Below are 57,671 nucleotides of genomic sequence, written 5' to 3' on the forward strand. Positions count from 1 at the left end.
GCCTATGGGAAGCAGAACAAAAAAGCAGGAAAAACAAGTAATTTAAGTAATTTACGATAAGTAATGGTTTGCTGTGAGATTAACGAACAAGATATGTTGTAAGAATTACTATATGGATTGAAGCGGAAGGCGCGAAGACTCCAGTGGGAGAAAAGGGACAGTGGGAGACCCAACAGGCGCTTATAGCGCCGAGGAGATAGGAAAGCGAGGCGACTGCCCAGCTCCGAAAAGCGCTGGAGGGCCTGAAGCAGAAGTCGTTCTTGACTTCAGCTGAAGGACCGAAGCGACTCGAGGAGCTAGGAGCCGCAGCTAGACAGGCTCCCCGCCCGCCCACGGAAAGCGAAGCGCCTGAAGTGGAAATCCAAGAACTCTAGTTCAAGCTACATAGTTAAACCAAACCCTAATTTTAGAGGAGGATTTCCGAAATGGCAGTTCCATTCAAAGTAGATTTAACAAATAAAGTTGCTGTTGTAACAGGCGGCGGCGGTGTATTGGGTTCATACTTTGCAAAAGCACTTGCAGAATGCGGTGCGAAAGTTGCAATCCTTGACCTTAACCAGGAACCAGCTGACAAAATCGCAGCAGAAATCAAGGAAGCTGGCGGCACTGCAATCGGTGTTGCAGCAAACGTCCTTGACCGTGAAGCACTTGAAAAAGCTCGCGAAATTGTTGAAAAAGAGCTAGGCACTTGCGACATCCTTCTAAACGGTGCCGGCGGAAACAACCCGCGCGGTACTACTGATGACGAGTTCTACAATGCGGAAGAAGTGAAAAACAATCCAGACCTTAAGACATTCTTTGAGCTCGACCCTAAAGGTGTAGGTTTCGTATTTGACCTTAACTTCCTTGGAACATTGCTTCCTTCCCAAGTATTTGCGAAGGGCATGACTGAGAAAAAAGGTACTTGCATCATCAACGTTTCTTCGATGAATGCATACACTCCATTGACTAAAATTCCTGCATACAGCGGAGCGAAAGCTGCGATCAGCAACTTCACTCAATGGCTTGCTACTTACTTTGCAAAAGCAGGCATCCGTGTTAATGCGATTGCACCAGGCTTCCTGGCAACTGCACAAAACAGGGCGCTTTTGTTCAATGAAGATGGAACTCCAACAGCTCGTACAGGGAAAATCCTGAACAGCACTCCAATGGAGCGCTTCGGCGAGCCGGAAGAGTTGGTTGGCGGTCTCCTGTTCCTTGCTAGCGAAGAAGCTGCAAGCTTTGTAACAGGTGTTGTTCTTCCAATCGACGGTGGATTCTCTTCTTACACTGGAGTTTAATATTTCTTTTACGGTTGCCCTGCCCGATTCGTATCGGTCAGGGCAGCCTTTATGTGTTTATTAAAAAGCGTTTTCAACTTAGTGAAATCAACTTTGTTTATAGGTGGAGGCTGACAATGAAAGAGAATATTAATGAATTCAAAAAAACAAGAGACTTCCTGGTATGTGTTGATTCAGATGGCTGCGCAATGGATACGATGGAAGTCAAGCACCGAAAATCCTTTGGTCCAGAGGCTGTGAATATCTGGAATCTTCATCATATTGAGGATCGCTTCCTTGAAGTGTGGAATAACTTAAACCTCTACACAATGACAAGAGGAATTAACCGTTTTAAGGGTGTTGTTGCAACATTTGAAGCCCTTGAAAAAGAAGGGATTGAAATGCCGGATATTTCTTCTTTTAAAAAATGGACTGAAACAACTCCTGAGCTTTCAGCACCTGCCCTTCAAAGGGAAATTGACAAAACCGGTGATGAGCAGTTAAAGAAGGCGTTGGAATGGAGTAAGGCGGTTAACCGTTCCATTGAACAGTTATCTGGCGAAGATAGGCCATTTGAAGGTGCGAAAGAAGGACTTGAAGCGGCACAGGAAGTCGCAGATGTCGCAATCGTATCATCCGCTAACGGTGCTGCCGTTCTGGATGAATGGACGAGGCATGAGCTTGCGCCGCATGTGGATGTAATGCTTGGCCAGGAAGCTGGCACAAAGGCATACTGCATTGGACAATTAAAAGAATTCGGTTATGACAACAAACAAGTCTTAATGGTTGGCGATGCACCCGGAGACCTGGATGCAGCCAGCAAGAATGGCGTGTTCTTTTATCCAATCTTGGTCAATAAGGAAAAATTCTCTTGGGATCGCTTTAAAAATGAAGCATTGGGTAAGTTCATTGACGGAAGCTTCGATGATGATTATCAGAAGCAGCTGATTAATGAGTTTAATGACAACCTAAAATAGAGAGAAGTGTAGAGTGTGGAAATGAGTCGGAAAATAGCCGGGAAAAACGTCCCAATGCCGAAGGTCGACCTAAAAGCAAAACCATACAATTTGTCAGATGAAGACATTAAATGGGTAACAGAAACGATTTCCGGTATGACGGATGAAGAAAAAATCGGCCAATTGTTCATAAACCTGTTCTTTTTTGGCGGAGACCAATTCAGTGGCAACAACCTGACCAATGAGGAAATCTTGAAAAAGTACCATATTGGCGGAGCTCGCTACCAGGGTGGCACTGCTGAACAAGTACAGGATTTGATTAACAGTTTGCAATCTGGCTCCAAGGTGCCATTGCTTGTGGCAGCGAACTGTGACTCTGGCGGCAATGGCGCAATGAAAGATGGTACATATGTTGCCAAAGCAGCAATGTGCGAAGCTTCCGGAGACACTCAGGTATCTTACGATGCCGGCTATGTCAGCGGCCGTGAAGAACATGCGATCGGGGTTAACTGGAACTTTGATCCTTGTGTCGATATCCTGAAGAACTGGCGCAATACAATCGTTAACACCCGTGCGTATGGAACCGATGCTGAAACGGTCATTAAGCATACAAATGCATATATTGAAGGTCTGACTGAAAGCAATATCGGCGTATGTATAAAGCACTGGCCTGGTGACGGTACTGAAGAACGCGACCAGCATCTTGTCATGGGAGTCAATGAACTAAGTGTGGAAGAATGGGAGGAAACATTCGGTAAGGTATACCGAAACCATATCGAAAATGGTGTCCATTCCATTATGTCTGGCCATATTGCACTTCCTGAGTACCAAAAGCAACTGATTCCTGGCCTTGAAGACCGGGATGTCCTGCCGGCGACTCTTGCCCCAGAACTGATCAATGGCCTGCTGAAAACAAAGCTTGGCTTCAATGGCCTTGTGTTGACAGATGCAGCCCACATGCTGGGGATGACGGCAGCCATGAAGCGTGAGGAGTATGTACCTCAGGCAATTGCAGCAGGATGTGACATGTTCTTATTCTTCAATGATATCGATGAAGACTATCACTTCATGTTGAACGGCTATAAGAATGGTATCATCACTGAAGAGCGCCTTCAGGATGCCCTTGAAAGGATTCTTGGCCTTAAAGCGGCTCTAGGTCTTCACAAATCGCAGCAAGAAGGCACATTGCTCCGTACAAGGGAAGATCTGAAAGTAGTCGGATCCGAAGACCATATCGAACGTGCAAGAGCTGCTGCAGATAAGGGTATCACTCTTGTTAAGAACACTCTAGACCAGCTGCCGATCCGCCCGGAAACACATAAACGCATTCGCCTCTACTACCTCGAAGGTGAAAAAGGCGGCATTTATGAAGCGGGTTCTGAAACACTTGATTTCATTAAAGCAGAATTGGAAAGACGCGGGTTTGAAGTAGCCATTAATGATGGAACAACCCGGATCAAGGGCCCTACATTAAAATACCGTGCAGAAGTAGACGCAGCTTTGGTCTTTGCCAATGTTGTCGGATATGGCGCACAAAACAATTATCGGATCCAATGGAAGACGGCAATGAGCAACGAAGTTCCATGGTACGTGTATGAAGTTCCAACCGTATTTGTATCCTTGAACTTCACGACTCATTTGACGGATGTTCCAATGGTGAAGGCTTATATCAATGCATATAACGATGACGAAATCACCGTTACTAAAACCATTGATAAAATTATGGGAGAGTCTGAATTCAAAGGAACTCCAAATGAACTCGTCTGGTGCAATAAGTGGGATACAAGGCTTTAATCGGCTAAATAACAACAGCGAGTGGCTTCATGTCATTCGCTGTTTTGGATTGTATATTGGTTTTTCAAGTATTGGGAAGGGGTCAATGTCGTAAGTTTTTTAAAAACCCTGCTAAAGTAATTAACATCATTAAAACCGACTAAAAACGCAATTTCAGTTACAGTTTTATTTCCCCTATAAAAGTAAACTTTTGCTTCCTCAATCCGTTTGTGATTTATATAGTCAGTTAGTGTTTTGTTTGTCTCTTCCTTAAATTTGCGGGATAAATAACTAGGATTCACACGCATTTCAAGAGCTATCTCGTTCAACGTTAAAGGATTTTGCAAATTGAAATGGATGTAGTCCACCACTTGTTTAATGATCGGGCTATAATTCCTGGTTGAGAATTCCTTTACCGTTTCACAATATTCCTTGACCATAATGGCACCAAGCTTTTTCAAATGGTTCAAGCTGGGCGCCCTTTCAATCAAAATCGCAAATTTTTCGGAAATCGTATGTAAATAGACTGGATGGACGCCACCCTTTTCCGCAGCAATCCTGCAGATTGTGTTAGAAACGAGTGAAATGTTTTTTGCGGAGCGGATCGGGCTTTCGGGAATCCGATTGGAAAAATCCAGAACGTCTACCGATAATTTTGAGATTTTCCCCACGACTGATGTATCACCTTTGGCAATGGCATTCATTAGCTTCTTCTCATATTCGTATCTGTTTTCAATAACCGATTTGCTTTCGGCCAAGCTCTCGTTCAATTTCTCTTTATTAATAAGCGGGATCCTTGGAGCGGACGTAACGATCTTTGGGTGTATCAGCCCGCCATGGCACATAGTGGCGATCATTTCGCCAATCGCTTCGTTTTCCTGATACGTAACGACAGGAAGGGATTTATAAAAGCTCTGCAGCTGTGTCCGCCCGCTGACTGGCAGTTTGTGATTGACAATCATGTCATTCATAAACTCAATGACGGACGTATTTGATAAAAAAGGGCCAATTACAATCGAAGCTTCCAATGAGCAACTGCTGTCCCATAATCCTGCAGCCAAGAATTCAAGTCCATACGGGTTGACATAATAATATATGGCATCCTGCCCATTTTGCTGGAGGGCGTTGTTGATTATCAGGAATTCATTTTCAAGGTTTTGTAGAACCGCGGGTGTGGGGTGATTGACTAGTTGAAAACTGGGCTGGCCGTTGATATCAATTAATCTGCTATCAATTTTCGTGACAGCATGCAAAATTGTACAAATCTTTATATAAGAATCATCTTGTTTTGCCATCTGAACCTCCTGGAACGTAAAAATAATTCTACTATAGTAAAATTTGTGCGATAACTTCATTTGTCCTCATATTATACTAAAATTAAAGCGAATTCAAAAAAAGAATGCTAACTATCATGTATGGCATGGTTCAAAACATGTCCGTCGAAAACCTCGCTACAACGGCTCCTAAAGTACTGAATGAGAAAGCGTTGTAAAGGATAACAAGGAACTAACGAAGATTAAAAAGTAACAACCTTTTCTCCGCTTTGGAATTCAGTTTTAGCCGCGAATTCAGCGGGTTCAACGATTAATTCAGCGCTTTTGAAATTAATTATTAAAGTGCGTAATATTCTGAATATGGAAATAAAAAGAAAGACCGGACGGTTCAATTGAACCATCCGGTCTTTTTTATGAATCAGCATGAATTTCTTTTACCCGGCCGACCTGTCCATCTGTCAGCCTTACTTTGATTCCGTGTGGATGAGAGGCTGAGTTGGTCAGGATGTCCTTCACAACGCCCCGCGTTAGCTTGCCAGTTCGTTGGTCCGCTTTCAGGACAATATCAACAGTGCTGCCCGGTGCAATATCTTTTCTACTGCGTCCATCCATTTAGGAGCCCATTTTCCTGCGTGTATTGCTTGGCTTTTTTGTCAGCTGGCTTTTCATTTTTTTCGCCGACTGATCACCGCTTGCTGTGTTTTGATTAGTTGCCGCCTTGTTCTTTTTATTAGCAAGCTGCTGTTTCATCGCTTCCTGCAGGCTGATTTTCTTTTTTGGCTCATTGGTTTCGGTCACGGAAATCCCTCCATTTAGGTTGTCCTTCTAGTATAAATGATTCCCCTGTATTGTGAAAGAGAACTTGTCAATCGGTTTTATCAATCTTAAACCCCAACTTTCATTAGAAAAACAGTCTGTTGAAAAAGTTTCCAAGTAGTACATTTAATAGTAGAAAGAGAAGGAGGAAAATAAATGGCAAATGGAAGAACTTCTTTAATCACCTTTGGGGCACTTTGTATTGCATTGAATGTTGTACTGGGGACTGTGGTCTCCTGGATGAAAATCCCGCTATTATTTCTTGATACGATTGGAACGGTTTTAATGGCAGTATTGTTTGGCCCTTGGTGGGGTGCCCTTGTCGGTGTGTTGACAAACCTCGTCCTCGGTGTCACAACAGGGCCGACGGCGATTTTCTTTGGGCTTGTGAATGTTGCAATTGCACTCGTTGTCGGCTTTGCAGCACGGAAATTCGATTTTACAAAATTGCCTGTTGCGCTATGTGTAGGTCTGATTCTTTCTATTGTTGCACCTCTTATTGGGACACCGATAGCAGTTGCAGTATTCGGCGGCCTGAACGGGAGCGGCATGGATTTAATCGTTCTCTGGATGCGTGCAGCAGGGGAAAGCGTTTTTGCATCGACTTTTATTTCAAGGATTAGCGGCAATATTGTCGATAAAATTGCAACATGCCTGCTTGTAATGTTTCTCGTATCCAGACTGCCAATTTTTAAAAAAGCATATACAGGGGCAAAAAAACATGCCGCGTAGCAAACGGATTATTTTAACATCGCATTGTATCATTAATCAGAACACAGTCATTGACGGAGAAGCGAGAGCGCTTGGGGCGATTCCATCAGCTGTCCAATGGATTGTTGAAAAAGGCTATGGAATTCTTCAGCTTCCGTGTCCGGAATTCACGTTCCTTGGCCTGGAACGGCCGCCCATGACATATGAGGAATACGACACAAAGGAATACCGGGAGCACTGCCGAAACATTTTACGGCCAGTCATCGAGCAGGTTCAAGAATATGTTAAGAATGGATATACAATAGAAGGGATACTTGGGATCCAAAGCAGCCCATCCTGCGATCAGCAAAGGGGTGTGTTTATGGAGGAGGTGCAGGGGCTATTCAAGAAAAATGGTCTCCCGCTCAAAACCCTCTGGTACCTGCCAAACACTGACGAGCCTGTATTTAACGGTGATACACATAAACTATAAAAACAAAGAGTCATTAGCTTAAATGCTGGTGACTTTTTTGTATTGAAAAATTCATGGAATAAATATCCTTTCATTTAATGAATAGGTTTATAATGGTGGGGAAGTGACAGGGGGAAGCAAATATGAACGTAATTGAAATCAATAATTTGAACAAAAGCTATGGTAAGGCCAGAGGCATCATTGATGTAAGCTTTAACGTTGCGGAAGGTGAAATTTTTGGTTTTATCGGACCGAATGGGGCCGGCAAATCGACAACCATTCGTACACTTTTATCGCTCATTTATCCTGACAGTGGCAGTGCTGCAATATTCGGGAAGGACTGCATCAAATTTGCCCCGGAAATCGCAAAGGATATAGGCTATCTCCCATCCGAGGTTTTTTACTATGACAAAATGAAAGTGATTGACTTATTGAAGTACTCTGCAAGTTTTTATAAAAAGGACTGCAACAAGCGAATTCTGGAACTCGCCGAAGTTATGGACCTTGACTTGAAAAAGCGGATAGACGATTTGTCCTTTGGAAACAGGAAGAAGGTCGGCATTGTTCAGGCGTTGCTGCATGAACCGAGGCTGATCATCCTTGATGAGCCAACGAGCGGGCTGGACCCGCTGATGCAGCAAAAATTCTTTGACCTGCTCCACGAAGAAAACCGAAAGGGAGCGACGATTTTCCTGTCATCCCACATTTTAAGCGAAGTCCAAAAGCTTTGCAGACGTGTCGCCATCATTAAGGAAGGTCGTGTTATCAAGGTTGAAAGAATGAGTGACCTGACCGAGAACAGCTACAAAAAGTTTAAGTTGGAAACGAAGGGTGAAGTAAGCCCTGCCTATTTTTCTCTGGATGGGGTCAGTAATCTCGTCATTGAAGAAAAAACAATCAGCTTTTTATATAGGGGTAACATCAATGCAATCATGCGAAAAATCTCTGAAATTGACCTGGCCAATGCCTGGATTGAGGAACCCAACCTGGAGGAAATCTTCATGCACTATTACGAGAAGGAGGCTTGATAGGCATGAATTTGTTTCTGCATGAATTGAAGGCCTACAAGAAATCCATCTTGATATGGGCTTTGTCGATGGCCGGGCTTGCAGTGTTATATATATCAATGTTTTCATCGATGGTTAGGGAAATCGATGCATATAAGAATGTCCTGGCTTCCATGCCTGAGGCAATGAGAAAAGCACTCGGTATTTATGTAGACAGCATCGCGAGCCTTGAAGGTTACTACTCATTTGTTTTCGTGTACATTATTCTGTGCGGAGCCATCCAGGCAATGAATCTTGGCCTGGGAATTGTTTCGAAAGAAATAACCGGCAAGACAGCGGAGTTCCTGATGACCAAGCCAGTGAGCCGCTCCGATGTGCTAGGCGGCAAGGTGCTTGCTGCGATTGTGGCATTGGCGATTACCAATGCAATTTATCTTTTCATTATGGTTGCCATTTTGCTTACGGTTGACCAGGACTTCAGCATGAAAATCTTTCTGCTAATCTCGTTAACGACGCTTTTTGTGCAGCTGATGTTCTTTGCGCTCGGTTTGCTAGTTTCGGCCGCTCTTGGAAAAATACGCTCTGTCATCTCGATTTCAATAAGCACCGTATTTGGATTCTTCATTGTTTCGGCAATTGGCTCACTCCTTGACGATGAAGCGATGAGATATTTCTCACCATTTAAGTATTTTGAGACAGCTTACATCATTAAGCACGCAGCATATGAGGTTCCTTTTAGCATTGCAGCAGGCGTCTTCGTGGTTGCGGCAATCTCCTTAAGCTTTTTCATTTTTGTAAAAAAGGATATCCATGCCGTGTAGTTTGGCAGTGGAAATGGAGGCGGTACCAACATGAATATTTTTGTGCGGGAACTAAAAGCGCACTTAAAATCCCTTATCCTTTGGAGTATCGGAATGGTCTTTATGGTATTCAGCGGGATGGGGAAGTTCTCCTATTATGAAGGGTCGGGGGAAGCGGTGAACGAGTTGATTTCACAAATCCCGAAGACGCTCAGGACCGTACTTGGCTTTGGTGACTTTGACCTTACAAAAGCGACAGGCTTTTACGGAGTGCTGTTTCTCTATCTTGTTATAATGGCAACCATCCACGCGGCGATGCTTGGAGCGAACATGATCTCAAAAGAAGAACGCGATAAAACGGCGGAATTTTTGATGGTTAAGCCTGTTTCGAGGAATAAAATTATTTCTATGAAGCTTTTAGCCGGTCTCTTCAACATTGTCATACTGAATCTCGTCACTCTTGTTTCGTCCTTGGGAATCGTCGGCGGTTATGCGAGCGGGGAAGAGGTGTCTGATGAGATTGGATTGTTAATGGCTGGGCTGTTTTTCCTGCAGGTGATGTTTATAGTGATTGGATCGGGGATTGCAGCTTTATGCAAGAATCCAAAATCAGCCGCCTCTATTGCGACCTCAATACTGTTAGGAACTTTTATCCTATCGATAATCGTTGACATGGACGAAAGAGTGGAAAACTTGAAATATATTACTCCATTTAAATATTTCGATGCTGCCCAAATCGTGAATGGAAACGGGTTTGAGTCAGTATTTGTTGTTTTATCCATACTTATAATAAGTTTAATGCTTTGGATAACGTATACTTACTATAGAAAACGAGATTTGAAGGTTTAAATCATCCTATTTTATAAGGAAGCAGGCTAAGAAGCGTGAGCCATTCCATAAACTCTTTAAAAGGTATGGTAAAGCCGCATTTGCTGATAGAGTCAATAAAAAAGGAACATGCCAATCAGGTTAAAGATTGGCATGCTTTTTTTATAGTTGAACTCAACTGATTAACCTATTTGCGTCTTAATAAAGGATTACTGAGAAGTCCCGGCAGCCTCCGCAATTGCCTTTTCAAGGTCGGCCAGCTGCCTCTGTTTTTCTTTACCATTCCACCCAAATCGATAAGCAAAGTAATCGACTACAGCATTCTTCCATTCTACAACTGTTTGAATATCGAATAGAATTGCACCTGTCCTTCGGTTAAAGAAATCAATAGGGGTTATGGCCATTTCCTCTTCAATGGCGTAGACCAGTTTTGCAAAGAGGACGGATGGCAGCCTGAAACGGGAAGCCTCCTCCTTATGATTAGTGGCAAGCTCAAATACTCTGGGTGCATTGGATCCATACATTCGGGAAAGATGCCGGGCTTCTCCTGCTGTTAAACCTGTCTCCACCCCTGCTAAAGTTTGAGACTCAACAAACGTTTCAAACATAGCCGCCCCGCCGACATCGCCGCCGGAAATGGGAAGGTGTTTTGTCTGGCAAGACGGTAACTTTCTCCCATCTGCCGCTTTAAGCTTCTCTGCAAGCAAATCCGTAATTGTCTCCGCCATTTTCCGGTAGCCGGTCAGTTTCCCGCCAGCGATTGTAATCAGCCCGGTTTCGGATTCCCAGATTTCATCCTTTCTGGAAATCTCGGATGGTGCTTTTCCTTCCTCGTAAATAAGGGGTCTGACACCTGCCCAGGTAGACTCAATGTCTTTTTCAGTTATATTTACATTCGGGAACATATAATCGATTGCCTTCAGGAGATAAGTTCGGTCAGCCTCTGTTATTTCCGGGTTAGCAGGATCGCCTTCGTAGAAGGTATCGGTTGTCCCAACGTACGCCTTACCTTCACGAGGAATTGCGAAAACCATCCGCCCGTCCGGTGTATCAAAATAAATTGCCTGTCTGAGCGGGAAGCGGGATTGATCAATGACGATATGGACACCTTTGGATAACCTCAGGAACTTACCTTTCTTTGAGTTATCCAAAACCCTCACGTTATCGACCCAAGGACCTGTCGCATTGACGATCTTCTTTGCTCGGACCTCAAATTCTTCACCAGTCAAAACATCCTCAACAACCGCACCACTCACAATTCCTTCATTATACAAAAGCTTTTTCACCTTTGCGTAATTCAGTGTGGCAGCCCCTTTTTCAACAGCTTTTTTCATGACCTCAATGGTTAATCGGGCATCGTCAGTCCGGTACTCGACGTAAAATCCGCCGCCTCGAAGACCATCTCTTTTAATAAGTGGCTCCCTATCAAGCGTTTTTTCGGCTGAAAGCATCATCCTGCGCTCGCCTTTTTTAACACCAGCAAGGAAATCATAGGCCATTAATCCAATCGAAGTTGTGAAACTGCCGAATGTTCCGCCCTTATGGAAAGGAAGGAGCATCCATTCCGGTGTCGTCACATGAGGGCCGTTTTCATATACAATTGCCCGTTCTCTGCCAACTTCAGCAACCATTTTTACTTCAAATTGCTTTAAATACCTTAGCCCGCCGTGGACCAGTTTTGTTGATCGACTGGAAGTGCCAGCCGCAAAGTCCTGCATTTCAACCAGTCCAACTGACATACCCCTTGTTGTGGCATCGAGAGCAATCCCGGCACCTGTAATTCCGCCGCCGATAATAAGAATATCGAAATAATCTGATGTAAATTTATCTTTAATTCCTTTTCTGTGAAGATTTGAAAACACCAATCGTTCTCCTCCTAACTGCACAAAACAAAAGATAATATACTCTACCCTTATCATATAGTAATTGCACCAATTTGTTAGGTTTAGAGACCTGCATTAAAGGGGGGATACAGTTAAATTATTTGGAAAAAGAACCGGATTTTGTCGGAATTCAAACCCTAATGTACGTGAAATTCGTACAGTACATGAATGCTTTGGTGGTGAAAATACGCCTAGAGAGGGGGAAGGATGGCACATGAACAGGCAAACACCCTACAAGAATGCGAGGGCAGAAATCTAAGGTAATTGTGGAAAAACAGTAGGAGGGCCCCTAAGGAGCCCTCCTGTCTCGGCTTTAAAAAGTTATGCAAGCAAGGATAATTGGCCACTGTTAGCAAGCTGGTGGATATACCCAAGGCTAGTTATATCCAAGTTACCCCCACTGACAATAATCCCGCAATTTTTGGAGCGGATTGTCCCACGATGGGCAAGAAGGGCTGCAAATGCTGCAGCTCCTGCACCTTCGACTAACGTTTTTTTCCTTTCGAGCAATAGCATCATGGCAGCTGCGATATCGATCTCGCTTACTTTAACCATATCGTCAACATAATTCTGGATGATTGGCAGGGTCAACTTTCCGGGAGTTTTTACCGCAATCCCCTCAGCAATTGTCTTGGCGGTCGCAGCCACCGTGGGGGGATAGCCATGGAAGTGATCGTGCATTGCCTTTGCACCTTCAGCTTGAACACCTATAATACGGATTTTGGGGTTAAGATGCTTTACGGCTACAGCAACGCCGCTAATCAGGCCTCCCCCGCCGACTGGTACGATGATAGTGTCAAGGCTAGGTTCCTGGCAGAGCATTTCAACCGCAATCGTACCCTGCCCAGCCATTACCTCATAATCATCAAACGGATGGATGAAGTGACTACCTGTCCTTTGCTGCTCCTGGCAGGCAGCGGAAAATGCCTCTTCAAAGGACATACCTGTGAGCACAGCTTTGGCCCCATATGATTCGGTAGCCTGGACCTTTGCGGCAGGGGTACTCGCAGGCATATAAATTTTTGCCGGAATCCCGCGTTTTGAAGCTGCCAGTGCCACTCCCTGGGCATGATTGCCGGCAGATGCGGCGACCACACCTTTTTCAGCTTCTTTTGCCGACAAACGTGCCATTTTGTAGCTGGCCCCACGGATTTTAAAGGCACCAGTTTTTTGCTGATTCTCCATTTTAAAATAAATATTGGTCCCAGCCAATTTGTTTATAAACGTAGAGGTAGTAAGCGGTGTCCGATATACGGTGTTTGCCAAATACTCCATCGCTTCTGAAATCATATTAGTCGTTAAACAATCCCCAAGTGAGTCACTCTCCTTATTAACGCTTGTTGTTTAATCCGGTTTATCTGTTATTTTCAAAAGCTAATATTTTTTCTTCGTATTTTAGGGTAATTCCAATATCATCAAGCCCGTTTAAGAGCATTTCCTTATTGTAGGCAGGGATATCAAAGTGATAGGAAAACCCACCTGAATCCTGTACTGTCTGCTCCTCGAGGTTGACTGTTAAATAATAACTCTCATCCTCAGCCTTTTTCAAAAGGGATTGGACTTGATCGGCTGCCATTTCAATTGCCAGAATCCCATTTTTCAGGCAATTGTTTTTAAAAATATCGGCAAAGCTCGGGGCGATGATGACCTTAAAGCCATAGTCAAGCAGAGCCCAAGGCGCATGTTCACGGGAGGAGCCGCATCCAAAATTTTCATCTGCGATAATGATAGAGGCGCCGTTATATTTTTCCGAGTTAAGCGAGAAATCCTCGCGCGGATTTCCATCAAAGTCAAACCGCCAGTTGTAAAACAAGAACTGGCCGAACCCCTGGCGCTCGATTCGTTTCAAAAATTGTTTCGGTATGATTTGATCCGTGTCGACATTGCTTCTGTTAAGAGGATATACAAGGCCCGTATGAACTGTAATTGGCTCCATTTATAGCACCTCCACAGCAGCGTATTCCCGAATATCAACGAAATGGCCTTCAATCGCAGCGGCTGCCGCCATTTCAGGGCTGACCAGGTGAGTTCGTGCACCTGTTCCCTGACGTCCTTCGAAATTCCGGTTGGATGTCGATGCACAGCGCTCACCAGGTGGGACATAGTCATCGTTCATTGCAAGGCACATACTGCAGCCAGCATCGCGCCACTCAAAACCAGCGTTTTTAAAAATAGCATCTAAGCCTTCCTTTTCAGCAGCAGCCTTCACACTCTTTGAACCGGGAACGACGATGGCTCGGACTGAAGGATTAACGGTTTTCCCTCGGATAACCGTAGCTGCCCTGCGAAGGTCACTTAGCCTTGAATTGGTACAGGAGCCGATAAATACATGCTCGACGGTGACAGAAGAAATAGGCTTTCCTGCTTCTAGTCCCATATACTCAAGGGCACGCTCAATTTCATTTCGTTCATTTTCTGTCCGTGCTGATTCCGGTGCAGGAATGGCTGCATCTACTGGAATACACATTCCTGGATTGGTTCCCCAGGTTACCTGAGGGGCGATTTCAGAGGCGTCGATTTCGACTGTTTTATCGTAGACAGCTCCTTCATCGGTAGCAAGTGCGCGCCACTTTTCTACAGCCTCTTCAAAAGCCTCTCCCTGAGGAACATGTCTTTTCCCGCGCAGGTATTCGAAGGTTGTTTCATCCGGAGTAATCAAACCGGCACGTGCGCCAGCCTCAATCGACATATTGCAGACAGTCATCCTTTCCTCCATGGAAAGGGAACGGATTGCCTCGCCCGTATACTCCATGACATATCCAGTGCCGAAACGGACGCCGAATTTGCCGATAATCGCCAAAATCAAGTCCTTCGCCGTCACACCGAATCCAAGCTTTCCATTAACCTTTACATTCATCGTTTTTGGCCGCTGCTGCCAGAGTGTTTGAGTGGCAAGCACATGTTCAACTTCGCTTGTTCCGATACCGAATGCAAGAGCCCCAAACGCTCCATGGGTTGATGTATGGCTGTCACCGCAGACGATTGTCTTTCCAGGCTGAGTCAAGCCGAGCTCAGGGCCGATGACATGGACAATTCCATTATCGGGATGATGGATATCCGCAAGCGGAATGTTAAATTCCTGGCAGTTCTGGATTAAGGTGTCAATTTGTTTCCTTGATATTAAGTCCCTAATAACTGATTGGTCTTTAGTTGGTACGTTATGATCCATCGTAGCAAAGGTCCGGTCCGGGCGGCGGACTTTCCGACCGTTCATTCTCAGGCCTTCAAATGCCTGAGGGGAGGTAACCTCGTGGACTAGGTGCAAGTCAATATACAATAGATCGGGCTTACCTGCTTCTTGATGGACCACGTGCCTTTCCCATATTTTTTCAATTATCGTTTTGGCAGTCATGGAGTACCTCCTTCTATAAGCTAAAAGAATGTCATAATCTTCTAGAGAATTGTCCAACTGCAGCGCCTAGGGGCTCGAGGTCGCTTCGGTCCTTCAGTTGAAGTCAAAGAACGACTTCCACTTCAGGCCCCCCACAAGGGTAAGCTTCGAAAGCATAAACCTCGCACGAAGAAAATGCTTTAGCTTTTTCGAGGAGTGCTTGTCGCCCCTGACCAAGGCGCTTCCGCTTTTCTTATGCATAGCAGCTCATAATGCAGTTGGATGCGCTTCTTGTTTTAATTGTTTCTGTGATTAATAGTGTCATCTCATCTGTGCTGACTTTTTGGCCAGATTCAATTCGGACATCTGCAGTGTGGAAACCTGCTTTTAGGATGGATTCGACTGTAACCTCAATATCTTTAGCTTCCTCTTCAAGTCCAAATGAGTGCCTTAGCATCATGGCTGCGGAAAGCACCATCGCAACCGGATTGGCAATTCCTTTTCCGGCAATGTCCGGTGCCGATCCATGGACAGGCTCGTAAAGTCCAAAACCATCCTCTCTTAGGCTGGCAGAAGGGAGCATTCCCAATGAACCTGTCAAAACCGAAGCCTCGTCACTTAAGATATCACCGAACATATTCTCTGTGACGATGACATCGAAGTGGGAAGGGTTCGTAATCAGCTTCATGGCAGCTGAATCAACAAGCTGGTGTTCTACCGTCACGTCAGGATACTGCTGTTTTTTCTCTTCGACGATTTCCCTCCATAGCTTACTTGATTCCAGGACATTTGCTTTGTCAACGGATGTAAGGAGATTTCGGCGCTGCCTGGCACAGTGGAATGCTGTGTCTACAATTCTTTCAATCTCCTGTCGCGTATAGAAAAGGGTATCGACGACCGCGTTCCCGCCATTTTGGCGCTCGCTAGGAGTCCCGAAATATAACCCGCCAGTAAGTTCCCTAACAATTAGCAGATCGCTTCCTTTAACAACCTCTTCTTTGAGGGGGGATGCGTGCAACAACTGGTCAAATCCTTTTACTGGCCTTAAATTGGCAAATAGGCCAAGTGCTTTCCTAATTCCGAGCAACCCTTTTTCCGGCCTTAGATGAGATGGATTCTGATCCCATTTTGGTCCTCCAACCGCTCCCAAGAGGACGGCATCGGCTTTTTTGCAAGCAGCTACAGTTTCTTCAGGTAGGGGAGTGCCATGACGATCAATCGCTGCCCCTCCAATTTCGTGGATTTCAAAGCTGAAAGAATGATTGTATTCTTCTGCAATTGCGGTCAAAACTTCCTGTGCAGCATTGATGACTTCTGCTCCGATTCCATCCCCGGGAAGCAGGACGATATGTTTTTTCATGGCAATGCCCTCCCTTATTATTAAAAAGCCAGCCCTTGAATAAGGACGAAATGTCACCGACCATAGATTTCGAGTACAAGTTGAAGCGTGTGACAGGACAAAATGTCCACCAACCGAACTTTTGAGTACAAATTGAAGTTTTTAACTGTTCACAGTTTCCATCACTTTATAATTTTTGTTGTAAAAAACTCTGTTGACTGCGTTCAGGAAGGCTCTTGCCGAGGCTTCAAGCACATCCTGAGAAGAACCGCGTCCGCTTACAGGAATCCCATTGACGGTCATTTTTACATGAACCTCGGCTAGCGCATCACGGCCTTGGCCAACCGAATTTAAATGGTATCTGGTAAGATGGATTTTCTCCTTGATCAGTTCCTCGAGAGTATTGAAGAGTGCCTCGACTGGCCCTTTTCCGGTCCGTGCTGTTTCAACCCTAATTCCTTCCGGAGTCCTAAGTGCTACTGTAGCAGTCGGGAGATTGATTGATCCGGATTGGACCTGATAGGCGAGCAGATCATACTTTTTCAAATCCGCAATGGATGTCTGGATTTCGGTCAGAATCGTAAGAAGATCCTCCTCGGTTACCTCTTTCTTTTTATCGGTCAACGATTTAAAATCCTTGAATGCTTCCTCGATTTTTTCCTCTGTCAAGTCAAAACCGAGCTGTTCGATTTTATCCTTAAACGCATGGCGGCCGGAATGCTTACCAAGCACTAGGTCATTAGACTGTATCCCAACCATCGAGGGAGTGATTATTTCATATGTTTGGGCATGTTTTAGAACACCGTCTTGATGGATTCCTGATTCATGTGCAAATGCATTCTGCCCAACAACCGCTTTATTCGGGGCAATTGCCATCCCCGTGAGTTTCCGGACTAAATCACTCGTCCTCTTAATCTCTTTTAATTCAAGGCTCGTTGAGAACGGATACTTGTCATTCCGGATCGCCAGTGCGACTGCGAACTCCTCTAGTGCAGCATTGCCGGCGCGTTCACCAATTCCATTTATTGTTCCCTCAACCTGGGTTGCGCCATTTTCAATGGCTGCCATTGAATTGGCTATGGCCATTCCAAGGTCGTTGTGGCAATGTGCGGAAAGAATCGCTTTATCAATGTTTGGAACATGTTCTTTGACATACCTGAACATTCGTCCATAGTCTTCGGGGGTTGCATATCCAACAGTATCTGGAAGATTGATGACTTTCGCCCCTGCATCGATCACTTTTTCAATGATTCTTACAAGAAAATCAAGATCGGAACGGGATGCATCCTCGGCTGACCATTCAACGTAAGGAAATTTGCTTGCCCCGTGCCGCACCATATTTACTGCCAGCTCCATGACTTGTTCAGGCGATTTTTTCAGCTTGTATGTCATGTGAATGGGAGAGGTTGCCAAGAAGACATGCAGGCGGGGAGCCTCTGCTTCTTTCAGCGCTTCCCATGTTATGTCAATGTCAGAAACCGTAGCCCTGGCAAGGCCTGCGATCGAAACATTTCTCACCGTCTGGGCGATATTTCGGACTGCCTCGAAGTCGCCTTGTGAGGATGCCGGGAATCCAGCTTCCATTACATTTACTCCGAACCGTTCAAGCTGCTTGGCGATTTCCAGTTTTTCAAGCTTGTTAAGGTTTACGCCAGGTGATTGCTCCCCATCGCGCAAAGTCGTATCAAAAACGAGGATTTTGTTGGACATTCCTTTTTCCCATTCCTCTCTTTGGATTTGGGCCCTCTCCTTATTGGGGGAAAGGGCCGGATTTCCTTCTCGAATAGTTCCAGTGGCTAATTAAGGACCTTTGCCTTTTGCTGCGGTTTAACGAATGGCATTAACTCACGAAGCTCACGGCCTACTTTCTCGATTGGATGGTTGTTTTCTTTTGCATTAATTGCATTGAATTGCGGGCGGTTGACTTGGTTTTCAAGAATCCAGCTCTTTGCGAAGACACCAGTTTGGATGTCATGGAGCACTTCTTTCATCCGTGCTTTCGTTTCATCGTTTACGACACGAGGGCCGGATACAAAGTCACCCCATTGGGCTGTATCTGAGATGGAGTAGCGCATATTTTCAAGGCCGCCTTCATACATCAAATCGACAATCAGCTTCAGTTCATGCAGACACTCGAAATAAGCAACTTCAGGCTGGTAACCCGCCTCGGTCAATGTTTCAAATCCAGCTTTAACTAAGCTCGTCAGTCCGCCGCAGAGGACCGCTTGTTCGCCGAACAGATCTGTTTCTGTTTCCTCCTGGAAGGAGGTTTCAAGCACACCTGCGCGGGCAGAGCCAATTCCTTTTGCATAAGCGAGGGCAATTTCGCGTGCCTGGCCGGTGTAGTCCTGGTGTACCGCAAAAAGTGCAGGGACACCGGCTCCTTCCTGGTATGTCCTGCGCACGAGGTGGCCGGGGCCTTTTGGTGCGACAAGAAAAACATCGACATTGGCAGGAGGGACGACCTGGGTAAAGTGGATATTGAATCCATGTGCAAAAACCAGTGCCGCGCCAGGCTTAAGGTTATCTTTAATGCTCTCCTCATAAACTTTAGGCTGCTGTTCATCAGGAAGCAGAACCATGACTACATCTGCCTGCGCTGTAGCTTCGCCAACTGGGCGCACGTCCAGCCCATCTTCCTGAGCTTTGTTCCATGACTTGCCCGGCCTTACTCCGACAACCACATCAAAGCCGCTTTCCTTCAGGTTCAGCGCATGGGCGTGGCCCTGAGAGCCGTAACCAATTACTGCGATTTTTTTCGATTTTAAAACCTCTTCCAAAATATCCTGATTGTAAAGTACCTTTGCCATTATTGATCCATCCTTCCGATTTTTAAGATTGATTGTTTTATATAAAATTCATTGAACACAAGTACTCTGGCGCCTTAGCATGACACTTTATTTATGAAACGAATAGGCGGGCAGCTCCGAGAAGTTTTGCTGGCTGCCACGCAAAAGCGCGGTTAGCCCTGTCCTGGCTATTTCCTTAATTCCATATGGCCGTAATAGGTCAACCAGCGCTTCGATTTTTTCAGGTTTACCAGTTACTTGGATGGCGATGCTGTCTTTAGCAACGTCGATCACAGCCGCACGAAAGGGCTCAATTATTTCGGTTATTTCCCTGCGAAGCTGGCCGTTGCATGAAACCCTAATCAGGGCAAGCTCTCTTGAAACCACGGACTTATCTGTGATATCGGAGACCTTAAGAACATCTATCTGTTTGTGGAGTTGTTTCGTTAACTGCTCAACCTTTTGGCTATCTTCAACCTCCACTACGAGAGTCATTTTTGATAATCCCTCGACTTCGGTTGCTCCGACAGTGATGCTTTCAATATTGAATTGACGCCGCTGGAGCAGGCCAGTCACGCGGTTTAGTACACCGCTCTTATTCTGAACTATCAATGTAATAATCCGTTTCATGGTTTCACTCCTATCATTTCGTGGAGACCTTTGCCAGGGGCGACCATTGGATTGACATTCTCGGTTGGTACAACGCGGCAATCCACAACAACCGGGCCTGGAAAAGCAAGTGCTTCAGGGAGGAGGGTCGACAGCTGGTCAGCGGAATCAATCCTTACTCCTTTTATTGAATAGCTTTCAGCCAATTTCACGAAATCAGGCTGGACAGGGAGGAGGGACTCTGAATACCGTTCACCATAAAACTCCTGCTGCCATTGCCGAACCATACCAAGTGCTCCATTGTTGACAATGACAACTTTGACAGGCAAGTTCCTTTCCTGCAGAACACCAAGTTCCTGGAGAGTCATCTGGAAACCTCCGTCACCGACTAATGCTACAACTGTCCTTTCCGGGTCTGCCAGCTGGGCGCCTATTGCTGCCGGAAACCCGAATCCCATTGTGCCAAGGCCTCCCGAAGTAACCCAGCGATCCGGCTTAGAAAGGGTATAATACTGGGCAGCCCACATCTGGTGCTGGCCAACATCCGTTACAACAATTGCCTCGCCATTGGTAAACTGATGCACCTTTTCGATAAGCTCCTGCGGACTGATCGACTCATCGTATTTTTGATACCAAAGAGGGAATTGGCTCTTGTTAACTTCGAGTTTTTCTAACCATTCCGTATGCTGTGTAATGGTAAATTCCTGCTTCAAGAGTTCTATCAAAGCTTGCCGTGCGTCTGCAACGATCGGGATGCTGGTCGGGACATTTTTTCCTATTTCCGCTGGATCAATATCAATATGGGCAACCGTCGCTTGTGGGGCAAAGTGTTTAAGGTTGCCTGTCAGCCTGTCATCAAATCGGGCACCGATATTGAGTAGTAGGTCGCATTCATACAGGGCCATGTTCGCTGTGAAAGTTCCGTGCATCCCAGCCATTCCGAGCGCAAGGGGGTGGTTCCCTGGAAAACTGCCGAGCCCCAGCAGCGTTGTTGTAACAGGAAGCTGGTGCTTTTCAGCCAACTTAATTAGTTCCACGGAAGCCTTCCCATGAAGGATGCCGGCACCTGCAAGGATAATCGGCCTTTTTGCTTTGGATAAGGCATCTGCCAGCTTAACGATTTGCAGTGGATTCGGCTTTGTGGTCGGCTGATACCCAGGCAAGTGAAAATCACTAGGAAACTCTCCATTAACGGGATTTCCTGATATGTCTTTCGGAATATCGATGACGACCGGGCCTGGCCGGCCGGTAGAAGCGATATGGAAAGCTTCTTTAATAACCCTTGGCAAATCTGCAATGGACCGGACCTGATAGTTATGTTTTGTGATAGGCGTTGTGATGCCGATAATATCAGCTTCCTGGAAGGCATCCGTTCCGATCACTCCGGTTGCCACTTGGCCTGTAAAAATGACCAGGGGCAATGAGTCCATCATTGCGTCAGTAATCCCGGTAATCAGGTTGGTAGCTCCGGGTCCCGACGTCGCAATCACGACCCCCGGTTTGCCTGTTACTCTCGCGAAACCTTCGGCAGCATGGATGGAACCTTGTTCATGCCGGAACAAAAGATGCTGTAATTTTCCTTTCGCCCGATAAATGGCATCATAAATTGGCAATACAGCACCGCCTGGATATCCGAAAACCGTATCAACACCTTCATTCAGCAATGATTCAATTAAGATATCGGCCCCTGTCTTTGGCGTTACGGCCGGTTCCATTACCGGCATCGCTTCCACTTTCACGTGATAACCTCCTGTTTTTTTGTATTTGGCTAAATCGCCCGTCTTTGTGAATGCAATAAAAAAGCCTTTTCTCCCACGAAAATACTGCTGGTTTTCAGCGTGTACTTCGGGGAGAAAAGGCGCAAACGCTTTTCTCGGTACCACCCGGATTCACAGCAGTCTTGCAACTGCTGCCTCATGGAGCGAAAAACTTACCGCTCCGGTTTTAGTAACGAGTGCTGGAAAACACCCGGTTACGCCTACTAAGAGAATCTTTTCGGCGTAACACTCAGGGACGATGTCGGAATAAGTAGTATTTCCGGGCTTCCAGCAACCCCGGATCTCTGTGAATACTAAGATCTTATTCCTTTTTTCCCGTCTGCGATTTTTCATATAGTCGATTTTGTTAAAATTTCATGATTCCGCCTGTGCTTGCTGAAGTGACGAGTTTTGCGTATTTGGCCAGGTAACCCGTTTTGATTTTTGGTTCGGGTTTAACCCAGTTTTTGCGCCGTTCCTTTAAAACTTCCTCATCGACGAGCAGGTCAATGGTACGGGCGTTAAGATCAATCATAATTAAATCGCCATTTTCAACAAACGCAATTGGCCCGCCTTCAGCTGCTTCTGGAGAGATGTGCCCAACGGATATTCCACGGCTTGCTCCTGAAAACCGGCCATCTGTAATAAGGGCAACTTCCTTTTCAAGTCCTCGTCCTGCAATAGCCGAGGTTGGTGCAAGCATCTCGGGCATTCCCGGCCCGCCTTTAGGACCCTCGTAACGGATCACAACAACTTGCCCTGGTTTCACTTGGCCGCTGTCGATTCCGGCCTGTGCCTCTTCCTGTGATTCGAAAATGACCGCCTCGCCAAGGAAGGTCTTTATTGAAGGATCCACAGCTCCCACTTTAATAACACCGCCGTCAGGAGCAAGGTTGCCAAACAGAATTGACAATCCGCCTACCGGACTATAAGGATCGTCTTTCCTTCTGATAACTTTGTCATTTGTTATCTCTTTATCTTTAACGTTTTCATATAGGGATTTTCCCGTAATTGTGATTTGGTCTTTATGGATCAGTCCGTCAATCTTGCACAGTTCGTGAATAATAGCACTAACACCGCCAGCATCATGAACGTCTTGCATCGAATAATCCGAGGCAGGACTTATTTTTGAAAGGTATGGCACTTTTTCCGCAATCCGGTTGATTTCGTGAAGGTCGTAATCAATCCCTGCCTCATGGGCAATGGCTAATGTATGCAATACTGTATTGGTGGAGCCGCCCATGGCCATATCGAGTGCAAAGGCATTATCAAAAGCTTCCTTCGTCATGATGTCACGAGGGCGAATATCGTTTTTGACCATTTCGATTAAGTGTTTTGCTGCCTGTCTGATTAGCTGGTGGCGCTCATTGGATGTTGCAACAATTGTCCCATTATCCGGAATCGTCATTCCAAGCATTTCCATCAGGCAATTCATTGAGTTTGCTGTAAACATCCCCGAACAAGAACCGCAAGTTGGACATGCGTTTGTTTCAATATCCAGCAATTCCTGCTGGGACATGGTCCCTTTATGGTAGGCACCTACGCCTTCAAATACCGAAACAAGGGAGAGTGGCTTACCTGACGAAGAAACGCCCGCTTCCATTGGCCCTCCAGATACAAAAACGGAAGGGACGTTGGTCCTGGCAGCTGCCATGAGCATGCCAGGTGTAATTTTGTCGCAATTCGGTATATAAAAGACTCCGTCAAACCAATGGGCATTGATGACAGTTTCGGCACTGTCGGCAATGATTTCCCGGCTGGGGAGGGAATAGCGCATTCCAATGTGTCCCATTGCTATCCCATCATCAACACCAATCGTATTGAATTCGAATGGTATACCGCCGGCTTCCCGGATGGCTTCTTTTACAACTTCCGCAAAAACATTCAAATGCTTGTGGCCCGGGATGATATCGATATATGAATTGCATACCCCGATAAAGGGCTTGTCAAGGTCGCTTGTTTTTACTCCTGTTGCATATAGCAGGCTTCGGTGTGGAGCCCTGTCAATTCCCTTTTTGATCATATCGCTTCGCATATGGACCTCCTTAGCCAACGACTGCTTTTTGTTTCGCATCTGGATAACATTTTACGCCATCCTTGGTAACCAGTTTTCTAAATTCCTCTAAAAGATGATTTGTAACAGGGCCTGGTTTCCCGTTGCCAATTTTCCTTGTATCTACATCAATTACCGCAATGACTTCCACTGCCGTCCCTGTCAGGAACACTTCATCGGCGATATAGACATCATGCCTTGTAAATGGCTGCTCCCTGACATCGTAACCTGCTTCTCTGGCAAGCTCGATAATTGCATTCCGGGTAATTCCTTCCAAAGCTCCCAGGTAAACTGGGGGAGTAAAAATAACGCCATTTTTGACTATGAAAATATTATCAGCCGAGCCCTCTGTTACATATCCCTGATCATTTAGCATCAATGCCTCATCCAAGCCGGCCTGGTTTGCCTCAAGCTTAACAAGGATATTATTTAAATAATTAAGAGATTTAATCTGAGGGCTTAGTACATCTGGCCGATTCCTTCTCGTTGCGACAGAACCAATTTTCAGGCCCCGTTCATACAGTTCTTTCGGGTACATCGAAAGTGGCTCCGCTATGACGATAACATTCGGCCTGGAGCAGGACGAGGGATCGAGGCCGAGATTTCCTATCCCTCTCGAAACGACGACCCTAATATAGGCACTGGATAATTGGTTTTTACGGACTGTTTCAACAATGATTTGCTCAAATTCCTCATTGGAGTACGGAATCTTGAGCCTAATGGAGTGAGCCGATTCATACAGCCTTTTAAGATGGGCATCCAATCTGAATATGTTCCCTTCATAAACCCGGATTCCCTCAAAAACTCCGTCACCGTAGAGGAAACCATGGTCGTATACAGAAACGACGGCTTCTTGCTTGTCGACTAATTTTCCATCTAAGAAGATATACTGGCTGGACAAATTCAACACTCCTTACAATCTTTTAAAATAAAGGTGAAAGATTTTCTTGCGAACATAAAACATAGTTAGGCATATATTGACTTTTCTGATATTTCTGTATGATACACCCCTTTCGAACAGGAATCAAGGACAAAAAACGACTAAATCAGAAATATCTGAATTATTAAACAGATTGGTAGCGTTTACATTATTAATCTGTCAAGGTTTTGCAAGAATAAAAAATATTTTTATTTAAGAGGATGATTTCTTTTAAAATATTTGGGTTTTCAAATAAGGGAAACTACAAGTTTATTTATCAATTGTATATAAGGGGGTGATTTACAAAGAATTGGCACGCTTCTTGCATTATAAAAGGGTGTGAGCAAACATTAACCTCACTAAAATAATTCGGAGGTGCTTTTCTAGTGAGCAAAGTTATTACTAAGGAAGAAGCCGGACAGATTTTCCGCGATGGAATGACTGTTATGGCTGGGGGTTTTATGGGTGTAGGGACTCCGCAGGAACTAGTGGAAGCCATGATAGAAAAAGATGTTAAAGATCTTACGCTGATTGCAAATGATACCGCTTTCGTCGAGACTGGAGTTGGACCGCTAATTTCCCAACACCGTGTAAAAAAGGTGATTGCTTCCCATATTGGTACAAACCCTGAAACCGGAAGGCAAATGATTGCCGGTGAAATGGAAGTCGAGCTTATTCCACAGGGAACGCTTGCCGAGCGAGTACGCGCAGGCGGTTCCGGCCTTGGAGGGGTACTTACTCCTACTGGTGTTGGTACAGTCGTAGAGGAAGGAAAAGAAAAAATCACAGTTGATGGCCGCGAATATTTGCTTGAGAAACCGCTTCGCGCAGATGTAGCGATCCTGAGGGCGCATAAGGCTGACAAGGCAGGAAACCTGGTCTATAAACGTTCTGCCCGTAACTTCAATCCGCTAATGGCATTGGCTGCAGACACGGTAATCGTCCAAGTGGACAAAATTCTTGAGGTGGGGGAAATTGATCCTGATGAAGTTATGACCCCTGGAATCCTTGTTGATAAAATTGTGGTAGCAGGAGGTAAAAAATAATGTCAACATCTCAACAAACAAGTTCAAAGCAAATAATTGCCGCCCGTGTAGCAAAGGAAATGCAAAATGGCGACGTTGTAAACCTTGGAATCGGCCTTCCGACAATGGTCCCAAACTATTTGCCTGAGGATGTCAATGTTATCCTGCAGTCTGAAAATGGCTATGTCGGCCTTGGCCCGCTTGAGGGTGACATCGATCCGGATCTAGTTAATGCAGGAGGACAGCCTTCCGGAATCCTCCCTGGAGGAGCATTCTTCGATAGCCTCTTTTCATTTGAACTAATCCGTGGCGGACACGTTGATGTTACAGTCCTTGGCGGCCTGGAAGTAGATGAGAATGGAAATCTTGCAAACTGGATGGTCCCAGGAAAAATGGTGCCTGGAATGGGCGGTGCTATGGACCTTGTTACAGGAGCGAAGAAAGTCATTGTTGCAATGGAGCATGTCGCGAAAAATGGCAATCCTAAAATCCTGAAAGAATGCAGACTGCCTCTTACCGGCAAAGGCGTTGTCGATCTGATTGTTACAGAGCTTGCTGTTTTCAGAGTAACTGATTCCGGCCTTATTCTTGAGGAGCTGCAAGAAGGAGCAACGCTTGAGATGGTTGAGGAAAAAACCGAGGCTTCATTTATGGTCAGCCCGGACCTCAAAAAATAAATAGTATCTAAAAGCCCCGGCATTGCCGGGGCTGCCAGATAAGCTGATATAAAGTTTAGGGGGATTCTAGAATGAGAGATGTAGTGATTGTAAGTGCAGTTAGAACAGCGATTGGCAATTTTATGGGCGGGCTTAGTAATACTCCTGCAACGGAGCTTGGCGCAGTCGTTATCAAGGAAGCTCTTAACCGTGCCGGCATTCCTGGCGACCAGGTTGATGAAGTGATTATGGGCAACGTTCTCCAGGCAGGTATCGGACAAGGCCCTGCCCGCCAGGCTGCGTTAAAAGCTGGCCTTCCGATTGAAGTTTCTTCAATGGCCATCAATAAGTTGTGCGGATCGGGATTAAAGGCTGTCCATCTTGCTGCCCAGGCTATCCAGACTGGAGCTGCAGAAATCGTCGTGGCAGGCGGCATGGAGAACATGAGCATGGCTCCATACCTTCTTCCTAAAGGCCGTACCGGCTATAGGATGGGTGACGGCAAAGTGGTAGACAGCATGATTGCTGACGGCTTACAGTGTGCAATGAACAATTACCATATGGGAATGACTGCAGAAAATCTTGCTGAAAAATACGGCCTGACAAGAGAAGAGCAGGACGAGTTTGCAGCATGGAGCCAGCAAAAAGCTGAGGCCGCAATTCAAGAAGGCAGATTCAAGGATGAAATCGTTGCTGTCGAAATTCCGCAACGCAAGGGTGAACCACTCCGCTTTGAAACAGATGAATTCCCGCGTGCAGGCGTAACAGCGGAGGGGCTTGCCAAGCTTAAGCCTGCGTTTAAAAAGGATGGGACAGTTACAGCTGCCAATGCTTCCGGAATCAACGATGGAGCTGCCGCGCTTGTCCTAATGAGCAGGGAGAAGGCTGAAGAGCTCGGGATTTCGCAAATGGCGGTCATCAGAGGCAATGGGACGGCAGGGGTAGATCCCGCTATCATGGGTATTGGTCCTGTTCCTGCAACGAAGAAAGCTCTTCAGTTTGCTGGCCTGAGCATGGAGGATATTGACCTGATTGAAGCGAACGAAGCATTTGCCGCCCAAGCGCTTAGTGTTGGCTGCGAGCTTGAGTTTTCAAAAGAGAAGCTGAATGTGAATGGGGGAGCAATCGCGCTCGGCCATCCAATTGGCGCAAGCGGTGCACGCGTCCTTGTTACCTTACTGCATGAAATGAAGCGCAGGGGCTCCCGTTATGGACTTGCAACCCTATGCATAGGCGGAGGCCAAGGCATAGCAACAGTCGTTGAAATGGAAGGGTAAGTCTTTTTTCTCATAATAATCTATCGTTAATAAGAAAAAGGAAAATATAGAAAAATCAAAAAAATTCCGGTATTCCGGACTGAAAGCGCTTCCGGTTTTCCGGAATGCCGGAATTCTATCTCTTAATGACAGTTTGAGTTTCCACTAGTTTACTAGAAGATAAACAGGACAGCCTGTTAATTAAATCGGATCAGCGCATGGTTTTGGTTTTTTGGCACGGAAATTGCATCATAATAGATTGCTAGCTAATCTTGGAAACGCTTACCAAGGGAAGGGATTGGCTAGCATAAACTTTAAGGGGGATTTACATGGATTTAATTATTATTTTATTTTCGTTAAGCCTTTTGATGTTCATGGCTTACAGGGGCTTCTCAGTCATCCTGTTCGCACCAATCGCTGCCCTGTTGGCTGTCGTGCTTATCGAACCAGCCAATGTGCTTCCATTCTTCTCCGGTGTCTTCATGGAAAAGATGGTAGGCTTTATTAAAAACTATTTTGCCGTCTTCTTGCTGGGGGCAATTTTCGGTAAAGTAGTTGAAATGTCCGGCATCGCTGAATCAATTGCAAAGACAATCGTTAGCTGGCTCGGAGCAAAACGCGCAATTTTAACTATCGTAATACTTGGTGCAATCTTGACTTACAGCGGTGTCAGCCTATTTGTAGCTGTATTTGCCATTTATCCTTTTGCTGCTCAAATTTTCAAGCAGGCTGATATTCCGAAACGCTTAATTCCCGGTACTATCGCACTCGGTGCATTTACATTTACAATGGATGCATTTCCGGGTACACCGCAAATTCAGAACGTTATTCCAACGACTTTCTTCCATACTGACATTTATGCAGCACCAACCCTTGGTATTATTGGCGGGCTCGTTGTCCTTGCTGCCGGCCTATTCTATCTTGAATGGAGAAGAAAGACAGCCCAGGCTGCGGGTGAAGGTTATTACGGTTTTGGAAAAGAAAATGCTGCTGCAGCAGAAGCAGCCAAAGCCGACCAAGAGCCGGCTGCTGAGATGAATCTTGAGCAATCCCGCTCAAGGCAAATCCTGGCATTCGTTCCACTTATCCTTGTTGGTGTAGCAAACAAATTTTTCATTACGTATATTCCGAAATGGTATCCAAACGGTTTTGATTTCTCGGCAATTGGCCTTGATGCATATAAGGTTGATGTCGCGTCTACTATGTCCATCTGGTCCATCATGATGGCACTTAGCATCGGTATCATTGCCAGCCTTGCTTATAACTTCAAAAAGGTTAAGTTTGGCTTTAAGGAAGGCTTGAATGCTGCAATCGCAGGTTCATTGCTTGCTGTAATGAACACTGGTGCCGAATATGGTTTCGGCGGCGTTATTTCGATTCTTCCTGGCTTCCACCAAATCAGTGATGCAATTGGATCTACTTTTACTAACCCGCTTGTAAATGGTGCAGTAACTACTACTGTTCTTGCTGGTGTGACAGGTTCTGCATCCGGCGGTATGAGTATCGCCCTAGGTGCAATGGCTGATACCTACAATGCTGCAATCGCGGCTGCGAACATCAGTCCTGAAGTCATGCACAGGGTTGTTTCAATGGCATCCGGCGGTATGGATACACTTCCGCATAACGGCGCCGTTATCACGCTATTAGCTGTTACTGGCCTGACTCACAAGCAGTCATATAAAGACATTTTTGCAATCACTGTTATCAAGACTTTAGCTGTTTTCGTTGTTATCACACTTTACACATTGACTGGACTTGTTTAATCCATAAACTCCGGTGGGGAGATTTCTCCCCACTGTGGTTTTTTCAGAAATAGGCACTGTGCCAAATAATTCAAGGGAGGCTTTACTATGAAACAATTGGAAGGAAAAGTAGCATTTGTAACAGGTTCTGCAAGCGGAATTGGTCTAGAAATAGCCAAAACATTCGCCCATGAAGGCGCAAAAGTTGTCATTTCCGACTTGAACAAAGAAAAGAGTGACCAGGTTGCCGAGCAATTAAGGGCAGAAGGCTTTGAAGCCCTTTCAGCTCCTGCGGATGTAACCAACGAGGAAGCATATAAAACTGCAATCGAAACTGCAGTGGATCATTTTGGAAGAATTGACGTGCTTGTAAACAATGCAGGTCTTCAATATGTAGCTCCTATCGAAGAGTTTCCAACAGAAAAATTTGAGTTTCTAGTTAAAGTTATGCTGACAGCACCTTTCATTGGAATCAAAGCTGTATTCCCGACTATGAAGAAACAGGGATTCGGGCGCGTCATTAATATGGCATCCATTAACGGGGTCATCGGATTCGCAGGAAAGGCTGCGTACAACAGCGCAAAGCATGGTGTAATCGGCCTTACAAAGGTTGCAGCACTTGAAGGAGCTGCGAACGGTATTACTGTTAACGCCCTATGCCCTGGTTATGTTGACACTCCGCTTGTACGTGGCCAGCTTAACGATCTTGCAAAAACAAGGAATGTACCTTTAGAAAGTGTTCTTGAAGAAGTTATTTATCCGCTTGTACCACAAAAGAGGCTTCTTGATGTATCTGAAATTGCTGACTATGCCGTTTTCCTTGCAAGTGACAAAGGCCGCGGCATTACCGGCCAGGCTGTTATCCTTGACGGCGGTTACACAGCTCAATAGTAAGGATGTATTCAACGGGAAAAATCCTGTCCGAGAAACGGACGGGGTTTTTCTTTTTTTGTTAAAGAAGCAATTCTAGCCACAAAGACCAGTTAACTTGTTATAATTAGGAACATAGAAATGGCTCGAAATAGGGGGGTATTTGGTGGGGATACGGATAGATAATATTCCTGCGGATTGGCTCGAGGAAATAATTAACCTGTCAGCAGAAAGAATCGTGGTTACGGATCGGGATGGGATAATTATTTTTATAAATGATGCCTATTGTGAGTTTCTTGGTACCACTGTTGAAAAGGCAATTGGGCGGCCTGTTACAGAGATAATTGAAAATACGAGGATGCACATTGTTTCGGCTACCGGACAAGCCGAAATTGCGGTGGTACAGAAAATCAAGGGGTCCGAAATGGTTGCCAATCGGTTTCCATTAATTGTTGACGGGGAATTGGTCGGGGCTGTTGGAACTGTCATGTTCCGAAATCCCGAGGAATTGCACTCCTACAAAACAAAGATACAGGAGCTTGTAGATGAATTGCAATACTATAAAAAACGGGCAGAAAAGGAATTGACAAGTAAGTATGCCTTTGATGACCTGATTGGGACAAGCCCTGCATTTATGGAAGTGAAAAATCTTGCATGGAGGATATCTGCCAGCAATTCCGCAGTCCTTTTGCTTGGTGAATCAGGGACAGGGAAGGAATTGTTTGCCCATTCGATTCATGAAAATAGTATGCGTTCAGCTTTTTCATTTGTTCCAATTAACTGTGCCAGCATTCCTGAACATTTGCTGGAATCGGAGTTATTCGGTTATGCAGACGGGGCATTTACAGGCGCAAAAAAAGGCGGCAAGAAAGGCCTATTCCAGCTTGCCAACAAGGGAACTATTTTTCTCGATGAAATAGGCGATATGCCTCTTGCCATGCAGAGTAAACTGTTGCGTGTACTTCAAGAACAGGAGATCCAGCCAGTCGGCGGGCAAAAGACCATTCCCGTTGATGTCCGAATCATTACAGCTACTCACCGAGATTTGGAAAAAATGGTCGAGGAAGGCAAATTCCGAAAGGATCTCTATTACCGCTTGAATGTTATCAAAATTGAAATTCCGCCTTTACGGAAACGGACGGGAGACATTAAGCTGGTTGCGGAGGCCCTTGTTAGAAAGCTCGAAAAGCAATTCCATCGGAAGGGGATCCAGATTTCAGAAGAAGTCATTCAAACACTCGATCAGCATACATGGCCTGGCAATATCCGCGAGCTGGAAAATGTCCTTGAACGCTGTATCAATGTTCTTGATGGGAATGTGATTGAACGATTCCATTTGCCCCTCTATTTACGGGATCAGGAAGTGGTTAAACCTAATTTGATTCCTGTTTCGGCTGAGCCGGCACCCGGTCCTGTCAAACCCTTGAAGGAAGCGGTTGCAGAGGCGGAGAAGCAGGCAATCATATCGGCTCTGGCTGCAACTGGAGGGAACCGCATTGAGGCAGCAAAGCTTCTCCATATCGGCAAGACAAGATTTTACGAAAAATGCAAGCAATATTCCATTAATTAATGCCAGGGTCTGTGTTTAGAGGCCCTGGCATTTTTATGCCGATTTGATAGACAAAGATGTGTATTGAGTATCCGCCATCTTGCCATTCACCGTTTTTAAAGGAATCGATATGGCGTTATTCCTGTCAGCATTCATGGGACAACCCGGCAAATCAGTTGTTATTCGTCTATAGGAAGCCTGTTCCGCATATACAAGTAGTAGGCCATATTTTGCGGGGAGGTATCCCATTTGAGGAGAATAAGGAGACGGGGCCCGCTGCCCTTGCGGTATGTTCTTCTGCTAACCTTTATAACGTTTATTATCGTAACGTATCAAAGCTTGAACTTGATCAATAAACATATAGAGCCAAGCCTTGTTAAAATTGCCGAGACAAAAGCGAGGGAAATTGCATCCCAGGCGGTTAACAATGCGATTTCGCAAAATGTATCGGAGAACATCGAGATTGACCAGCTCGTTATTGTCCACAATAATGCGAATGAAATTGGCTACAGTTTTAACCCAAGAGTATACAACCATGTCATTTCTGAAGCGACAACCCGGGTCCAAAACTACTTAAATCTACTTGAGTCGGGAAATATCGACGAGCTTGAAGCAGCATTTCAGGAAACCGATATTTCGGACTCATCGGGGAAAAAAGGAATTATATATGAAATCCCGCTCGGAATGGCGACTAACAATACACTCTTTTCCAACTTGGGGCCAAAAGTGCCAGTCCGGTTCGAAATCCTTGGGGATGTGACAGCAAATATTGAAACGAAGTATTCCGAGATAGGCATTAACAATACCTTTCTGGAGTTATATGTGAAAACAGAGGTGCAAATGAGTGTCATCATTCCGCTTATACAAAGAGAGATAAAGGTGACCAACTCTGTTAAAATTGGTGATTTATTCTTGCAAGGAAAGGTTCCGCAGTATTATAACGGCAGCGGCAAGGGAGGAAATGAGGTTAACCCGATTATTATTCCTGATTAGCAGTTGAAGCCACCATAATTGGATGGCTTTTTTTTATTTTGTCGTAATCATACCATGCCACCACCAAATTGTTTTATTTGAATAATTCTTTGGGGCCAGCTTATCCTAACTATGTTGTTTGCTTAGTACCTAAATGGGGAACTAGGTGACTTGAAATGATTTAGTAGAATAAAATGGAGGGTTGCTGTATGAGGAATGACTATGAGGCAATATTTAAGGACTTTACTTTTCAATCCGGAGCAAGGATTAAAAATAGAATTCTAATGGCACCGATGACGAACTATTCTTCCGACCAAGAAGGAATGGTAACCGATGAGGAACTTGCTTACTACCGGGTACGATCCGGGGGAGTTGGTGCAGTTATTACGGCCTGTGCCAATGTGACGAGTGATGGCAAAGGATTCAAGGATCAAATTGGTGCGTATACTGACAAACAAATACCTAGTCTTAAGCGATTGGCCGATACAATTAAAGGAGAAGGAGCAAAGGCGATATTGCAAATTTTTCATGCCGGCCGTATGTCGCCGCCTGAGTTGCTTGATGACGGCCAGCCTGTCAGTGCGAGTGCAGTAGCACCAGAACGGGAAGGTGCCAAAACTCCGCGTGAATTATCGGGAAGTGAAATTGAGACTATTATCGAAGCTTTCGGAGAAGCAACACGGAGGGCAATTGAGGCGGGATTTGATGGTGTAGAGATCCATGGAGCCAACACTTATTTAATTCAGCAATTTTTTTCACCACACTCGAATCGTCGTGAAGACAAGTGGGGCGGTTCACGTGAACAACGAATGGCTTTCCCATTAGCGGTTATTGAATCTGTTAAGGCGGCAGCCACAAAGCACGCCCGGGATTCATTTATTATAGGTTACCGTATTTCTCCAGAAGAAATTGAGGATCCTGGAATTACGATGGACGATACACTTGCCTTTGTGGATGTCTTATCAAAGCAGGGGCTTGATTATCTCCATGTTTCAGTTCAGGACTTCTATAAAGGATCGATTCGGGACAAAGCAGATAGCCGTTCCCGCATTGTAATGATTCAAGAGGCTGTAGGGGACAAGGTTCCGGTAATCGGAGTAGGGTCACTTCATACACCTGATGAAGTTATCAAAGCAATGAATACGGGTGTTCCGCTAATAGCTCTTGGCCGTGAATTGGTCGTTGAACCAAGATGGGTTCAAAAGGTTCGGGACGGGGAGGAATCTTCCATTGCAGTCAACCTTTCCAGGAACGACCAGGAGAAACTTGTAGTCCCGGACCCGTTATGGGAAGCGATTATCAATACTCCTGGGTGGTTTCCTGTTAGAGACTAACCATCCATAAAGCTCATTGCTGAAAGAATCATAAAGGGCGCGTACAAGGGAAAGCTATACATGGAGGTGCCCTTATGAAAAACATACTAGTTCTGATGGCAGTTCTTTTCGTTTTGATTTTTCCAAACCAGACCTCTCTTGCTGAGAAGCAAAACAAGGAATGCAAGACATTGGAACAAATTTTTAAAACGAAGGTTCAGTCAGAAAAAAATCTCTGCCGGGTTGAAATTGCTAGAAAGATTATAAAACCAGAGATTATGGGTGAAAAGTCTTCGCCAGAATCTATGGATCTTGGTTTTCATTTTGCTTTTGAACGAGTGGACGAAGCAACAATGGTAATAGGGGAAATGGCCCTGCTTCAAGAGGAAGTAAATCCCGTTATTGACCAGCTGAGGAAGGGCGGCTTGGAGATTACCGCCATCCATAATCACATGATGCATGAAAAGCCAAGGATTATGTACCTGCATGTTCAAGGCAAAGGTGATATGATCCGCCAGGCTAATATGCTAATTAATGCTATTGCGGCCACAAAAGAACAAAAACATCAATAGCAGCTGTGCACCGGAACCCGTACATGGTCCGGTGCACAGTATCTGTTGACAGGGTATAAAATCCATGGTATATTTATCTCGAATTAAAGATAACTTCAATCGAGATATAATCCATAATGATGTAAGGAGGCAAACTGCATGAATGGCCTAAAAGGTATGCACCATGTTACCGCAATAACGAGCAGTGCTGAAAAGAACTATGAATTTTTCACATATGTATTAGGGATGAGGCTTGTAAAGAAAACTGTTAACCAAGATGACATCCAAACATATCACTTGTTTTTTGCGGATGATGAGGGGAATGCGGGAACAGATATGACATTTTTTGATTTTCCAGGCATCCCGAAAGGTTCACATGGAACGAATGAAATTTATAAAACATCCTTCCGTGTCCCTAGTGACGACGCTCTTGAGTACTGGGTAAAACGGTTTGACCGGCTGGCTGTCAGCCATAAAGGCATTAAAGAACAATTCGGAAGAAAGACCTTATCGTTTGTGGATTTTGACGACCAACAGTACCAATTGATTTCGGATGAAAACGTAGCCGGTATCCCTCCTGGAATCCCATGGAAAAAGGGGCCAATCCCTTTGGAGTATGCAATTGTCGGACTGGGGCCAATCCATGTCCGAACTGCCCATTTCGATTATTTCAGACAGGTTCTTGAAAAGGTAATGGAGTATAAAGAGATTGCCCATGAAGGATCTTTATACTTGTTTGAAGTCGGGGAAGGCGGAAATGGTGCTGGTGTGATTGTCGAACCAAATACTGTACTTCCTCAAGGAATGCAGGGATATGGAACCGTTCATCATGCTGCCTTCCGGGTCGAGGACCGCTCCGATTTGGATTATTGGAGAAAGCGTATGGAAAGCTTTGGTTTCCAGACATCCGGTTTTGTAGATCGATACTTTTTTGGATCGCTCTATGTAAGGGTAGCTCCCGGCATCCTTTTTGAGTTCGCGACTGATGGCCCTGGCTTTATGGGGGATGAGCCATACGAGACATTGGGAGAAAAACTATCCTTGCCTCCTTTCCTCGAGCCAAAGCGTGAGCAGATTGAAAAAATGGTGCGCTCGATTAATACTGTAAGAAGCACAATTGAGTTTGAAAAAGAATAGAGAAGAACGCAGCCGTTGTCCATTATGGGCAGCGGCTTTTTTGTGTTATAGAAGATTACCCTTTACCACTTTGAGGGTGAGGAATTTTTTCTTCCATTAGAATTTAGCTGTAACTGGATGCCTTTTATTCTCGTTAATTCTATTGGAGAACAGTAAAAGCTTAAGGAGGTTACAGTTTTGCCTTTTGAAATCGCTATTGTTGATGACGATAAGAAAATTGTTGATTTGATAGGAATTTACCTTACAAATGAAGGGTTTAACGTACATAAAGCGTACGACGGCAATGAAGCACTTTCATTTGTAAAAAATGATTCGGTTGATCTGCTCATTCTTGATGTAATGATGCCTGGACGGGATGGGCTTGAGGTATGCAGGGAAATAAGGAAAAAATCGACTGTCCCGATTTTGATGCTGAGCGCCAAGGTAGAGGATATTGATAAAATCCATGGGCTGATGACGGGAGCAGATGATTACATGGTCAAGCCTTTTAATCCGCTAGAACTCACTGCCAGAGTAAAAGCATTGTTAAGAAGGGCCACTATCTTGAATCGGCAGCACATGAAAGCTGACAGTATTTTCATAGATTCATTGGAAATAAACAAAGCTACTCATACAGCCAAAATCGGTGAAATGCAAGTCAAATTGACCTCTCTGGAATTTGCAATACTTTACTTGCTCGCTTCAAATAGAGGAAGAGTTTTCAGCACCGAAGACATCTTTGAAAATGTGTGGCAGGAGGACGGGTTTGGTGCAGCCAAGACGGTCATGGTCCATATCAGTAATCTTCGGGAAAAACTATCCGAGGCTACAGGAAACCGTTCAATCATTCAAACTGTTTGGGGAGTTGGATATAAAATTGAATAGAACAAAGAGGATATTTTTCAGCCGAGTACCAAAATGGAAGCTTGCTCTTTTCGCAGCGGTAAGCTTTGCCGTTACTCCTTTGACATGGTATTTGATTACAAGAGTGTTCAGTGCGGTTGTCTTTTCGTCTGTTACACTATCCGGCTTAGCCGTGGAAATTGTAAGCCTTATTGGAAAATATAAATTCAGCCATCTAGTTGAAACGTATGGGCCGCCTTTTTACATACTTGGCTGGATGCTTACATTTGCAGCATATATGAGGGTATGTTTGAACTATGAAAAACGGAGGATATATAATCTCTGCCTAGAAAAGCTAACCCTCGATGCCGCACTCATTGCTCAAGGGGATTTTACCCATAAAGCAGCCAGTATGGGATTTCAGGATTTGGATAATCTTGCAGGAAGCATAAATGCGATTGTTGAAAAGCTAAAGCAGTTTCAGAAGGAAGAACAGATTGCTGAACAGGCGAAACGTGACTTAATCACAAATGTTTCTCATGATCTCCGGACACCACTGACCAGTATCATTGGTTATCTGTCTCTAATTGAACAGGATCGATATCATGATGAAGTTGAGATGAGGTATTATACGCGGACTGCATATGATAAGGCAATTGTGATGGAGAAATTGATTAAGGAATTATTTGAGTATACCAAAGTCCAGAACTCCGGTTTAATCCTATCAAAAGTGCCAATCAGCTTAGTGGAATTGCTTCGTCAAGTATCAGCATCCTTTAGGCCTCAATTAGAAAAAGCAGATAAAGACATTCACCTGGAATCCCGTGGTGAAGGGAGACTGGAAGTCCTTGCGGATGGGGATAAACTAGCAAGAGTGTTTGAGAATATCCTTTCTAATGCTATCAAGTATGGAGAAAAGGGCAGTACTGTAGAAATCCGTGTGTATCAAGAGGAAGATGCGATTGTTGAGGTTTCGAATATAGGAATAGCTATCCCTTCCGCCGATCTGCCTTTCATATTCGAACGATTTTATAGAGTAGATAAGTCCCGTTCTGACAGCCAGGAAAGCAGCGGGCTTGGCCTGGCTATTGCAAAAGCGATAATCGATCTGCATGACGGACAAATTGTTGCCTCAAGTTCGGATGGACAAACAGTTTTCACAATCAGACTTCCTACTGGTTAAAGAAGGGATATGATTTCTTTAGACATTCTTTAGAGTTTCTTTCCAACTGCTTAAACACTCTCGGTTACGATGGATGCAAACAGAATATCCGGGAGGAAGACGTATGGGTAAGATTTTAAAAATAGTTGGTGCGGCAGGATTAGTTTTTTTCGGGTTAATAAACCTTTCATCTCCTTACATACATCCGCCAGAAATCGAAGCGAGAGCCGCAATCGTAATGGATGCTGAGTCAAACGAAGTCCTTTTTGCCAAGAATGAGGAGGAACCTTTTGCTGCGGCAAGCATGACTAAAATGATGACCGAGTATTTGGTGCTTGAAGCAATTCAAAAGGGATATTTGAGCTGGGAGGACCGCGTGCAAATTTCCGGAAATGCAGTTTCAAGTGAAGGAGTTTTTATCCCTGTTAAGCTTGGTGATGAACTGACTGTAAGGGATCTGTTCATCGCAATGGCTGTTGCCTCTGCAAACAATGCTGCTGTCGCACTTGCTGAAAGGCTTTCTGGGTCAGAAAAGTCATTTGTTAGTCTTATGAATAGTAAGGCGGAGGAGTTCGGTTTATCAAATGAAACAGTTTTCGTGAATGCAACAGGGCTCCAGGACCAGGCAACAGGTGAGGAATCGAGGATGGCAGCATCAGATGTGGCCAGGCTGGCAGTCAGGCTCATTGATGACTTTTCTGAAATTCTTGTTGTTTCTAGCCTTAGTGAATATGTTCTGGCTTATGATGGTTCTACGATTTATACAACGAATGAAATGCTTGATGGGCATCCTTCTGGACTCGCCTTCAAAGGAGTAGATGGATTAAAAACAGGGTATACAACAAAAGCTGGGTACTGCTTTGCCGGTACCGCAAAGCAGGGAGAGCGCAGGTTAATTAGTGTGGTTATGGGGACAAATGAAAAGCAATCACGGTTTATTGAAACAAAAAAGCTTTTTGCCTATGGTTTCAAGGATCCTAACATTCCTTCTCTAAAATACCATGCCTCTGAGGTTTTCACTCGGTTCATGCCTTAACTTCTTAAAATAAGCCATGTTTTTGCACCTTACTAATGCTATAGTAAAAAAATAACTCAAGTGTTAAATTAATAGTTTTATAGGTTGGCGTGATATAATAAAGAAAAAAACAACAAGGAGCAAATGGGATGTTAAGAGATTTTTTCATAGGCTTATCCAAAAATCAACTTTTAAATACCGCTGCTAAAAACTACGGTTTAAAGCTGGGCGCACAAAGTGTTGTAGCCGGCACAACTGTTGAAGAGACAATTGAAAGCATAAAAGAGTTGAACAGGTATGGTATCTCGGCGACTGTTGACAATTTAGGGGAGTTTGTCTATAAGGAATCTGAGGCAATTGAAGCAAAGGATCAAATCCTTAAGGTTCTTGAAGCAATCATTGAACATAAATTGGACGCTCATCTTTCAATTAAGCCGACCCAGGTTGGATTGGATATTGATTTTGACTTCTGTCTATCAAACGTAAGGGAAGTCGTTGCGAAAGCAGCGGAACATAATATTTTCGTTAATATTGATATGGAAGATTCAACTCACCTGGAAAAGACGTTCCTATTGGTTGACCGACTTTATGAGGATTATGACAATGTGGGAACGGTCATTCAGGCATATTACCATAATGCTCTTGAACAAGTAGAAAACTATCGAAACATGCGGATCCGCCTTGTTAAAGGAGCTTATAAAGAGCCTGCTGACATTGCCTATCAGGATAAAAAGGACATAGATGCAAACTATCGGAAGATTATTGAATGGCATTTGCTGAATGGCAAATTCACTTCGATTGCAACACATGACCATAACATCATCAACCATGTAAAACTGTTTGTAAAGGAGCATAATATCCCGAACAGCCAGTTTGATTTCCAAATGCTTTATGGCTTCCGAAAAGAACTTCAGTACGAACTCGCCAAGGAAGGCTACAACTTCTGCACGTATGTTCCTTTCGGGAAAGACTGGTATGGCTATTTCATGCGCCGCCTTGCAGAAAGGCCGCAGAATCTCAACCTAGTCGCAAAACAAGTGTTCAACAAGAAGACAAACACCATGATTGGCCTTGCTGCCGGGGCATTCCTGCTCGGCAGGCTCACAAAGAAAAAGAAATAGATTCAAGAAGCCGGGCATCCTTTAGGAGCAGCCCGGCTGTTCTTTTTTCTTATCCAATTTCCTTTTTATAATGCTTACTACAAAAAGGAAAGGGATATAGCCATAAAGGAAGGCAATTCCTGAGTAAACGGTAATTCTTGATAATTTTCTCCCATAGTCGACATCTTCCAGGGCAATGTTCAGAAAGAAAAAGGCAATCAAAATTCCTATAAGAGCGCGGCTTGCTTTAATGTGAAAAGTTCCTTTAAGTATCCGAGTGCACGACCATAGGGAAATGGAAACAGATGATGTGATAACGATGAAGAAGATGAAGATAAAAAGAAATTCGTAGCTTTCCAATATAGAAAAGCGAATCAATTTGATCATAGTGAGTGTCGGCCAAAGTGTATGGACAAGCTTTCCTTGTGTATAGTATAGAAATGTACCGATAGTAAGGCTCAAGTACAGCAAGGTTGTAAACAACAGGCCGAAATGTCCCCACTTTTTTGATTTCCCCTGATTCTTTATAAAAGGGAAATAGACAAGGATATTTTCAAACCCTTGAAAAAGATAGATGCTTTCCCTCCCGGAAACAACATAATCTTTTATCCCATGTGAAAAAAAAGGCATTAAATTCCGAATCTCCAGATAAGGAATGAGTAGGGTGAAAGGGAGAATAAGGAATATAGGGATGGTAAATCCCCAAAAGGCTATTCCTGAAACCACCCTGAAGCCTCCCGTAACAACAAAATAAAAGACGATACAAATACCAAAAGTCAATTCCCAAAGGGGAACCAAATCAAACGCCCAAGTCTGTGTAATATCGATATATGCATAGGTCATACTGAAGCCGATTAAGCCAAAGTAAACAACAAGGATGATATTTAGGGCGGCTCCGATGTATTTACCGAATAACTCTTTATGCAAGCCGATTATATCCCCAGTTGATGAACTTTTTAAAATAACCAAAACCATCATAAATAATATATTCAACGTTAAGCCGACAACGAGCACGGAAACCCAGGCATCGTGGCCTGCTCCTTTAGCTATCCTAGTCTGAAAATTTAAAATGCCTATCCCGATTTGCGAAGCGGGAAATAGAAAAAACAAAAAAAACGGGGAAAGTTTATTTTTCTCTTGAACTGTCGGATTCATTGTTGATGCCCCATTCTTATCTTAGGATACCAGCCTGTATAATAGTTACCTTGATATCAGGCTCGACCTTCAGTTGTTTGTAATCATTCTTATAGAAATCCTTTTCATTCCAAGTTCTGTCATATGACCGGACCAAGTCACCAAGACCAAGTGGATCGACATTGTTTTCCTTGAACAATTGGATGAGTTCATATATATCGTTGCTTACCCTTTCTTTAATTGCAGTCTTTACCGTTTCAACATCGTTTTTTCGGTTCAGCTGGATCCAACCTGGATATTCGCGGATTTTTACATGTAAATCAAGATTTACCTTGATTTTATGCTTGGAAATAACGTTCCACGTTGGTTTATTCTTTAGTTCGCGTACAGCTATCTTGCCTTTTTTTTCATCTTTCTTGATAGGAATTTGGAACAAGACCTGATGCTTAAAGGGATCAAGAAGAGAGAAAATCACGTATTGTTTTTCAGTTAATTGAAGCTTGTACTGGTCATCTTTAAAAATGGCCAGCCCCTCAATAAGGACACTTTTTTCTGTACCGTGGGCAAGCACAGGCATATAAGGATCCCTGCCTGCGCCAAAATAATTGTTTAAAAAAATATGAAGGTCGGTCTGTGGCATCGACATTGAAGTATAGTTTTGGGTAATCGTGTCTTCAATTGCCAAGGTCCCGTTTTCTTTTACCTTTTTTAGAAACTCCTGGGCATTAGGTTTTACGACAGCTGTCTGGACATTGGTGCCAATCGTAGGATTGTTGAAAACAGTTCGAATGATATGGCCGACCCCTTTCTTGGCAAACTCTTCACCAAACACTATGACCATTGTTTTTGAGAGCTCAATGGGAAATTGAGCTTGTTGGTTCGTATGGGCAAGAAGTTCGCTTGATGTAGTTCCTTTGACATTCCTGATTTGGATATCCTGTTTGTTTTTCCCTTTTGTATAATCAGGATACAGTGCGGTCGCACCCATTTTCCCATCTTTTTTTGCATCATAGCCAAGGGTATGGATGATACTCAGTCTGTCAATAACCTTCGTTCGTTCGCAACCGGGTATCACGGCAAGCAGAATAATAATCAAACATAACAAAGGACGATTCAACTTATTTCACCTCTATTCAGTATCAAGGTCCTTCTCTGGGTCGTTATTTACGGAGACTGCATACCGTTTCTTATCCAGGGTCCTGAGATATCCAGGTCTTATGGACAGAAGTGAATAAGGGGGCCTTGAAACCCCGGACCCTATATCTTTTATACGAAACGGAAAGAGAGGGACCATATAAGGGATGCCAATCGACTTAAGCTGCATTAAATGGCTAAGCAAGAAGACAATCGCAACTGCCAATCCATATCCGCCCCAGATTGCTGCCAAAAAAATAAGTGGGAATCTCAAAAAGCGGACGGTGTTGGACATTTTGTAAATGGGTGTAGTAAACGATGATAGTGCGGCAAGTGCGACAATGATTAACAGGATGTTACTCGTTAATGCTGCTTCGACCGTGGCCTGGCCAATAACAATACCTCCAACTATACCAAGTGTCTGGCCAATTTTACTTGGCAGCCTGGCTCCTGCTTCTCGAAGGAGCTCAATTGTAATTTCCAGGAACAAAACCTCCAAAAATGGAGGAAACGGTACATTTGCCCTTGAATAAATAATCGGGCCAAGCAGGTCGCTTGGAATGATCTCAAAATGGTAAGTCAGTACAGCAACGTAAATTGGCGTTGCAAACACTGAAAACGCAACACCGAAAAAACGGATCAATCGAAAAAAGCTTCCTTGAATCCAGGATAGATAATAGTCTTCTGCAGCAGAAAAAAAATCCAGCAAAGTGGAAGGGCAAAGAATTGCATAACAAGAGCCTTCCGTTAATATAGCCAGTTGCCCAGATAATAGCGAATAGACTGTCCTATCAACCCTTTCTGTAATGATGAATAATGGAAAAGGGGTTTTAGTATTATCAGAAATTAATTGGTCAATTACACCTGAATCAAATCTGCCATCAAAGTCGATATCTTTCAGACGCTGTCGTACCGTTTGGATATAGTCGGGATTTGTTACACCTTTTATATAGACGATGGAAACGTCTGTTTTTAATTTGCCGCCTACCCTTAATTCTTCGAATATCAAATCGGATGTTAAAATATCACGCCTTAATAAGTGCATGTTTACTTTTAAATCCTCAACAAAGCCAACCTTTGGGCCAACCACACTGTATTCACTGTTGGTTTCGTTCGTTTGCCGAATCCCTTCTGACCAATTTCCGATATTGATTAATGCACATTGTTGTGTGTCTTTTTTAAACAGAAGCGCTGCATATCCCTTATGCAGTTTTTCCTCAATTTCTCTAGCATCATCGGTTACCTTTATATCCTCAATAGGAATAAAGTTTCCGATAGTGGAAATTTCCTTTATCTCTTTGATTTTGTCGTGCAGATTCTTAAGGATAAGCTTATGAAGCTTTTTATCGTCAATTAACGTTGAATAGTAATGAAGGGAGATGCTTTTATTTTCAAACGGATAAATGCTTGAAAAATCGCTGGACTCCTTGGCGTTGGCTAGGATGTCCTTTAATTGGGTAGGAGGATCATCTTTCTTTTTCGCAGTCGGGCCGTTCTTCCGTCTAAACATCCAACCTCACCACCTTGTAGAAAAAGGAATTATGTTGTTAGTATGTATGTTTTGGAATAAAGTATGAGTAATGAAACAATGGCAAATTAAAAAAGCTCCCGTATGAGCGGAAGCTTTAATTTATTCTGTTTCCGAGGCAGCTTTTATAAACTGCTCCAATCCAGCTATTAGGTTCGCATCTATCAATCCATCAGTCCTTAACGTATCAATCGCACTCTCAATTACATATATGCGTGGTACCTTGCCGTTCATAAGTTCCTCTTCGATGAAGTCGAGAAGCTCATATCGCCTTTTTTGGTCGTCCAGATGAACAAGCTGCTTCTTCATGGCTAATATGGTTATATGCAGCTTGTCCCTGAAGTCCTGATTGGTGCCGCTTGAAAAAGGGAACAGTTTCTCAAAAAGAGATGAATCGAACAGTTGGTCATCCGATGCGGATACTTCCTCAACAATGGTAACGATTCGATTGACACTATATTTGACAATTTCGCGAATCGTTGGGAACGAGCTTTGCGCAAGTGAAATAATCTTCAAGTTTTGCTGCAAAATGCCCAAGAACAGCACAGAGCAATCCAGCAAATATTGCTTTTTTTCCTCGCCAAAGATATCGATAAACCGGTGGTAAATCCAGCGAAGATTGCGAAGGTAGTTGTCTCGAAGCAGATTTTTTAACTCAGGGTCATTTGATACAATTGCTTCATCATAGAGAGAAAGAAGCTTATTGGTTCGGTTTGTCTTAAGGTGCAATTCAACCTGTTTGATAAGGACATTAATATCAGAGCGTTTTTGTCCAATCAGTAGTTCATTGAGATCCGACTCGGATTGCTTGCGTATCGATTTTATAAGTGCGATTAACAATTCATTTTTTGAGGAAAAGTAATTGTAAAAAGTTCCTTTCGAAATGCCGCTCAAATCCAGGATATCCTGGATCGAGGTCGACTGGAATCCTTTTTCTATAAACAATTTGTGGGCAGTTTTAATAACATGCTGCTTTCGGTCGTTCATTTCATCACCCTGTCAGTTACTTGTACTCGGGGTACAAAAATTAGTCTATACTATTTTATTTGATAATTCAAACCTATAAAATAGGCGGTTTTATGGATTGAATTTTTTGGACTCATGGTATATGATAGAGTGCATGTGAAATAAAGGTATAAAAAAGTGGACTGAACGTATACAGGAGGAAATATGGAACAAAAAGTAACAAGCCATGCACGCCCCCCATACGGCATACTAGCCGTTTTGATGATTGGGGCGTTTATTGCATTTCTAAATAATACATTATTAAATATTGCACTTCCGTCCATAATGGCGGATTTAAAAATAGAGGCAGCAACTGTTCAATGGCTGACAACTGGCTTTATGCTTGTAAACGGTATATTGATTCCGACAACGGCATTCTTGATTCAAAAATACTCGGTTAGACAGCTTTTTCTAGCTGCTCTAGGAATTTTTACTATTGGTACATTAATCGCAGGGACAGCCCATGACTTCCCTGTATTGCTCTCAGGACGTATGTTACAGGCATCAGGTTCAGCTATCTTGATGCCGCTTTTGATGAATGTTATGCTTGTCAGCTTTCCAATAGAAAAAAGAGGAACAGCAATGGGTGTATTCGGCCTGATACTAATGTTCGCTCCGGCCATTGGGCCGACATTGTCTGGCTGGATTATTGAACATTATGATTGGAGAATGCTGTTCCATTTCATCACGCCAATCGCCGCTGCCATTCTCATAATTGGATTCTTCCTTCTAAAGGATAAGAAAGAAAAAACAAACGACCGATTGGATTTTGTATCCCTTTTACAATCAAGTATTGGTTTTGGCGGAATTTTATACGGGTTTAGTTCGGCAGGGAATAAGGGCTGGGACAGTCCGTATGTATATGGTGCGATACTAATTGGGACAGTTTCCTTGTTAATCTTCATTTTGCGCCAGTTAAGGCAGGGCAATCCGATGCTGAATTTCCGTGTTTATCAGTTTCCGGCTTTCGCCCTTGCTTCCGTCATATCAATGACAGTAAATATGGCACTTTTTTCAGGAATGATATTATTACCCATTTATACTCAGAACCTTCGTGGCATCACGCCGATGGATGCAGGATTGTTAATGTTGCCTGGTGCTTTAATTATGGCATTCATGTCGCCAATTACCGGCCGGCTGTTCGATAAGTTTGGAGGAAAGGTCCTCGCCATTGTTGGCTTGCTAATTATTACGGTTACCACCTTTGATTTTTCAAGGCTTACTCTTGAAACCTCCTATACTCACTTGATTGTTCTGTACTCAATCAGGAGCCTGGGCATGTCAATGGTCTTCATGCCCGTCTCGACAAACGGGCTAAACCAGCTCCCTCCGAGATTCTATCCTCACGGGACTGCGATGAACAACACGATGAATCAGGTTGCAGGAGCAATTGGAACTGCCCTTCTTGTTACCATTATGACAAACCGGACAGAATCGAGGGCGGCGGAGCTTGGTAAAGAGGCGATGAGCAAATTGACCGAGCAGCCTACTGGTGAAGCCGCTGCTCAAATGAAGCAGCAAATTATGGCTCAGGCTATGCTTGATGGGATAAATTTCTCATTTTTGATTGCTACGCTGATTTCAATTGTTTCTCTTGTTCTTGCGTTCTTTATCAAGCGTGCGACGCAAGCGGAAGATCCGCTGGAAAAATCGCAGGCAGGAAACAAGCTTGCGGAAAAGTAAAATTTGGGAAGAGGCAATGCCGATGCCATGGCATTGCCTTTTTTAATGAAAAGTTTCTCCTCATCCGCTCCTTATTAGCCAGAAACTTTATCAGCTTTACACCGTCCAAATATGTATTAAGAGAGGTGGGGGACGGTGTTGTGCAAAAGTTTAGAATAAGGAAAATTGTTATCATTTTGGCCGTCCTAGTGGCAGTTTCTCTGGTTCCATTTATGGAAGGACAGTTATTAAGCAGCGGCAATTCAACTGAAAAAGAAACTAAGCATCGGGATGAATTCTATGAAATCGGGCAGACGCTTATGGCGAAACACAATTATCCAAGCCGTCCTTATGACAGCAGAGTTGTAGTGGAAGGCGTCGGATGGAAGGATGGAAATTTCCGGTTATACTCAATGTTGTCAGCGTGAATGGAAGTTTCTATTCAGATGTACCGAAGATATTTTCTCCAATTGTTACATACAAGGGTAAGGAGTACATACTGACAAAAAAGGTCTGGATGGAGGGGGCGCTTGAACCTTACAAAGGCTCCTTAAGCCGGTTTGCAGTAACATCCCTTTCAGAAGGGATACCAGCCGGGGCGTGGCCTGAGAAACTTGAAGTCAATGGCCAGGAAATCAATCTTCCCGAAGTAACAGGAAAAGGGCAGCCTTTTCCTCAGTTTACACCTTTTAAGAAAACGATTGAGCATGTGGACAAGGAGTTTGGCTCCGGGGAAAATCAATATGTTATTAAAGGGATGAATATAAACGAAAAGGGCGGTACGGTTACATTAAAAGTAAAGGCCAATTTGGATAAGCCAAGAGAGTCCCGCTTTTTTCTGCTGGCCGATGATAAAAATCGGATTTTCAGCTTTCTGAAAAGCTCAATTCCAACCTATTATGAACAAACAGAGACACTGGTTAAACTAAGATTAACACAGCCGCTTCCTGCTGATATTTCGACCTTAAGCCTGGTGGTTTTTAAAGGGGAATCCCTTCAATCCCATCTATACGGGATAGGGAACAAAAAAGTCATACCTTTCTATAATGAATAATGAAAGAGCAAGGCAACTTTTGCCTTGCTCCTTTATTACCTAATAAAGCCTTCTTTAATTAAATAATCCCTCGCCACTTTGCTTGGTGACTGCTTGTCTGTATCTACTTTATTGTTCAGCTCGCGCATCGTTTCGTCAGTCAGTTTTCCAGCAAGAAGATTAATGGCATCTTCAAGCTCGGGGAATTTCTCCAGCGTTTCTTCCTTCACCACCGGAACAGCGTAATACGGCGGGAAGAAATTCTTGTCATCCTCAAGCACCTTCAAGTCAAATTCATCAATCAGCCCATCTGTTGAGAAGGCATCAATCACTTCACTTTCGCCATTTTGAAGGGCGGTATAGCGCAAGCCGCCATCGATTGCCCGCAAGTCTTTAAACTTCATGTTGTATGTTTCAACAAGGCCTGGAAGCCCGTCCGGCCGATTTGTAAATTCAATTGTTGAGCCCAATATCAGTTCCGGGCTGGCATCAGCAAGATCAGAGAAGGTTTCAAGCCCATATTGGTCGGCTGTCTCCTTGGTAACCGCCAATGTATAAGTATTATTGAAACCGAGCGGCTTCAAGGTCTTAATGTTGTACTTGTCAGCGAATTCCTTCTTAACGATTTCATACGCTTCATCAGGGTCAGTGGTTACTTCTTTTTTGAAAATGCTGACCAGTCCAGTGCCGGTATATTCAATATACATATCAATATCACCGCTGTTGATTGCACTCACTACAACATTCGTTCCACCCAGATTCAATTTTCTTTCTACTTCGATATCGGTTTTTTCCTCAATCAAGTCAGCGACCAGATGGGCGAGTATATTTGCTTCGGTAAAATTTTTCGTGCCAATCGTGACCTTGTCCTCCTTCGCGCCAGCTATAGAGAAGAAGTAGGCAAGGCTGACACCAGCAACGAGAAGCAGTGCAGCAGCAGGAATAAGAACTTTTTTGTTCTTCCATCCCCTTTTTTTAGATGAAGCAAGTTTGGCTTTATTTGTATAAGACATTCCCGATTCAAGTTTTCCAACAGCAAAGTCAATTAGAAGCGCAAGGATACAGGCAGGGATGGCACCTGCGAGAATCTTGTTGGTATCAACTGAATTTACTCCCGAGAATACAAGGAAGCCGAGGCCTCCCGCTCCAACGAAGGCGGCAATGGTCATTAAGCCGACTGCTGTAACAGCGGAAATCCTCACACCTGCCATTATGATGGGAAACGCAAGCGGCAGCTGAATCTTGCTCATGATTTGGCTATTGGTTAAACCAATTCCTTTTGCGGCTTCCAAAATATCACGATCAATATTTGTCAATCCAGTGTATGTGTTCTTGACAATTGGAAGCAAGGAATAAAGGACGACCATGATAATTGCAGGAGTACTGCCAATTCCGACAAATGGAATCAGGAAACCTAGTAGCGCCATGCTTGGAACAGCTTGGACTACATTGGCAGTCCCAATGACAGGTTTCGATAATGTTTTGTTCCGTGAAACAAGAATGCCTAAGGGAACCCCGATGATAACCGCAATTCCCACAGCCAGAATGCTTAAGTAAATATGCTGGCCCAATAGTGACAGGATTTGCTGATGATTGTCAGTGACATATGTAAAAAATTCATTCATTAGAATGCCACCTCCATGTCAATCAGCTGGCTGCTTAAGGCCGAGAGGATGCTGCTTCGGGTAATCAAGCCGGTTAATTTGCCAGCCTCATTAATAACCGGGAGATAGCCGATTTTATGCTCATTCATGATTTTCAGTACCTCGATCAAATTTTCCTCTTCCTGGACTGAAAGGACATTGCGCTCCATTAAGTCCTCAATAAGCCCGGTCCGATTTTGAAGCTTAACGGCTTTTAGAGTCATCAGGCCAACGAGATTAGAGTCTCTATCTGTCACCATCAGGCTGTCTACTTTATTTTCCTTCATAATCTCAATTGCCTGCAGCACATTCCTTTTCGGCGAAACTTTAACAGGTGAGGTAATCATAATATCCGATGCTTTCAGGACTTCCGGGTTATTCCAAACCCTTCGTTTTCCAATAAATTCTTCAACATAGTGTGATGCCGGATTCTTTAGAATATTTTCGGGAGTATCATATTGGACGATTTCCCCGTCTTTGAGGAGGCAGATTTTATCGGCAATCTTATAGGCTTCATCCATATCGTGGGTAACAAAGATGATAGTTTTGTTCAATTCCTTCTGCATATTGAATAGTTCATCCTGAAGGGAGCTCCGGGTGACAGGATCAAGTGCGCTGAAGGGTTCATCCATTAAGATGATATCGGAGTCGGTAGAAAAGGCCCTTGCAACACCGACGCGCTGCTGCTGGCCTCCGCTTAGTTCTTTTGGATAGCGGTACTTATATTCTTCTGGGTCAAGTCCAACCAGGCTGAGCAGCTCATCAGTCTTTTTTTCAATTGCCTGTGGGTCTTCACCTTTAAGTTTAGGAATCAATTCAATGTTTTCTTTAATCGACATGTGCGGGAAGAGGCCTGTATTTTGAATGACATAGCCAATATTGCGGCGCAACTGGATTGGATCCGTTTCTGATATGGCTTTTCCATTCACATAAATTTCTCCAGATGTCGGCTGGATGAGCCGGTTCACCATTTTTAAAAGAGTGGTCTTTCCGCAGCCGCTCGGGCCGATAAAGACAACCAATTCACCATCATTGATGGTGAGATTAAAATCATTGATGACGGTTTGCCTATGATACTTTTTAACAATACCTTCAAAACGAATCATTCTATACCCCCTCTGTTTAGTGACAAAAAGCGACAGTAATTTTTACCCAGACTGTTCACCAACAAAACCTATATATGGAAATTTGGGGATGTGTGAATGGAGAATAATCTAATAGAGGGGTCGAAATAGATTAATCATGCGTGCGTAAGTGGAGATTAACTCCCCATCCAAAAGGACGGGTGGTGTCCACCTGCCCTTTAAAATCTAACAAATGCGAGGGGCCGCACCAAAATAGGCGGCCTCAACTACTATTTATAAAATTTTTCCTCTATAATTCTGTTATCTTATTAAGATTGTGTTTTGGAATGCGAACGGATATGCTATGATGTAGTGGATTGCTCTATCAATTTATTTTTCTATGGCTTTTAGTGCAATCGTTTGCATTAACTATAAGCGGGGGAAAAAGAATTCTCCCATGATTGTTTAGTTTCACTTTATTCCTTACTATGAGGTGCAATGATGAATAAGAAATGGTGGAAAGAAAGCGTTTGCTATCAAGTGTATCCCCGAAGCTTCATGGACAGCAATGGCGATGGCATTGGAGATTTGAAGGGGGTTACGTCCAAGCTTGATTATCTTAAAAATTTAGGAATAGATGTCATTTGGCTGTCACCTATGTATAAATCTCCAAATGATGACAATGGCTATGATATTTCCGATTACCAGGGCATCATGGATGAATTCGGAACAATGGCAGATTTTGATGAATTGCTCGAAGAAGTGCATAAACGGGATATGAAATTGATTCTTGATCTCGTCATTAACCATACGAGTGACGAACATCCATGGTTTATTGAATCTAGATCTTCAAAGGAAAGTTCAAAGCGTGATTGGTATATATGGCGTGATGGCAAAGCTGGCAAGGAACCGAATAACTGGGAGTCGATTTTCAACGGCTCGGCATGGAAGTATGATGAACAGACAAAACAATATTTCATGCATCTCTTTTCAGCGCGACAGCCTGACTTAAACTGGGAAAATCCTGAAGTCAGGCAGGCACTTTTCAATATGGTAAACTGGTGGCTGGAAAAAGGAATTGATGGATTCAGGGTTGATGCAATTTCCCATATTAAAAAGAAGCCCGGGCTCCCTGACATGCCGAATCCAAAGGGGCTGCAGTATGTGCCTTCTTTCGATTATATGATGAATGTGGAAGGTATTGATGACTTCCTGAAAGAGTTTGCTGACAAAACGGTCCGTAAGTATGATGTGATGACGGTTGGGGAAGCCAATGGTGTCCGCCTTGCTGATGCCGACAAGTGGGTTGGTGAAAAAGACGGCTACTTTAATATGATTTTCCAATTTGAGTTTCTTGGTCTTTGGGACAAAAACAAGAAAGACTCTGTAGATGTTAAAGCATTGAAGCGTGTACTGACAAAATGGCAGAGAGGCCTTGAAGGTGTCGGCTGGAATGCCTTGTTCATCGAGAATCACGACCAGCCCCGCCGCGTATCTACATGGGGAAATGATAAGAGGTACTGGAAGAAAAGTGCCAAAATGCTTGGTGCGATGTACTTTTTAATGAAGGGGACCCCTTTTATTTACCAGGGTCAGGAAATTGGGATGACCAATGTGAAGTTCCCTTCAATTGATGACTATGATGATGTGGGAATGAAGAATTATTATAGGATTGAAACCGGGAAGGGACGTTCCCACGAGGAAATCATGGAGTTCATCTGGAAGCATGGCCGGGACAACGCACGTACACCTATGCAATGGGATTCGAGTCATATGGGTGGATTCACTACTGGAGATACAACATGGTTTGGCATGAACCCGAATTACACAGACATAAATGTTGCCAGCCAGATTGATGACAAGGATTCGATCCTTCATTTTTATAAAAAATTAATTCGGCTCCGTAAAGAAAATAGCCTTTTTGTTTATGGAAAATACCACTTGTATCTTCCGAACCATCCAAAGCTTTTCGTATACACTCGTACCCTTGGGGCAAGAAAAGCAATTATTCTTTGCAATGTGCATGGGACACCTTCCAGGTTGAAATTGCCGACAGCAATCAGGTATAAGAAAAGCAAATTGGTTCTGAATAATTATCCGGTAACTGGACCGAAACTGCCGAAGGAATTTACAATGAAGCCTTTTGAAACGAGGGTCTATTTCCTTAATTAATACCCTGCAGTCTTACGCTTCGTCCCTATGAAGCTCTTGGCTATAAAATTTAAATGTGAAAAACAAGCGGCGCCCATTCCGTGTGGATGGGCGCCGTTTTTAGTCCAGTAAATGCTGGAGCATGTCTTTGTATGATTGCCTGGCTTCCTCGAACGGTATATCGAGGGCTTCACTCAGCCTTCTCAGTAAATCATTGTCATAGCTTAGCCAGGCTGAGTAGGTTCGTTTTACATCCCGCTCGGCAGCAACAAAGGAGTCAAACTCTGTAGAAGCGTTCCCCTTAGAGACAGCCTCAACCCTGCCTTTTTCCAACGGACGAATTAAGATCATATCACCATTACGGTTTTCAAAATATGTTCCATAGGAGGTTTCCCTTAAGTTAAGTTCATTTCGGTCCGCATCGAGCTTAAGCGGCTGAAGGGGAAAAACATCAACAACTACCTTTTGGAAGATATCTTTTCCGAGCTCACAGCCACTAGCCTTTGGATGCCCGCCCCCGCCAAAACGGGACGCAAATTCGGCAACATTCACCTCATCATGGATTGTTCGGAAGCCAGCCTTTTTTCCACCGACATTCAGGAGGGCGACCATATCGAGGTGGGAGAATAGTTTATTCAATGCATTGCCCAATTCGGATAGATATTGTTCGGCATGGACAATACCTACGCAATATTCATCCACATTTGCCTGAACCAGCTGCCTGCTTTTTGAACGGATGTACCGTTCAATCTTGGCATCTTCAATATCAAGCAGGAAGTTTTCACTTTCCGAAAGAGAAAAAGCTTCTGGATGGTTTTTAAGCCTCTCGAGCAATTCTTCCTCGAACTCGCTCCTGTCCATAATATAAAATAAATCATTCAGCCTCTTGGCAGCCGTATTATTATTTTCATCCCATTCCCATGTGTCATACTGGCGGACAAGGTCGACAAACTCTTCAAGCGCCTTTGTTGCGCCGAGAGCACCCTTTTTAACAAGATGGTCATAGAACAGAGAGGTAGCGCAGGTTTTTTTCCCGGAATCATACTCTGGCAAGACAAATCCCCACTCATATTCATTGAAGTGCATCGCGGTTACATGGTGATCGATGAGCCGGATATGGCCACCCTTTTTAAAACGGTCAGCAAGCTTCTTCTCCACCTCGGAATTTACTGCAAGATCTGTTATGTATAGTTCTTCCCTGGCTGTTTCAGGGTTGGCTATGTAATGCTGAACTCTGTCGTTCAAGACCCGGTGCGAACAATAAGCGACATCAGCCTGGTCTCCATACGCCAGCCTGGCAAGCAAGCCGCAGCCTAGCCCGTCCAAATCTATATCTGTGAAAAGCTTCATCTCGGAAGTCATCCTTTCTTGTCATTCATAAAGATTAGTTTTAACACCAAAATGTTCCTTATGCAAGGCGGTGGTCTTTTATTAGTTGATTAAGGCTAAACGCTTTTGGGAAGAGGTTAATGGGATAAGCCATTTCTTTGTTATTTTGTATCGGGTTGTTCATACTTGTATCCGTATGAATCATATAATCGTGCCCTTTCTCCCCTTAAGGTAAAAAAACGTTATTTACCTAATTATACATGATTGTATTATGGCTTAAACGTACCGGCACTGTTTACTATACCCATTTTTTTGAGAGCGAGGGCCCGGGTTTTAAAAGTACAACAATGCTGGATGATTTGTTACTAGTAAGGAGGAAAAAACATGGCAGATAATGAGGAAATCAAAAAAGAAATTCTTGAGGCGTTCAATTTTAGGCATGCAACAAAGGAATTTGATCCGAACAAGAAAATTAGCGAGGATGATTTTAATTTTATCCTTGAAACAGGACGCCTATCACCAAGTTCATTCGGTGCTGAGCCATGGCGATTTATTGTTGTCCAAAATGGCGAACTCCGCAAAAAGATTAAAGAAACATCCTGGGGTGCATATGGTAAGGCCGAGAATGCCAGCCATTTCGTTATCTTCCTTGCCAGGACAGCAAAGGATACAAAGTATGATGCGGAGTATCTTCGGGATCATTTTCTGAGGTCATCAAACATCCCTGAAGATTTCCTTTCGAAGTTTCTTGGGAGGATTGAAGAATTCCAGCGGGATGACTTCAAGCTGCTAGATAAGGACGGCAGGCTTCTGTATGAATGGGCATGCCGGCAAACCTACATAGCACTTGGGAATATGATGACAGCAGCTGCCCAGCTGAAAATTGATTCTTGTCCAATCGAAGGCTTCAATATTGAAGAAATGAATGCCCTCTTGGATGAGGAAGGTCTCCTTGAAGGCGGAAGGTTTAGTATTTCCGTTATGGCTGCATTTGGATATCGAAAACAGGAACCTGCCCCTAAAAAACGCAGGCCAGCCGAAGATATTATTAAGTGGATTGAGTAATGCCGAAATTAATAAGCAACGGACCACTGATGGAAAAAAACATTGCGTTTCCCCGCCTATTTTGATAGGAATTAAGATAGGAAATCCAAATTGATAGGGGGAGCCTGAAACAGATGGAAATAATCTACTGGTCTGTTTTTGAAAATAATCAATGGCCCTTGCATGTTGCAGCATCAAGTAAAGGTTTGTGCTTTGTAGGAACACCAGGGCAGGGGTTAGTCGAACTTGAAGCCTGGGTCAAAAAGCACCGGCCAACATCACAGCTGATGAAGGATAACCGGATTCTAGACCCGTATATTTCGGAGTTGCGCGAATATCTGGAAGGAACCAGGACCAGTTTCGCCATGCCGGTTGATACGAAAGGAACGCCGTTTCAGCAAACCATTTGGGATGCATTAAAAGAAATCCCGTACGGCAGGACCGTTACCTATAGTGACATTGCAGACCGGATTGGAAAACCATCGGCAGTACGAGCGGTTGGTTCAGCGATAGGCGCAAACCCGGTTATGATTACAATCCCTTGTCATAGAGTAATTGGAAAAAATGGAACACTCACCGGTTTCCGGGGCGGAATTGAAATGAAGAAGTTTTTGCTGGAGCATGAACATACGTTTTCAGCCGTGCATCAATGAAAAGACAGTAGAAAAAATGCCATTCGCCAGACTACCGGCGAATGGCATAGTTTTTCTTATGCGTTAGGAAAATTCAAATTTGCTGGGAAAAAGGCGGTATGCATATAGCATCCGCCTTTTTAATGAAGCAAGTTATTAGCCCCAAAGATAGCTGTAATGACTTTATAAAAGCGATTCGGCGCCATCAATATAAATTTCGGTGCCGGTAATATGGCTTGATAAATCGGATGCCAGGAAGTACACAAGGTCTGCTACCTGCTCCGGCTTTCCTGGCTCGTTTGCGAGCGGCTGATTTCCTTCGGGATACTCGACAGGGATAGTGATTTTTTCAAGCTCTTCCTCAGCCGGGAACGTATTATCATGGATATTGGTGTCTATTGCTCCAGGGCAAATTGTATTAACCCTGATTTTATAGTTCGAAAGCTCAAGTGCTGCCATCTTCCCAAATCCGACTTGTCCAGCTTTTGATGTGCTATAGGCGGAGAAACCGAAGTTTTTAAACCAGCGATTCCCGTTGATTGAGCTAGTGATAATCATGCTGCCACCTCGTTCCTTCATATAAGGTATCGCGTACTTTACCGTTAGGAAGGTACCCCTTAGATTAGTCGTAATCGTTTCATCCCAGTCATCCGCTTCAAGATCCTCAATGGGGGCAATGACCCCGTTAATTCCTGCATTGGCAAACACAATATCAAGCCTTCCAAATGCTTCAACCGTCTGTTTGTATGCTTGTTGTACATCATCCGGGTTTGCGACATCGCATTCGGCAATAATCGCGCTGCTGCCTTTTTGTTCAATAATTGCTTTTACTTCTTCTGCATTTTCCTCTTTTACGTCAATTAAGGCGACTTTTGCCCCTTCGCTGGCCAGTTTGATGGCAGCGGCCCGGCCAATCCCGGAACTTGCCCCTGTTACAAATGCTACTTTTCCATCCAATATTCCCATTCGCCATACCTCCATTCTTGCAAACTTTACTTACTTCTTATCCCCATTTTTTCAAGATGGAAACCTGCCACTCCAAAATCTGAATAATTGGTTAGGCATTGTTCGACTGGTAATGAGTGTGACTGAATTGTGAAATTCTCGGATATATGTAAAATTTCTCGGATAAGTGATCAAAAATCCCGGATAAGTGGTCAAAGAAACCTCGGACATATGAAAATTCCCTAGGATAGGTAATCAAAAATATCGGATATAACTGTAAAACCGCCGGATAAGTTAATAGCTTGCCAGCACGGCTACCGCTATCCATTTATACCGCTGAACTTGAAGCCGGCTTTAGTCCATTCCTAAGTCTTGAAAATTAAATGAATGATGAGAGAAGTTTTTCTTTTTTCATACAAGGGGAAGTAAATAGAGGAGTTGAATTGTTAGTATAGTGAAAGTAAGAGGCTGCTATATTTATTTGAAAGAAGAATGAGGGGGATTTGCATGAACGGGGCGTTAGTTTTGCAGTCGGATTTTGGAATAAGCGATGGAGCGGTTAGTGCAATGTATGGAGTCGCGTTCTCTGTTGACAGTGCCATCCGCATATTTGATTTAACCCATGATATCCCTCCATTTAATATATGGGAGGGGTCTTACCGTTTGCTCCAGACAATCTCCTATTGGCCGGAAGGAACTGTGTTTGTTTCTGTCGTAGATCCTGGCGTTGGTTCTGCCAGGAGGAGTGTTGCCGTCAAAACAAGCGATGGGAAATATATTATCACTCCTGATAATGGAACTCTGACACATATACATAAATTCATTGGCATTATTGAAGCAAGGGAGCTAGATGAGGAAAAAAACAGGCTGCCCCATTCGAAGGAGTCTTACACGTTCCACGGCAGGGATATTTTTGCCTATACAGGCGCCCGACTTACGATGGGTAAATTGGCTTTTGATCAAATAGGCAAGATAATTGATGGTGAAACACTTGTAAGCCTTCCATTGAATTCCGCTTCTCTAAAAGACGGATATATAAGCGGGATAGTCGAAATCCATGATGTCCGGTTTGGAAATATTTGGACAAATATTAACCGGGACTTGCTCAAGGAGGCTGGAATCCACTACGGAGACCGGTTAATTGTGTCAATCGGAAATGGGACAAGGCAAGTATACAGAAATACGATGACTTTCGGCCGATCCTTTGCCGATACGATTGTTGGTGAACCTCTTGTTTATATCAACTCCCTGGACAATATTGCGATTGCCATTAACCAGGGGTCGTTTGCTGATGCATTTCATATCGGCTCAGGAACAAATTGGACAATTTCATTTGTAAAGAGAGACGATAGCTATGGAGCTTGATCAACTTTTGAAGGAATCCATATTTTGTTCCGTACTTCAATTGGCGGGCTTGTCCCTTACATTGAACTTGATTTAAGGCAGGATTATGTAGACGTACGGCTTCCGGTAAAAGAAATATGGATTGGGCCAACGAATAAGATGGATAACGCATACCGGGGTCTGGAAGCATTTCTGGATTCTCTCGGATATTTTAAAACAGAAATAAAGAAATCCGTCATACCATTAAGATTTTAAAAAGCTATTCCTTATAGAAGGGATAGCTTTTTAATTTCCTTGC

53 protein-coding genes (1 of these 53 running past the window's edge) are annotated in these 57,671 nt (G+C 43.9%); 31 read left to right on the top strand and 22 right to left on the bottom strand.

Going from position 1 to position 57,671, the window contains the following annotated elements; all coding sequences use genetic code 11:
- The 4 genes from uxuA to A8F94_RS20540 all read left to right on the top strand — a co-directional run.
- A protein-coding gene (gene uxuA, locus A8F94_RS20525) for a mannonate dehydratase (protein WP_066204707.1) crosses the window boundary here: on the top strand, positions 1-41 show its 3' portion. Its footprint begins 1,012 nt before the window's first position; only the last 41 of its 1,053 coding nucleotides appear in the window; its start codon lies off the left edge, out of view; it ends in the stop codon at positions 39-41.
- A gap of 384 nt (positions 42-425) precedes the next feature.
- Entirely contained in the window at positions 426-1,280 is an 855-nt protein-coding gene (locus A8F94_RS20530; protein ID WP_066204709.1) for an SDR family oxidoreductase, read from the top strand.
- A gap of 116 nt (positions 1,281-1,396) precedes the next feature.
- The gene (locus A8F94_RS20535) at positions 1,397-2,236 is read left to right on the top strand and encodes an HAD family hydrolase (protein ID WP_066204713.1); all 840 of its coding nucleotides are present in this window, start codon (positions 1,397-1,399) and stop codon (positions 2,234-2,236) included.
- Positions 2,237-2,257: 21 nt separating this feature from the next.
- The gene (locus A8F94_RS20540) at positions 2,258-4,009 is read left to right on the top strand and encodes a glycoside hydrolase family 3 protein (RefSeq protein ID WP_254660917.1); all 1,752 of its coding nucleotides are present in this window, start codon (positions 2,258-2,260) and stop codon (positions 4,007-4,009) included.
- A 32-nt stretch (positions 4,010-4,041) separates the two neighbouring features.
- Here A8F94_RS20540 and A8F94_RS20545 read toward each other — a convergent pair whose 3' ends face one another.
- The 3 genes from A8F94_RS20545 to A8F94_RS20560 all read right to left on the bottom strand — a co-directional run bounded on the left by A8F94_RS20545 (position 4,042) and on the right by A8F94_RS20560 (position 6,060).
- Positions 4,042-5,283: a helix-turn-helix domain-containing protein gene (locus A8F94_RS20545; RefSeq protein WP_066204716.1), complete on the bottom strand. Its 1,242-nt coding sequence runs from the start codon at positions 5,281-5,283 to the stop codon at positions 4,042-4,044.
- 390 nt (positions 5,284-5,673) lie between these two features.
- Positions 5,674-5,874: a YwbE family protein gene (locus tag A8F94_RS20555; protein ID WP_066204721.1), complete on the bottom strand. Its 201-nt coding sequence runs from the start codon at positions 5,872-5,874 to the stop codon at positions 5,674-5,676.
- The gene (locus A8F94_RS20560) at positions 5,875-6,060 is read right to left on the bottom strand and encodes a hypothetical protein (RefSeq protein WP_066204723.1); all 186 of its coding nucleotides are present in this window, start codon (positions 6,058-6,060) and stop codon (positions 5,875-5,877) included.
- A 174-nt stretch (positions 6,061-6,234) separates the two neighbouring features.
- On the opposite strand from A8F94_RS20560, the gene A8F94_RS20565 reads away from it, so the two are divergent.
- The 5 genes from A8F94_RS20565 (at position 6,235) to A8F94_RS20585 (ending at position 9,896) form a co-directional block, all read left to right on the top strand.
- Positions 6,235-6,810, top strand: coding sequence for a CD3073 family putative ECF transporter S component (locus tag A8F94_RS20565; RefSeq protein WP_066204724.1), 576 nt, complete (start codon positions 6,235-6,237; stop codon positions 6,808-6,810).
- Positions 6,800-7,261 carry a CD3072 family TudS-related putative desulfidase gene (locus tag A8F94_RS20570; protein ID WP_066204727.1) on the top strand — a complete coding sequence of 154 codons (462 nt, stop codon included), beginning with the start codon at positions 6,800-6,802 and terminating at the stop codon, positions 7,259-7,261. The genes A8F94_RS20565 and A8F94_RS20570 overlap by 11 nt, the downstream gene beginning before the upstream one ends.
- Before the next feature lie 122 nt (positions 7,262-7,383).
- Positions 7,384-8,268: an ABC transporter ATP-binding protein gene (locus tag A8F94_RS20575; protein ID WP_066204730.1), complete on the top strand. Its 885-nt coding sequence runs from the start codon at positions 7,384-7,386 to the stop codon at positions 8,266-8,268.
- 5 nt (positions 8,269-8,273) lie between these two features.
- The gene (locus tag A8F94_RS20580; protein ID WP_066204733.1) at positions 8,274-9,068 is read left to right on the top strand and encodes an ABC transporter permease subunit; all 795 of its coding nucleotides are present in this window, start codon (positions 8,274-8,276) and stop codon (positions 9,066-9,068) included.
- Between the two features lie 30 nt (positions 9,069-9,098).
- Positions 9,099-9,896 carry an ABC transporter permease subunit gene (locus A8F94_RS20585; protein ID WP_066204736.1) on the top strand — a complete coding sequence of 266 codons (798 nt, stop codon included), beginning with the start codon at positions 9,099-9,101 and terminating at the stop codon, positions 9,894-9,896.
- Positions 9,897-10,084: 188 nt separating this feature from the next.
- Here A8F94_RS20585 and A8F94_RS20590 read toward each other — a convergent pair whose 3' ends face one another.
- From A8F94_RS20590 to ilvE, 11 genes are all read right to left on the bottom strand, one after another.
- On the bottom strand, positions 10,085-11,740 hold the full coding sequence (locus A8F94_RS20590) for a glycerol-3-phosphate dehydrogenase/oxidase (protein ID WP_066204739.1): 1,656 nt from the start codon (positions 11,738-11,740) through the stop codon (positions 10,085-10,087).
- 339 nt (positions 11,741-12,079) lie between these two features.
- Entirely contained in the window at positions 12,080-13,048 is a 969-nt protein-coding gene (ilvA, locus tag A8F94_RS20595; RefSeq protein WP_254660918.1) for a threonine ammonia-lyase, read from the bottom strand.
- A 64-nt stretch (positions 13,049-13,112) separates the two neighbouring features.
- Entirely contained in the window at positions 13,113-13,694 is a 582-nt protein-coding gene (gene leuD / locus A8F94_RS20600; RefSeq protein ID WP_066204742.1) for a 3-isopropylmalate dehydratase small subunit, read from the bottom strand.
- A complete protein-coding gene (leuC, locus tag A8F94_RS20605) occupies positions 13,695-15,110 on the bottom strand; it encodes a 3-isopropylmalate dehydratase large subunit (protein WP_066204745.1) in 1,416 nt (471 codons plus the stop codon). It lies immediately after the preceding gene.
- A 232-nt stretch (positions 15,111-15,342) separates the two neighbouring features.
- Positions 15,343-16,449: a 3-isopropylmalate dehydrogenase gene (gene leuB / locus A8F94_RS20610; protein ID WP_066204748.1), complete on the bottom strand. Its 1,107-nt coding sequence runs from the start codon at positions 16,447-16,449 to the stop codon at positions 15,343-15,345.
- A 141-nt stretch (positions 16,450-16,590) separates the two neighbouring features.
- Positions 16,591-18,138, bottom strand: a complete 1,548-nt coding sequence (locus A8F94_RS20615; RefSeq protein ID WP_066204751.1) for a 2-isopropylmalate synthase — start codon at positions 18,136-18,138, stop codon at positions 16,591-16,593.
- Between the two features lie 86 nt (positions 18,139-18,224).
- Positions 18,225-19,238, bottom strand: a complete 1,014-nt coding sequence (ilvC, locus tag A8F94_RS20620) for a ketol-acid reductoisomerase (protein ID WP_066204754.1) — start codon at positions 19,236-19,238, stop codon at positions 18,225-18,227.
- A gap of 87 nt (positions 19,239-19,325) precedes the next feature.
- A complete protein-coding gene (gene ilvN / locus A8F94_RS20625; RefSeq protein ID WP_066204759.1) occupies positions 19,326-19,847 on the bottom strand; it encodes an acetolactate synthase small subunit in 522 nt (173 codons plus the stop codon).
- The gene (gene ilvB, locus A8F94_RS20630) at positions 19,844-21,550 is read right to left on the bottom strand and encodes an acetolactate synthase large subunit (protein WP_066205197.1); all 1,707 of its coding nucleotides are present in this window, start codon (positions 21,548-21,550) and stop codon (positions 19,844-19,846) included. The genes ilvN and ilvB overlap by 4 nt, the downstream gene beginning before the upstream one ends.
- Positions 21,551-21,950: 400 nt before the next feature.
- Complete coding sequence (gene ilvD, locus A8F94_RS20635; protein ID WP_066204762.1) at positions 21,951-23,618, bottom strand: dihydroxy-acid dehydratase; 1,668 nt, start codon at positions 23,616-23,618, stop codon at positions 21,951-21,953.
- Positions 23,619-23,628: 10 nt separating this feature from the next.
- Positions 23,629-24,537, bottom strand: a complete 909-nt coding sequence (ilvE, locus tag A8F94_RS20640) for a branched-chain-amino-acid transaminase (RefSeq protein ID WP_066204766.1) — start codon at positions 24,535-24,537, stop codon at positions 23,629-23,631.
- A 404-nt stretch (positions 24,538-24,941) separates the two neighbouring features.
- Here ilvE and atoD point away from each other — a divergent pair, with 404 nt between their 5' ends.
- From atoD to A8F94_RS20710, 14 genes are all read left to right on the top strand, one after another.
- Positions 24,942-25,601, top strand: coding sequence for an acetate CoA-transferase subunit alpha (gene atoD / locus A8F94_RS20645; protein ID WP_077247845.1), 660 nt, complete (start codon positions 24,942-24,944; stop codon positions 25,599-25,601).
- Positions 25,601-26,257 (top strand): CoA transferase subunit B, encoded by a 657-nt coding sequence (locus A8F94_RS20650; protein ID WP_066204768.1) that lies wholly within the window; start codon positions 25,601-25,603, stop codon positions 26,255-26,257. The genes atoD and A8F94_RS20650 overlap by 1 nt, the downstream gene beginning before the upstream one ends.
- A gap of 71 nt (positions 26,258-26,328) precedes the next feature.
- Positions 26,329-27,513, top strand: a complete 1,185-nt coding sequence (locus A8F94_RS20655; protein ID WP_066204771.1) for an acetyl-CoA C-acetyltransferase — start codon at positions 26,329-26,331, stop codon at positions 27,511-27,513.
- A gap of 308 nt (positions 27,514-27,821) precedes the next feature.
- Complete coding sequence (locus A8F94_RS20660) at positions 27,822-29,255, top strand: GntP family permease (protein WP_066204773.1); 1,434 nt, start codon at positions 27,822-27,824, stop codon at positions 29,253-29,255.
- Between the two features lie 87 nt (positions 29,256-29,342).
- Positions 29,343-30,125, top strand: a complete 783-nt coding sequence (locus A8F94_RS20665; protein WP_066204775.1) for a 3-hydroxybutyrate dehydrogenase — start codon at positions 29,343-29,345, stop codon at positions 30,123-30,125.
- A 145-nt stretch (positions 30,126-30,270) separates the two neighbouring features.
- On the top strand, positions 30,271-31,674 hold the full coding sequence (locus A8F94_RS20670) for a sigma-54 interaction domain-containing protein (RefSeq protein WP_077247846.1): 1,404 nt from the start codon (positions 30,271-30,273) through the stop codon (positions 31,672-31,674).
- 228 nt (positions 31,675-31,902) lie between these two features.
- On the top strand, positions 31,903-32,646 hold the full coding sequence (gene yunB / locus A8F94_RS20675; RefSeq protein ID WP_066204777.1) for a sporulation protein YunB: 744 nt from the start codon (positions 31,903-31,905) through the stop codon (positions 32,644-32,646).
- A gap of 188 nt (positions 32,647-32,834) precedes the next feature.
- Entirely contained in the window at positions 32,835-33,959 is a 1,125-nt protein-coding gene (locus A8F94_RS20680; protein ID WP_066204779.1) for an NADH-dependent flavin oxidoreductase, read from the top strand.
- A 74-nt stretch (positions 33,960-34,033) separates the two neighbouring features.
- The gene (locus A8F94_RS20685; RefSeq protein WP_066204782.1) at positions 34,034-34,510 is read left to right on the top strand and encodes a DUF1259 domain-containing protein; all 477 of its coding nucleotides are present in this window, start codon (positions 34,034-34,036) and stop codon (positions 34,508-34,510) included.
- A gap of 138 nt (positions 34,511-34,648) precedes the next feature.
- Positions 34,649-35,626, top strand: a complete 978-nt coding sequence (locus tag A8F94_RS20690) for a ring-cleaving dioxygenase (protein ID WP_066204788.1) — start codon at positions 34,649-34,651, stop codon at positions 35,624-35,626.
- 177 nt (positions 35,627-35,803) lie between these two features.
- On the top strand, positions 35,804-36,490 hold the full coding sequence (locus tag A8F94_RS20695; protein WP_066204793.1) for a response regulator transcription factor: 687 nt from the start codon (positions 35,804-35,806) through the stop codon (positions 36,488-36,490).
- Positions 36,483-37,631: a sensor histidine kinase gene (locus tag A8F94_RS20700; RefSeq protein ID WP_066204796.1), complete on the top strand. Its 1,149-nt coding sequence runs from the start codon at positions 36,483-36,485 to the stop codon at positions 37,629-37,631. The genes A8F94_RS20695 and A8F94_RS20700 overlap by 8 nt, the downstream gene beginning before the upstream one ends.
- A 103-nt stretch (positions 37,632-37,734) precedes the next feature.
- Entirely contained in the window at positions 37,735-38,646 is a 912-nt protein-coding gene (locus A8F94_RS20705) for a D-alanyl-D-alanine carboxypeptidase family protein (RefSeq protein WP_066204800.1), read from the top strand.
- 128 nt (positions 38,647-38,774) lie between these two features.
- Complete coding sequence (locus A8F94_RS20710) at positions 38,775-39,746, top strand: proline dehydrogenase family protein (protein WP_066204803.1); 972 nt, start codon at positions 38,775-38,777, stop codon at positions 39,744-39,746.
- Positions 39,747-39,767: 21 nt separating this feature from the next.
- Here A8F94_RS20710 and A8F94_RS20715 read toward each other — a convergent pair whose 3' ends face one another.
- The 4 genes from A8F94_RS20715 to A8F94_RS20730 form a co-directional block, all read right to left on the bottom strand.
- Positions 39,768-40,880: a GerAB/ArcD/ProY family transporter gene (locus A8F94_RS20715; RefSeq protein WP_066204805.1), complete on the bottom strand. Its 1,113-nt coding sequence runs from the start codon at positions 40,878-40,880 to the stop codon at positions 39,768-39,770.
- A 16-nt stretch (positions 40,881-40,896) separates the two neighbouring features.
- Positions 40,897-41,976, bottom strand: coding sequence for a Ger(x)C family spore germination protein (locus A8F94_RS20720; RefSeq protein WP_066204808.1), 1,080 nt, complete (start codon positions 41,974-41,976; stop codon positions 40,897-40,899).
- Between the two features lie 12 nt (positions 41,977-41,988).
- Positions 41,989-43,503 carry a spore germination protein gene (locus tag A8F94_RS20725; protein WP_066204811.1) on the bottom strand — a complete coding sequence of 505 codons (1,515 nt, stop codon included), beginning with the start codon at positions 43,501-43,503 and terminating at the stop codon, positions 41,989-41,991.
- A gap of 120 nt (positions 43,504-43,623) precedes the next feature.
- Complete coding sequence (locus tag A8F94_RS20730) at positions 43,624-44,508, bottom strand: TetR/AcrR family transcriptional regulator (RefSeq protein WP_066204818.1); 885 nt, start codon at positions 44,506-44,508, stop codon at positions 43,624-43,626.
- A gap of 183 nt (positions 44,509-44,691) precedes the next feature.
- Between A8F94_RS20730 and A8F94_RS20735 the strand changes: the two genes are divergently transcribed.
- From A8F94_RS20735 to A8F94_RS20745, 3 genes are all read left to right on the top strand, one after another.
- Entirely contained in the window at positions 44,692-46,209 is a 1,518-nt protein-coding gene (locus A8F94_RS20735; protein WP_066204821.1) for a DHA2 family efflux MFS transporter permease subunit, read from the top strand.
- Positions 46,210-46,349: 140 nt separating this feature from the next.
- The gene (locus A8F94_RS20740; RefSeq protein ID WP_066204823.1) at positions 46,350-46,616 is read left to right on the top strand and encodes a hypothetical protein; all 267 of its coding nucleotides are present in this window, start codon (positions 46,350-46,352) and stop codon (positions 46,614-46,616) included.
- On the top strand, positions 46,571-47,242 hold the full coding sequence (locus A8F94_RS20745; protein ID WP_066204827.1) for a hypothetical protein: 672 nt from the start codon (positions 46,571-46,573) through the stop codon (positions 47,240-47,242). The genes A8F94_RS20740 and A8F94_RS20745 overlap by 46 nt, the downstream gene beginning before the upstream one ends.
- 35 nt (positions 47,243-47,277) lie before the next feature.
- Here the strand turns inward: A8F94_RS20745 and A8F94_RS20750 are convergent, their stop codons facing one another.
- Both A8F94_RS20750 and A8F94_RS20755 read right to left on the bottom strand, forming a co-directional pair.
- On the bottom strand, positions 47,278-48,846 hold the full coding sequence (locus tag A8F94_RS20750) for an ABC transporter permease/substrate-binding protein (RefSeq protein ID WP_066204830.1): 1,569 nt from the start codon (positions 48,844-48,846) through the stop codon (positions 47,278-47,280).
- The gene (locus A8F94_RS20755) at positions 48,846-49,970 is read right to left on the bottom strand and encodes an ABC transporter ATP-binding protein (RefSeq protein WP_066204833.1); all 1,125 of its coding nucleotides are present in this window, start codon (positions 49,968-49,970) and stop codon (positions 48,846-48,848) included. The genes A8F94_RS20750 and A8F94_RS20755 overlap by 1 nt, the downstream gene beginning before the upstream one ends.
- A 459-nt stretch (positions 49,971-50,429) precedes the next feature.
- Between A8F94_RS20755 and A8F94_RS20760 the strand changes: the two genes are divergently transcribed.
- Positions 50,430-52,100, top strand: a complete 1,671-nt coding sequence (locus tag A8F94_RS20760) for an alpha-glucosidase (RefSeq protein ID WP_066204839.1) — start codon at positions 50,430-50,432, stop codon at positions 52,098-52,100.
- Positions 52,101-52,199: 99 nt separating this feature from the next.
- Here the strand turns inward: A8F94_RS20760 and A8F94_RS20765 are convergent, their stop codons facing one another.
- The gene (locus tag A8F94_RS20765) at positions 52,200-53,429 is read right to left on the bottom strand and encodes a DHH family phosphoesterase (RefSeq protein ID WP_066204847.1); all 1,230 of its coding nucleotides are present in this window, start codon (positions 53,427-53,429) and stop codon (positions 52,200-52,202) included.
- Between the two features lie 363 nt (positions 53,430-53,792).
- Here A8F94_RS20765 and A8F94_RS20770 point away from each other — a divergent pair, with 363 nt between their 5' ends.
- On the top strand, positions 53,793-54,473 hold the full coding sequence (locus A8F94_RS20770; RefSeq protein WP_066204850.1) for an NAD(P)H-dependent oxidoreductase: 681 nt from the start codon (positions 53,793-53,795) through the stop codon (positions 54,471-54,473).
- 113 nt (positions 54,474-54,586) lie between these two features.
- Positions 54,587-55,105, top strand: a complete 519-nt coding sequence (locus A8F94_RS20775) for a methylated-DNA--[protein]-cysteine S-methyltransferase (RefSeq protein ID WP_175384483.1) — start codon at positions 54,587-54,589, stop codon at positions 55,103-55,105.
- A 162-nt stretch (positions 55,106-55,267) separates the two neighbouring features.
- On the opposite strand, the gene A8F94_RS20780 is transcribed toward A8F94_RS20775, so the two are convergent.
- Positions 55,268-56,050, bottom strand: a complete 783-nt coding sequence (locus A8F94_RS20780; RefSeq protein ID WP_139070151.1) for an SDR family oxidoreductase — start codon at positions 56,048-56,050, stop codon at positions 55,268-55,270.
- Between the two features lie 486 nt (positions 56,051-56,536).
- Between A8F94_RS20780 and A8F94_RS20785 the strand changes: the two genes are divergently transcribed.
- Entirely contained in the window at positions 56,537-57,394 is an 858-nt protein-coding gene (locus A8F94_RS20785; protein WP_066204863.1) for an SAM hydrolase/SAM-dependent halogenase family protein, read from the top strand.
- Positions 57,395-57,418: 24 nt separating this feature from the next.
- Positions 57,419-57,628: a hypothetical protein gene (locus tag A8F94_RS20790; RefSeq protein WP_066204866.1), complete on the top strand. Its 210-nt coding sequence runs from the start codon at positions 57,419-57,421 to the stop codon at positions 57,626-57,628.
- Positions 57,629-57,671: the final 43 nt, after the last annotated feature.

Origin of the sequence: Bacillus sp. FJAT-27225 (assembly GCF_001685025.1) — a bacterium.
In the GTDB taxonomy this organism is placed as follows: domain Bacteria; phylum Bacillota; class Bacilli; order Bacillales; family Cytobacillaceae; genus Bacillus_D.

Bases quoted from the DNA above. Each gene is read 5' to 3' on its own strand.
- A8F94_RS20680 (WP_066204779.1), top strand. From the start codon at position 32,835: ATGAGGAATGACTATGAGGCAATATTTAAGGACTTTACTTTTCAATCC.
- A8F94_RS20555 (WP_066204721.1), bottom strand. From the start codon at position 5,874: ATGGATGGACGCAGTAGAAAAGATATTGCACCGGGCAGCACTGTTGAT.
- A8F94_RS20585 (WP_066204736.1), top strand. From the start codon at position 9,099: ATGAATATTTTTGTGCGGGAACTAAAAGCGCACTTAAAATCCCTTATC.
- A8F94_RS20655 (WP_066204771.1), top strand. From the start codon at position 26,329: ATGAGAGATGTAGTGATTGTAAGTGCAGTTAGAACAGCGATTGGCAAT.
- A8F94_RS20725 (WP_066204811.1), bottom strand. From the start codon at position 43,503: ATGTTTAGACGGAAGAACGGCCCGACTGCGAAAAAGAAAGATGATCCT.
- ilvA (WP_254660918.1), bottom strand. From the start codon at position 13,048: ATGATTTCAGAAGCGATGGAGTATTTGGCAAACACCGTATATCGGACA.
- A8F94_RS20770 (WP_066204850.1), top strand. From the start codon at position 53,793: ATGGCAGATAATGAGGAAATCAAAAAAGAAATTCTTGAGGCGTTCAAT.
- A8F94_RS20685 (WP_066204782.1), top strand. From the start codon at position 34,034: ATGAAAAACATACTAGTTCTGATGGCAGTTCTTTTCGTTTTGATTTTT.
- A8F94_RS20765 (WP_066204847.1), bottom strand. From the start codon at position 53,429: ATGAAGCTTTTCACAGATATAGATTTGGACGGGCTAGGCTGCGGCTTG.
- A8F94_RS20735 (WP_066204821.1), top strand. From the start codon at position 44,692: ATGGAACAAAAAGTAACAAGCCATGCACGCCCCCCATACGGCATACTA.
- leuB (WP_066204748.1), bottom strand. From the start codon at position 16,449: ATGAAAAAACATATCGTCCTGCTTCCCGGGGATGGAATCGGAGCAGAA.
- A8F94_RS20535 (WP_066204713.1), top strand. From the start codon at position 1,397: ATGAAAGAGAATATTAATGAATTCAAAAAAACAAGAGACTTCCTGGTA.
- A8F94_RS20710 (WP_066204803.1), top strand. From the start codon at position 38,775: ATGTTAAGAGATTTTTTCATAGGCTTATCCAAAAATCAACTTTTAAAT.
- ilvC (WP_066204754.1), bottom strand. From the start codon at position 19,238: ATGGCAAAGGTACTTTACAATCAGGATATTTTGGAAGAGGTTTTAAAA.
- A8F94_RS20760 (WP_066204839.1), top strand. From the start codon at position 50,430: ATGAATAAGAAATGGTGGAAAGAAAGCGTTTGCTATCAAGTGTATCCC.
- A8F94_RS20650 (WP_066204768.1), top strand. From the start codon at position 25,601: ATGTCAACATCTCAACAAACAAGTTCAAAGCAAATAATTGCCGCCCGT.
- A8F94_RS20785 (WP_066204863.1), top strand. From the start codon at position 56,537: ATGAACGGGGCGTTAGTTTTGCAGTCGGATTTTGGAATAAGCGATGGA.
- A8F94_RS20715 (WP_066204805.1), bottom strand. From the start codon at position 40,880: ATGAATCCGACAGTTCAAGAGAAAAATAAACTTTCCCCGTTTTTTTTG.
- ilvD (WP_066204762.1), bottom strand. From the start codon at position 23,618: ATGCGAAGCGATATGATCAAAAAGGGAATTGACAGGGCTCCACACCGA.
- A8F94_RS20705 (WP_066204800.1), top strand. From the start codon at position 37,735: ATGGGTAAGATTTTAAAAATAGTTGGTGCGGCAGGATTAGTTTTTTTC.
- A8F94_RS20780 (WP_139070151.1), bottom strand. From the start codon at position 56,050: ATGGGAATATTGGATGGAAAAGTAGCATTTGTAACAGGGGCAAGTTCC.
- A8F94_RS20750 (WP_066204830.1), bottom strand. From the start codon at position 48,846: ATGAATGAATTTTTTACATATGTCACTGACAATCATCAGCAAATCCTG.
- A8F94_RS20660 (WP_066204773.1), top strand. From the start codon at position 27,822: ATGGATTTAATTATTATTTTATTTTCGTTAAGCCTTTTGATGTTCATG.
- A8F94_RS20690 (WP_066204788.1), top strand. From the start codon at position 34,649: ATGAATGGCCTAAAAGGTATGCACCATGTTACCGCAATAACGAGCAGT.
- A8F94_RS20565 (WP_066204724.1), top strand. From the start codon at position 6,235: ATGGCAAATGGAAGAACTTCTTTAATCACCTTTGGGGCACTTTGTATT.
- A8F94_RS20575 (WP_066204730.1), top strand. From the start codon at position 7,384: ATGAACGTAATTGAAATCAATAATTTGAACAAAAGCTATGGTAAGGCC.
- A8F94_RS20665 (WP_066204775.1), top strand. From the start codon at position 29,343: ATGAAACAATTGGAAGGAAAAGTAGCATTTGTAACAGGTTCTGCAAGC.
- A8F94_RS20545 (WP_066204716.1), bottom strand. From the start codon at position 5,283: ATGGCAAAACAAGATGATTCTTATATAAAGATTTGTACAATTTTGCAT.
- leuD (WP_066204742.1), bottom strand. From the start codon at position 13,694: ATGGAGCCAATTACAGTTCATACGGGCCTTGTATATCCTCTTAACAGA.
- A8F94_RS20570 (WP_066204727.1), top strand. From the start codon at position 6,800: ATGCCGCGTAGCAAACGGATTATTTTAACATCGCATTGTATCATTAAT.
- A8F94_RS20755 (WP_066204833.1), bottom strand. From the start codon at position 49,970: ATGATTCGTTTTGAAGGTATTGTTAAAAAGTATCATAGGCAAACCGTC.
- A8F94_RS20530 (WP_066204709.1), top strand. From the start codon at position 426: ATGGCAGTTCCATTCAAAGTAGATTTAACAAATAAAGTTGCTGTTGTA.
- A8F94_RS20615 (WP_066204751.1), bottom strand. From the start codon at position 18,138: ATGTCCAACAAAATCCTCGTTTTTGATACGACTTTGCGCGATGGGGAG.
- A8F94_RS20580 (WP_066204733.1), top strand. From the start codon at position 8,274: ATGAATTTGTTTCTGCATGAATTGAAGGCCTACAAGAAATCCATCTTG.
- ilvN (WP_066204759.1), bottom strand. From the start codon at position 19,847: ATGAAACGGATTATTACATTGATAGTTCAGAATAAGAGCGGTGTACTA.
- A8F94_RS20730 (WP_066204818.1), bottom strand. From the start codon at position 44,508: ATGAACGACCGAAAGCAGCATGTTATTAAAACTGCCCACAAATTGTTT.
- ilvB (WP_066205197.1), bottom strand. From the start codon at position 21,550: ATGCCGGTAATGGAACCGGCCGTAACGCCAAAGACAGGGGCCGATATC.
- A8F94_RS20540 (WP_254660917.1), top strand. From the start codon at position 2,258: ATGAGTCGGAAAATAGCCGGGAAAAACGTCCCAATGCCGAAGGTCGAC.
- A8F94_RS20775 (WP_175384483.1), top strand. From the start codon at position 54,587: ATGGAAATAATCTACTGGTCTGTTTTTGAAAATAATCAATGGCCCTTG.
- A8F94_RS20745 (WP_066204827.1), top strand. From the start codon at position 46,571: ATGGAAGGATGGAAATTTCCGGTTATACTCAATGTTGTCAGCGTGAAT.
- leuC (WP_066204745.1), bottom strand. From the start codon at position 15,110: ATGACTGCCAAAACGATAATTGAAAAAATATGGGAAAGGCACGTGGTC.